Here is a 57,671-nt window from a genome sequence, read left to right as displayed (position 1 = left end):
TGAGGTGTGGCATAGGTGAAGGTCACGCTATTGAGCTGGCCTGCGGTGACGATGACGTTTTGTTGCGCGGACGCGTCGAAGTCGGCCACGGTGGTGAATTGAATCACGTAGCTGCCGGGACTGAGAGCGGATTTCGTGGCTCCGCTCGCGCGATAAGTGCTCTCGGGGGAAAGTCGCCAGCCTGCGCCGGCATTGCGAGCGCCCGAGGGCTCGATGATCACTTTCAACGCACCTGCACTGCCGCTGGCGATCGTGGTGTAGCTCGTCTGCGTGATGCCGCCGCCGGTGTTGTCGGCTCCGCCGTTGCCGCTGACCTCGGCACGCGTGAAGAGTTCGATCACGCTGCTGTCGATCGCTCGCACGACGGTCTGGTTGTTGCCGCCGAGATACACCGCGGTGGGATACCACGCGCCGTTCGTGTGGCGCACGCAGAGCGGGCCGCCGCTGTTACCCCCGCTGCTGCGGATGCCGGTGGTGGTGAAGGTGCGGCCGTAGCCGGCAGTGAAGACGACATTGAACGCCGTGGTGGCATGCATGATGCCTTGGAAGGCGGGTGCGATGCCATCGACGGGATAACCGACGAGCATTTTGTCGGCGCTGGAGAGCAGGTGCTCGTTTTGGGCCAGATCACTCGCGAGGTAGCCGCTGAAGCCGTCGCGTGCGGCCGTTTCGTTGAGGTAAATCGCCGCGACATCGAGATTTTGGGACTGCGGCGTCGAATCACCGGGAGAATTGTCGATCACGCGCTGCGCGGCGTAACCATCGAAGAGATAAAAACCACGCGGTGTGATCGGGCGCGGCTCGTGCACGGCGGCGTGGCGTTGAAACAGCCACTGCAGGCCTTTGACCGTGCTCAGCGTGCCATCATCCCACACGACATGCGCCGCGGTGGCGATGACACGCGGTTTCACCACGAAGCCGCTGCTGACACCGGCATCGCTGCGGAGCTGGCCCACATGCGCGGAGGGCTGCGCCGTGTCCGTGCTGATGCTGGCAAAGCTCAGCGGAGACGGCGCCGCGCCGCTCGACGAGTCGGCGAGGAAGTAGGTGATCGTGGGCGCGGCGGTCTGGCCGTCGCTGATGATCACGTTGGTGTTCGGCGGCGTGGCACGTCCTGGAACCGGTTTGCACTCGATGAGGTAGCTTCCAGGCACGAGGCCGCTATAGAGGTCGCTGCTGTCACGCCACTGCGCATCGCTTTCCCCAAGGAGCCGCCACTGGGCGCGATTGGCACCGGTGGTGATCCCGGCGGGCTTCACCAGGACAATCAAGCCGCCGCTGCCGCTGGTGGAGGTGTCGTAGTAATCACGAGTGATGTCCGTCTCGGAGGAGGCGATCAGTTCTCCTGGCGGATGAATATGCCCCGGCACCGGTCGGAACTCGATCTCGCGATCCCGGGTGGTCAAACCGGTCGCGGTGGAGCCGGATGCGCGCCAGCTTTGCTCGCCGACGAAACGCCAGCCGGTGAGCAGATTCGCGGGCGTGAGGTTCACCGTCAGCGTGCCTGCGGCGGACGGAGGCGCAGTGGGCGACTGACGCAGCAGGCCGGAGAGGAGCGATACCTGGAATGAAGAGGTGAGTCCGGTGGTCGTGCCGCCGCTGCTCACGGCACGCACGCGGTAGTAGTAGGTCGTGCCTTGCTGGAGATTCGTCAGCGTGGCGCTCACGTTTTCCATCACGTCGCTGCTGAGGACCGCGGGGACGGCGCTGAGACTGTTCGGGAAGGTGGTGCCGTCCGTGCCGTAGTCGAAAAACACCTGCGTGGCCGCGTGGCGCGCCCGCACGCTGCCCAGCACCTGCACACTCGTCGTGCTGAGCGCGGTGCTGCTGCCGGTGACGGCCTCCGGCGGCGGGTAGGCGCTGGTAAAAGTCGAAATGGCGCTGGCGGTGGTGCCGAGGCTGTTCTGCGCGACGAGGCGGTAGTGATACTGCGTGCCCGGCAGCAGACTCTCGATGGAAACAAGTGCGAGCTGTGTGGTGTTCGTGTTGCCTGCGGGCGTGGCCACCGTCTGGCTGCCGAGCGCGGGCGTGGTGCCGTATTCGCAACGCAGCGTGGTGGGGCCGCCATTGGGATTCACCGTGCCGATCACCAGCACGAGATCGAGTGACATGACAAAGGCGCTGCCGGAGGTCACACTCGGCGCGGCAGTCGGTGTGATGCCGCTCACGGGCACAAAACTCACGTTCGAGCCCGGCACGGTGCCGCCGATGTTCGCAGCGACCATGCGGTAGTGGTAGGTGACGCCACTCGTGAGGCCGCTGATGGGGGCGGTGACATCCACCGCGGCGCTGCCGACAGGAATGTTCTGCACGGGCGTGTTCGTGCCGTAGGCCGTGCTCGTGCCGTATTCGAACCACACCGTCGTGGCGCGGTTTTTCGGCAGCACGCTGCCTGCCAGTGTCGCGCTCGTGGCGCTGATGCTGGTGGGATTGGCTGCGATGACTCCGGGCGGGTCCGGATTCGTGGCAAAGGTGATCACGCTGCTCGTGCTGGTGCCTGCGGCGTTGGTGGAGCGCAGGCGGCATTGATAAGTCGTGTTGGGCAGCAGGCCCGTGGCCGTGGCGATGACGCCCACGGCGACCGATCCGGTCAACGGACTGGGCTGCGCGGCGATGGGCGTCCAGCTCGTGCCATTGGTGCTGATCTCGAAGCTGCTGGTGGCGGCGTAACCGTTGGGATTGACCTGGCCGTTGAGTTTGGCGCTGTCGATGCCGACTTCAGAGGCTGCCTGCGCGGTCACGACTGGTGCTTGCGCGGTGATGGTGACGATGAAGGTGCCGTCGTCGGTGCGGTTCGTGCCCTCGGCGTTCGTGGCGCTGAGACGGTAGTGATACACGGTGTTCACCGCCAGGCCCGGCAGCACCGCGCTCACGCTTTGTGTGCTGGTGCCGTTGTTCGGGCTCAAGGTCACGCTGGCGCTGCTGCCGTAGCTGGTGGTCGTGCCGTATTCGAAGACGGCCGTCGTCGCCAGCCCGCGCGGGTTCACATAGCCGTTCAAGGTCATGTCCACCGTCGAAAAGCCCGTCGGCAGCCCCAGCACGACCTCCGGACCGGTGAGCGGCACCTTCTGCGCGATGTAACCCTGCGCCGAAACCACGCCCGAGACGCTCGAAACGCCCGCCACGCCTCCCAGGGCCATCTCATGGCCGTAAACACCGCCTGCGGCGCTGCCGCCCGCGATCCCGACCGCCTCATTCTGCACCTCATACGGCCCGCCACTGCGCACCGCTGCCTGCGCGGAGAACGCGAAGAGCGAAAGCAGCATCACAAAGGCTCGATTCAGCCGCAGAGGAGCAAAGAGGTAGAGAGCGCAGAGCATTTCATAAAACTCTGCCCCCTCTGCTCCTCCGCCTCTCTGCGGCCAAACCGAAGGCCAAAACGCCCCCTCCCGGTGTGATTCACCGAATGGGCATTCGCGATGCCGCGAAGCAAAGTAGCCATCTCGCTCCGCGAGATGAGCACAGTGCGCTCGCGAGCCATCAGGTATGCTCGAACTGTCCCACGCTGCGGCAGTCAGCGGCTCATCTCGACGGAGCGAGATGGCTGCTTTCCTGGCGGTGGCGCGGGGCTTCATGGCGGAAAAGGTCAGAGCTTCGTTTCGCTGCTGGAACCGCGGGAAAGGGCCTCTTCGAGCTTTTTGAGCCGTTCTTCGAGCTCGCGCTCGCGCTGCGTGTGCGCCGCGTCGCGGGCTTCGAGCTCCTGAAGCTGCTTTTTCATCGCCTCCACCTCCGCATCGCGAGTTTCGGCCCGGCGATGGTCCTTGAGGAACTCGTTCAGCAGCATCGCGTTCACCTGCTCATAGCGCACCGACTGGATGCCGCCGTTTTCATCGCGCACGACGAGCAGCGGGTCGATTTCCGCCACCTCTTCCGCGATCAGGCCAAACTGCGGCAACTGGTTCGGGTCCAGCTCCGCATGGTAGCGGAAGGCCACCGGCCTCATCCGCAAAATCGTCTCGCTGGCTGCCCCCATGTCCACGATGTCATGCTTGAACCGACGCGACGACGTCGCCGTGCCAAGCTGGCCCGACGAATTGACAAACACCTGCGCCCCGCCGCTGCTCGTCACGCCGGAAATGCCGGCGATGAAGGCTTTAAAGTGTGCGCTAGCGTTACCGATGCGAATGTTATTCGCTTCTGCAGCGACCCCCTCGTTGCCGATGTAGATGTTAAAATTGCCCGTGGTGAGATTCTGGCCTGCATTATACCCGAGCGCGATATTGCCTCCTCCTGTGGTGGTGGAGTCAAGTGCGTTCAAGCCGACAGCTGTGTTACCTCCACCTAAGGTGTTGGCATATAACGCCTGGTTTCCGATGGCGACATTATCAGAAGCCGTGGTATTTGCTGCGAGTGCCCGGAAGCCGATCGCCGTGTTGTTGCTGCCGTTTGTGGTGGCATTGAGAGCATCACGGCCAAAAGCCGAGTTTTGCCCCCCGGAGCTGTTGTTGTAGAGAGCGTTGAAACCAAAAGCGCTGTTGTCGGCACCTGTCGTGTTGCTAAACAACGCGCCTCCGGCCACGGCCGAGTTGCCAGATCCGCCCGTGTTCATTTTCAGCGCCTGATATCCGAAAGCGGTGTTGTTGCTCGTGGTGTTGGCGTCCAGCGCCTGATATCCCACAGCGGAGTTAAAGCTTCCAGTGATGTTGGAGGAGAGAGCCTCAAAGCCAGCCGCCACATTGCCGGTGCCGGTGGTGTTGGACAGGAGGGCATCCGTTCCCAGCGCCGAATTCGCAGAGGCGGTGGTGTTTGAGGCGAGCGCGTTTTTGCCGATGGCGGTGTTGTTGGCGCCTGTCGTGTTGGCCTGGAGCGCCTGGTGCCCGAATGCGGCGTTGTATTGCCCGGTGGTGTTGACCCGGAGCGCATAAAGACCCACGGCGGTGCTGCCGCCGACGGTGTTCGCATTGAGCGCCTGCACACCGACGGCCACGCTGCCAGCACCCGACTGGTTGGCGGACAATGCATCATAGCCGATGGCGACGTTGTTGGTGCCGGTGGTGTTCGCAAACAGCGCAATCGTGCCCAAGGCCGTGTTGTTGGCCCCCAGATTGGTGCGGAGGGCTCCTTTCCCAACGGCGGTGTTGTTTATCGCCGAAGCATTCGAATACAAAGCCTCATGCCCGACCGCCGTGTTGTTGTCCGCGTTGTTGGTGAAGAGCGCCCCCATGCCAACCGCCGTATTCGAGCCACCCGTTGCGTTGCTGTTCATCGCCCAGCGACCGACGGCGATGTTGCTGGAGCCTGAAGCATTCATTTCAAGCGCATAGGAGCCGATGGCGGTGTTGTAGTTGCCTGTGTTGTTTGTGAACAAGGCCCGCAGTCCCACCGCTACGTTCTGGGTAGCTGTGGTGTTGGAGTAGAGAGCGGTTTGCCCGATGGCGATGTTTGATGTTCCGGTTGTGTTTGAATACAGCGCATTGGTGCCAATGGCTGTGTTGGGAGTGCCCGTGGTGTTGCTGAAAAGGGCCATGTTACCGACAGCCACGTTGTTCGAGACCGTGTTGTTGTAGAGCGCTTGATTCCCGAGCACCGTGTTGTTGCCGCCAGACGTGTTTGAGTAGAGAGCGCTGGAGCCCACAGCGGTGTTTTGAGATCCAGTCTGGTTGCTGAAGAGCGCAGAGCGGCCAAATGCGGTGTTGCTGCTGCCCGTCGTGAGTGCGGCCAGTGCATTGCTGCCCGTGGCGGCATTGTCGGAGCCGGTGAGCGTGAAATTGCCCGCGCTGATGCCCGTGAAGGTGTTTCCGCTGCCGTAGGTGTGCAGGAGCGATGCGCCGCCCTGGGTGATCGTGCCTACACTGGCACTGGAAGTGGCGGGCAGGCTCAATCCGCCGCTCAAGGTGGCCGTGCCGCTGAGGGTGAGGCCGGTGGCGAGCTTGGTGCTGGTGACGGTACCGTCGGCGACGGTGGCGGCCATGAAGGCGTAGCCGGTGCTGGCGAGGCGCTGGTCCGGGGAGAGCAGGTTCCAGCCGTTGGTGCCGTCGTTGAACCACACGCGCAGGCGCACGTCCGGATTCGTGAACACGCTGGCCGGGACGGCGGTCATGTTGGCGAGCGCGGTATCGCCCAGCAGCAGCGAATAGACGCCATTGCTCACCGGCAGTGAAACGGCCGCGGTGGGCTGGGATCCGGCGGTGCTAGTGCCGTCATTGCTCCAGTAAGTGGTGCTGCCGTCCGTGTTCACGAGCGCGAACTTAAACTGGCCGGTGCCGGTGAAGCCAGTGCCGTTCACGGTGACACGGCCCTGATAGTTCATGAGGCCAGGCACTTGTGCAATGAGGGAGGATGCGATGCCAAACCAGCCAACAAGGAGAAGGAGCGTCTTTTTCATGAGGAAAAATGGAACGGGAGGTGTTTGCAGCCGGATACCCAGCTTGTCACGGTCCCGTTACTAGAATCCGGTAAAATGCCGCGTCAGCAGGCCTCGCACCATCGAGCAGCGTCACCGTGCTATCGGTGGCGAGCGGTCCCTGCGAGGTCACGTTCGTCCAAGCAATCAGATTAGTGCTGCGCTGAAGGGTGTAGGTGCGCCCAGCCTTGCCCGCGGTGCTCGCTGTGAAGGTGGATGCCGTGCGCTGGGTGTCAGTGATTTTGAAAAAGTCCCCACCGAGCGTCGGATTGGTTCCTGCGGTGTATTCCTGGGCATTGGTGAACCCGTCGTTGTCGAAGTCGAAGCCGTCGGCTCCGTTGCCGCTGTTAGCCGTGGTGCCGAAGTAAGTTTGCCGCCAACTTTCCTGCGGTGTCTGGCTGGGCAGGAAGGTGATGCTAAAGGGCTCGATGCTGTTCGCCACGATCAGGATGGTCTCGTGCACAGGCGTCTGGTAACCGACCACGGGAGCGAACTCGACATACATGGTGCCTGGCATGAGGTCCGCGCGGATGTTGCCGCTTGGTGTGAAGGGTTTGGTTGATCCAAGCGGCCTCCAACCTGATCCGGCCGGTGTGATGTTGATGATGGCGGCCCCTTTGCCAGACGTACCTCCCGGGGTGCTGTAACCGCTGTGCGTGATGCCGCCCCCGGTGTAGCCTTGATCGTCGATGCCGCTCTGCTGCGCGGTGTCGAAAAGCTGGATCACCGTGCTGTCGATGGCCCTCACGATGCTCTGTGTGGCACCGCCGAGGTAAATGGCCGCAGGATACCAGTTTCCGTTCGTATGCTGCACGCACAGAGGGCCGCCGCTGTTGCCACCGGTGCTGCGGATGCCTGTGGTGGCAAAGACGCGATCTGTGAGGCCGCTAAAGCTCAAGTTCGTTGCGGGTGTGGCATGCATTCGGCCTTGATCGAGCGTGGCGATGCCATCCACGGGATAGCCGACGAGCATTTTTTGTGCGCTGGAGATGAGGAACTCGTTGTTGGTGAGATCGCTCGCCAGGAAGCCTGCAAAGCCGCCGCGTGCGGCATCGGTGTCATTGATGAAGTAAAGTGCGGCCACGTCTTTCTGACGTGAGGCCAGCGAGAACGATCCCGGTGTCTCCGTGGCACGCTGCGTGGCGTAGCCATCGATCAAATAATAGCCGCGCGGCGTGACGGGCCGCGGTTCGTGACCTCCCGCATCCTCCTGCGGCAGCCATTGCAGTCCCTGCACCGAGGACTGCGATCCTTCATCAAAGACCACATGTGCAGCGGTGGCCACCACGCGTGATTTCACCGCGAAACCGGTGCCGACGCCCGAGTTGCTGCGGATCTGTCCCACATAGCCGTAAGGTTTGGTGGCATCGGTGGAGACCGTGCCAAAGCTCAACACCGTAGGTGGCGTGCCCGTCGGGCTAAAGGCATCTGCATACACGATCGTGGGATTCACCGTCTGCCCGCTGCTGACAGCGATGTTTACCAGCACCGGCGTGGAGTAGCCGGAGACCGCTTTGCACTCCACGAGATAGCTGCCCGCGGGGAGCGATGAAGCGGTCGTCGCGCTGTCACGCCATGTCGTTTCACCGAAAAGCCGCCACTGGCCGCGATCCGCCACGTTGACCGCCTGAGCGAGCGTATCCGGCTTCAGCACGACGAGGATGCCGCCCGTGCCGGATGAAGGCGTGGCGTAGTATTCGTAATCGGCGATTTGTCCCGTGGAGGTCACGTTCACCGTGTCCGTCCCCGGCTGGAGATAGCCCGGCACCGGGCGAAACTCGATCACGCGCGATCCATGCACCAAACCGGTCGCCGTATCGCCGCTAGCACGCCAGCGATGCTCGCCTACGAAGCGCCAGCCACTCAACAGCCCTGTCGGAGCCAGCGTGACGGTCAAACTGCCATTCGAGGCTGGTGGTGCATTCGGGAACTGCTGCGTGAGGCCGGAGATGATCGCAGGCTGGAAGGTCAAAACGCCGCCCGTGGTTGCGCCGCCCGCGCTGACGGCCTTCACCCGATAGTGGTAGGTGGTAAACTGCGCCAGATTCGCCAGATCGACGCTCACATCGGTCAAAGTGCTGCCGGTGACAGGCGATGGCGTTGCCGTGAGCGAGTTCGGGAAGCTCACACCATCCGTTCCCCACTCAATAGTGACCACCGCGCTGCCATTTTGCGCGTTCACTTTTCCGTTCAGTCGTGCGCTCGTGGTGCTCAGAGCCGCCGCCGCATGCGTTTCGACAATCGGCGGCAGCGGCAGCGTGGTGAAGGTGGCATCGGCGCTGCGGGTGATCCCTGCGGAGTTTTCGGCAACGAGGCGGTAATGGTAAGTGGTCGCCGGGGTGAGCGCCGAAACTCCCAGAGGCACATTCACTGCCAGTGTGCCGGCTGCCAGGCCTGTCGTGCCTGTGGCATTCGTATAGGTCGTGGTAAGGCCATATTCAAAGAAGACGGTGGTGATGGCTCCATTTGGGTTCACACCGCCGTTGAGTGTTGCTGAGTTGATGCTGATGCTCGTGGCGCTCAAGCCGGTGATCGTGGGCGGCGAGATCGAAGTCGTCGTGAACACCACATCGTCCCCAAAGGCCGTTCCACCGGCGTTTTGCGCCACGAGGCGGAAGTGATACGTCGTGCCGAGCGTGAGGCCGCTCACAGGCGCGATGACGTTCACATTGCTGCTGCCGACGGCGATGTTCTGCGGCGCGGTGGTGTTGCCGTAAAGAGTCGTTGTTCCAAACTCAAAGTAGATCGTCGTGGCACGGCCGGTGGGATTCACCGTGCCGGTGAGCGTGGCGGTGGTGTTCGTGAGCGTGTTGGCGCTGGTGGTGACGGCCAGCGGCGGATCAGGCAGCGTGGTGAAGCTGAAATCATCCCCTGTGACCGTGCCGTTCGTGTTGCTGGCGACGATGCGGTAATGGTAGGGCGTGTTCGGCTCCAGGCCGCTGAGCGCCTGTGTGAAGGTCTGCGACGTGCTGCCACTGCCCACCGACTGAGGCACCAGCGGAATGACATTGCCATAGCTGGTCGTGAGCCCGTACTCGAACCACGCCGTGGTGGCCGTGCCGCTGGCGTTCACCAGCCCTTTCAGCGTGGCGCTCGTCTTGTTGATGCTCTCCGCCGCGTTCGTGCTGACCACGGGCGCACCACCGCTCGCCAGCGGCATGGCCACGATGCCCAGGCTGTGCAGGCCGGTGCTACCGGTGGACACGCGCACCACGCGTTCACCGGCTCCGAATGCCGTCGTGCTCACCGCGACAGGGACAAAGCTCGCCAAGGTCACACCATTGCCGAGCTGGCCGGAGGAGTTGTCACCCCACGCGGCGGGATAGCCGTCTGTCACCGAAATGACATGGTGCATCTGCCCGCCGCCGAGGAAACCCGCCACACGTCCCGCCATCACGCCACCCGTGGCCGCGATGACCGGTGAAAAACTCGATTCGATGCCGATGAGGCCGAGCTGGCCGAAGGAATTGTCACCCCATGTCACCACACTGCCATCCGAGCAAAGCGCGGCGCTGTGCAGCATGCTCGCGGCGATCTGCACCGGCGTCCTGCCCGCCAGCCCGCCGCTGGAAGTCACCAGCACAGGCAGGAGACTGGAGTCGTTCGTGCCATCGCCCAGTTCACCGAAGCTGTTGTCGCCCCAGCCTGCCAGCGTGCCGTCGGTGCAGATGGCGAGGCTGTGGAAATTTCCAGCCGCCACGCTGCGCACGGTCTTGCCATTCAACACGCCCGAGATTGTTGTCGTCACGGGCACGAGGCTGTTGTTGATCGTGTTGTTGCCAAACTGGCCGTAGCCATTCTGGCCCCAGGCCACCACGGTGCCGTCAGCGCACGAGGCGAGGCCGAAATCATAACCCGCTGCGATGGAGACGACCGCCTTGCCGCTTAGCGCAGCGGTGGAGCTGATCGTCACCGGCACATTGCTCGGCGTGTTGCTGTTGTTGCCGAGCTGGCCGCCGCTGTTCTCTCCGAAAGTGACCAGCGTGCCGTCCGAACACAGCGCGATGCTGAAATCGTAACCCGCTGCCGCAGCGATGACTTTTTTGCCGTTCAGAGCGCCCGCTGCGCTCACCAGCACGGGCACGAGCCGGTCGCTGTTGGTGGCATCACCAAGCTGCCCCGCGTTATTCGCTCCCCACGCCGCAAGCGCGCCATCCGAACACACGGCGAGGCTGTGGCGCTCGCCACTTGCCACCGCGATGATTGTCTTGCCATTCAGCACGCCAGTGTTCGTGACTGCCACCGGCGTGAGTGCGGGCACGGTACTGTTGTTGCCGAGCGCGCCCGTCGCGTTCGCTCCCCACGCCAGCAGCCGTGTGGCGGCCCAGTGCAGCACGAGATCGTTGCCATCACCGCCGAAGTAGTTCGCCACGAAGTTGTAGTTGATGCTGTTGTTGGTCAGCGTCACCACCTGGCCGTGCGTCAGATTGCTGAACGCGCCGCTGATGAATGCCGCGCCCGTGTTGTTCACCACCATCAGCGTCGTGCCCGTTGGCGGCGCGTAGTTCAGGGAAAAGTTCACCGTCTTACCAGACGCAGTGAAGCCAGCCGCCGCCGCCGGAATTTCCTGCCCCGTCGTATAGCTCGCCGCCAGTGTGTTCAGCACCGTGCCCTGTACGCCGATGGAAAAAGGGTTCGCGGTCCCCACGATGTTGCTGGCGATCTCCAGCACGATCGTCTTCGAGCCGATGGTGCTTGGCGCGAAGGTCAGTGTGAAGCTCGTCGCATCCCCAGGTGCCAGCGTTGCCGCCGGCGGCGTGCTGATCGCGAAGTTCGACGGATTTGCTCCGCTGCCCGTGATGGTGACGCCGACGCCCGACAAGGTCTGCGTGCCGGTGTTACGAATCGTCACCACTCGCGTCTTCACCGTGCCGGGCAATGTCGTGCCAAAGACGATTTGATTGCTCGTGCTGTCACTCAGCAGCGTGGTGGCTGGCGACTCCACTTGGACCAGCGGCTCGTTCGTCATGGAGCCGATCAGGGCCAGAGAATGGCCTGCGAACGCTCCTGAGCTCATTTCGACAAAAACATCTGTTCCTCCCAAAATCGACGTGTTGGCCAAAACGGGCTGCAAACTGTCCAGAACGGCATTGTCGCCCAATTCGCCGCCTGTGCCCTCGCCCCAAGTCGCCAGTGTACCATCGCTGCAAACGGCTCCAGCATGCTTTTCGCCCGCAAACAGCCGTGTGACCGTCTTTCCGCTCAAAACACCGCTCATGAGCACAAGTTGAGGCGTCGTGAAGCTCGTCGTCGCGCTGTTCACGCCGAGCTGTCCGCTGTCATTCATGCCCCACGCCGCCAAAACTCCATCCGAACTCCGGGCTAGGCTCGAACTGCCCCCGGCTTCGATCTCCACCACGCGTTTGCCATTCAAAATACCGCCCGTGCTCACCAACACCGGCATATTGCTCGCTGCGGTGCTGCCATTGCCGAGCTGACCACTCGCATTCAGCCCCCACGCCGCCACCGCGCCATCCGCCAGCAGCGCCAGCGTGTGATTTTGACCACAGGCCACCTCCACCGCCGTGCGCCCCAGCAGCACTCCATTCGGCAACGGCACCGAGACCGCCACCGGAACGTTGCGTTGCGTGTTGCTGCCATCGCCCAGCTCGCCGTTCGTGTTCCCACCCCAGCACACCACGGTACCATCGCTGCAAAGCGCCGCGCTGTGATTCGCCCCCGCGCTGATCGCGATCACACGCTTCCCGCTGAGTGCGCCCGCCGTGCTCACCAGCACGGGCGCAGTGCGGTCCAAGACACCGCCATCACCGATCTGGCCGAAACTCCCATCTCCCCACGCCGCCAGCGTGCCATCACTGCACAGCGCCAGGCTGTGCTGCCCACCTGCCGCCACGGCGACCACCTTTTTGCCGCTCAGAACACCACTCATCGTCACTGCCACCGGCGTCGTGGCACTCGTCGTCGTGCCGTTGCCGAGCTGGCCGTTCGCATTGCTTCCCCAGGCCGCCACCGTGCCATCACTGCAAACCGCCAGCGAATGTGCCTCGCCCGCGCTCATCGAAAGGATCGTCTTCTGGTAGATCGGAGCCGTCGCCACCACCTGCGTCGGCACATTTGCCTGTGTGGCTGTGCCCGTGATGCCGAGCTGCCCATTCAGGTTGCTGCCAAACGCCGCCAGCTTCGTATTCGCCCACTCCAGCGTCAGGTCATTGCCATCTCCGCCGAAGTAGTTCACCACAAAATCGTAGTTCACGCTGCTGTGGTTCAGCGTCACCATCTGCCCCTGCGCCAGATTCGCGAACGGAGCCAATACGGGCTGCAATCCGGTGTTGTCGAACACCTTCAGTCGTGTTCCGGCGGTCGGCGGGTAGTTCAAATTGATGCTGAGCGTGCGGTTGCTGCCGTCGAGACCGTTGAAACGCAATGGCACGTCCGAGGCTGCAGAAAAAGCAACCTCCACGGCGGAGTCAGTCGCCAGCCTGGCCACCTGGGCGGACTCATAGCCGGCTCCCTCGTAGGAGTATCCAGCCAGGACAATTTTCCCCGCAGGACTCAAGGTCATGCCAGCGCAATAGCCCAACACTTCGCCAACGCGTATGGTGGCTTTACCGTCACCATGGAAGCTGGTGTCCAGCGCCCCATTCGCAAGGAGGCGCACGACTCCGTAGTCCAGCTCGCCCTCGACCCCGGTCTCGACCCTCCCGGCAGCGACAATCTTGCCATCAGCCTGGAGTTGCACCGCAACGGCAAAATCGCGCCCGGCGGTGAACGACACAACCGTGGTGCCGCCTATTCCAAAGGAAGTGTCTAGTGTTCCATTAGCATGGTAGCGCGCCACGCCGAAATCCATGCCAATCGCACCCGCGACGACCAACTTTCCATCGTGCTGGAGGCACACGTCAGGGCCGCCCGAGTAGGCCTGGCCTAATACAATATCAAGGCGGCCAGCCGTTCCGAAGGATGAGTCCAGCGTGCCATCGGGATTGTATCTGTAGAGTGCGTTGCTCGCACCGCCGGTTATCGCTGACAAAACGATCTTGCCGTCCTCCTGGATGACAATGCCCGTGGGAGCGCCATAATCACCGGGCAAGGAGGTCAACACGCGACCATTAGTGCCGAAGGCGGCCTCTAGCTCGCCATTGGCGAAATGTCGGGCCAATGCAAGTTGCGTGCCCCCGCTTACATTGGTGATGCCAGCCGCCAGGATTTTCCCATCTTTCTGAACTGCCAGGACAAGGCAGTCCTCTGTTCCACCAAAGTCAGTGAAAACCGTTCCACCGGAGCCAAAACTGTTGTCCAGGGCGCCATTCGGCAGGCATCTCACGAGCTTAAAGTCCCAATTGCCGTTACCGCCTGCCAATATCTTGCCGTCTGGTTGTTGGATGACAGCAAATGCCTGACTGCCGCCAAAACCGATGGTCCCCCCGCCGAAACTCGAGTCCAGGCTGCCGTCGGTGTTGTGGCGGGCAACGGTGAACGTGAAATTGAAGCCGCCATTCCAGACACGTCCGGCAGTCAGCACCTTGCCATCCGATTGCATGGCGATGTCATATGCAAAATCCAGTTGTCCGGCATGCTCGGCTATATGTCGTCCACTACCATTGAATGTCGGATCTGCCCCCCCAGGGCCGGCCAGCAACAGCGTCAAATCGTTCCCATTTCCACCCGAATAGTTGGCAGTGAAGCTGTAGGTGACATTGTTGAACACGAGAGGCACCACGGCACCTTGAGCGATGTTGGTGAACGGAGCCTGGATGACGTGCGGACCGGCGTTGTTGACCAGCCACAGCTCCGTTCCTGGTGCCGGGGCGAAGCTCAGCGAAGGATTCAGGGTCAAGCCGCTGCCAGAAACCAGTCTGGTGTTCAGCGGCCTTGTGTTAGAACTGGAAAAATTCGCAGGCAGGGTGGTTTCGACCAGATAGCGGGAAAGCGCGAAGTCGTTGTTGCCGCCACTCGCTGCAAACCCCGCCAGCACAATCCGTCCGTCGGGTTGAAGGCTCATGGCCTTCGCGTGTTGATACTGAACACCTGCTATGGCCATGGTCACTTTCCCGTCTCCATGAAACGACGTGTCAAGGCTGCCGCTGGGGTTCAGGCGTGCGAGAAAGGCGTTTTCTCCCACACCGTCTTCCGTATAGCCGGAAACCAGGATCTTTCCATCCCACTGAAGCGCCAAGCCCAGCGCATAGTCACCAAAAGATCCGAAGGACAGACTGGCGATGCCGTCGCCATCAAACGTGCTGTCGAGCACGCCATTCCAGTTGTAGCGCAAAACGAGCGCATCATGGCCGCCCGCACCGGGAGCATGACCCGCCAGCAGAATCTTGCCGTCTGGCTGGACAGCGACCGCACGCCCGAAATCGGACGCTGCGATTTGTGTGGTGACCCAGCCGTTCGATCCAAAAGACGAATCAGGTGCTGCATGTGGGGCTAATCTGAACACCGTGAGCACGCGGTCTGTGCCAGACTGGTAGTAGCCGCCGATAACAATACGACCATCTGGCATGAGCGCCATGCATGTCGCCTCATCATGCCTGCCCGGGTTGGCAATCGTAATGATTCCAGCTCCTCCGCCACCTCCTCCGTAGTCGGTGAAAATGCTTCCGTCCTCGTTGTAAGCCACCACCATGAAATCCGTGTCGGTTCCGTTCCAGTAGTCTCCCCCCACGAAAATTTTCCCATCTGCACGCAGCACGATATCTCGGCCTTCGGAGGCCGTGCCCACGGGCGTGACCACTTTGCCATCGCTGCTAAAGGCATTGTCCGGTACTCCAGATGAAGTGTAACGAACCACGGCGATATGCTGAACTCCATCATTGGTGGAAAGCCCCGCGACGACGATTTTTCCATCTGGTTGAATCGCCACTCCGTAGGCTTGGTCGTTCTGATTACCGATGGACGTGGTCACCTTCCCTCCAGAGCCAAACCCGGAGTCCAGCGTTCCGTCGGCGTTGTAACGCACCACGGCGAAGTCATCGCTGCTGCCATTGTAAGAACTACCCACTGCCACAATCTTCCCGTCGGGCTGCACCGCGACATCATTCACCTGCTCATTACCATTCCCTACAGGCGTCACCACCTTCCCCGTGCCGCCAAACGCATAATCCAGCACGCCCGGCCCCTTCAGCACCAGCACGAGGTCATTGCCCGTGCCACCGAAGTAGTCGGCGAAGAAGTCGTAGCTTATCGTGTTGTAAACCAGCGTTACGCTCTGTCCCTGCGCAAGATTCGTGAAGGTGCCGCTGATGGGATTCGCACTGGTGTTGTTTACCACGGTGAGCAGGGAAAAAGGCACAGGTGCGTAACCCAGCAAGAGGTTCGCCATGCTGCCGGTGGCGGTGAACCCGTTCGTGGTGAGGCCGGTGGTGCTGCCGGAGGTGAAATTCGTCGTGAGCGTGCCGTTGATGCCGCTGCCGGTGAGGGTGATGTCGAAGGGATTTGTGGCTCCGCTGACGTTGCTGGCGATTTGCAGGGCGGCGCTGCGTGTGCCGAGGCTGGTGGGTGAAAACGTGACGGTGAAGGTCGTGCTAGCTCCGGGTGCCAAGACCGTCACTGGGAGCGTTCCGAGGCTGAATTCGGCCATCTGCGCACCGGAGAGGCTCAGGGCGAGGTTTTCGAGATCGGCGCTGCCGGTGTTGCGGATCGTCACCGTCATCGCGGCGGAGGTTTGGCCGACATTCACGTTTCCGAGGCTCAAACTGCTCACGCCATCCGTCAGCACTGTGCTCACCGGCTGCTCCACGGCGATCTGCGGCGTGCCGAAGGCGTGGATGTTGCGCACGAGGGTGAGCTGGCCTGCGTTGTCGCGCACGCCGGCGATGTCTGGCCTGCCGTCGCCATCAAAGTCAGCGCAAACGCCGCCATTGGCCTGAATGCCCATGGTCACAGCCAGACGCGAGTCAAAGGAGATGCTTTGCGGCCCCGCGACAGGGCTGAGGTTCCTCCACACCACGCCATCACCGAGGCCGGTGACTCCAGCGACATCCAGCTTGCCGTCTCCGTCCATGTCTGCCAGATCGAGGTGACTGCGGTCGGAGCCGTTGCCGATGAGGTCGTCTGCACGGTCAAAGGAGGTGGCGGAAAGCACGCCTCCCGTGTGCTTGTTGCGTAGCACAGGGATCTCGTTGCCGTCGTTGTTGTAGTAGTCGAGCGTGATGAGATCGAGATCGCCGTCGCCATCGAGATCGCCCAGCCGGACTCCACGCATCGTCTCCCCGGTGCTGATGTCGATGCGGCTGGCAAAGCTGGAGCTGTCGATCACGCCCACCGTGCTCTGATTGCGAAAGATACAGACCTTGCCCGAGGGCGTGGCGGCGATGATTTCAGGCTTCCCGTCACCGTCGAGATCGCCAACAGCCACGATCTCCGCCGTACCGTCCGTGGCAAAGGTGACTGCTGCCGCAAAGGACGACGAATTGACCACGCCGGACGTGCTGGTATTACGCAGCACCGCGATTTGAGAGCCGCTATGTCCGGTGATGATATCCGGCTGGCCGTCGCCGTCGATATCAGCCACCGCGCAAGATTGAGGAGAGGCTGCTGTGGGGAAATTCACCCCGCTGTCGAAGGCGTAGCTGCCCCCTGATGCCGATTTTCGCCATACACGCACGGCATCCGTGCCCGTAAGCGGCGCGATCAAGTCGAGGCGTCCGTCCACGTCCATATCTGCCAGTTTGACCTCGTAGGCAGTGCCGCCAGAGGAGATCGTCGCACCGCTCGTCGTCGAGGGGGCAAAGAGGCTCGTGGGAAACGCGTCCGTCGCCCCCAGCGAGCCTGGAGTGAGCTGATTTCGAAACAGCGTGATGGTGCCGTCGGTCGAGTTACCTGTCACGAGGTCGATAGCGCCATCCCCGTCGAAGTCCCCGGCTGTGACACGTGCCATGTAGCCCGCACTCAGCGTGGTGGCCGCTGAAAAGTCACTGCCGCTGAATGCCGCAGCCCCTTGGTAGCCAGGCGTAAAAAACGAGCGTGAACTGCCGGCCAGGCCAAAGGCACTCACCGTCACTGGCGCATGCTGTGCTCCCACTGGCACCGTGACGGTGAGCTGCGTGCCTGTCGCCGCAGTGACGACGCCGCGCACGCTGCCGAACCACACGATGTTGTTCGCCGGTGTGGTGCTGAAGTTCGTGCCGGTGATGGTGATGCTTTGACCGGGCCTGGCGCTCGACGAACTGATCGCCGTCACGGTGGGGGATGGGACGTAACCACTGCGCCACACGGCAAGCTCGCTCGTGCCGCCCATCGTCACCACGATTTCTGGCAGCAGGTCGCCATTCAGATCACCGATGGAGACATGCTGCGGCGTGCCGCCGGTATTCAGAAACGTGCGCGTGCCAAAGGAGCCGCTGGAGAGCGCACCACTGACGTGTGTGTTAGGTAGGAGCGATACTTTGCCTGCGGAGGAACCGTGCGCGGCGGCGATGTCCACCTTTCCATCCCCATTGAGGTCACCCACGGCGACACTGTAAACACCGCCCTCGACGGCGAGGTCGATCGGCGTGCCAAAAGCCAGCGCGGTGCCACCGCTCGTATTCCGCCAGACCCGGACGAAGGAACTGTTGGACATGCCGGCGATGAGGTCGTCCTGGCCGTCGGCATCCAGATCCGCCGCTGCGAGTGAGAAACAGGGGGCTGAAACGGACAGCGCCGGGTCTTTGGTGAACAGGATGACGCCAGCGGTGCTCGTATTGCGTAGCAGCACCACCTCACCGGAGGCGTGGCTGACGGCGAGGTCCGTTTTTCCATCGGAATTGAAGTCTGCCGCCACGATGCGCCGCGTGTCCGAGGAATCCGTCGAGACCAACTGCCGCGCCGCGAACACTCCGGGAGCTGTCTGCCGGTGAATGCCGACGGATGATCCCTGGGCCATGGCAGTGATGAGATCAGGCAGTCCGTCGCCATCCAGATCACAGGAGATGGTCCGCTGCGGGTAGGTGCCTCCGGTGGCAGGCGAAAGGGCGGTGAAGGACCCGCTGGAGATGCTGCCCGGGGTCGAATCATTGCGGAGGACATGCACTTCGCCGGAAAGCTCGCCCGAAGCCAGCATCTCAGGCTTGCCGTCGCCCGTGATGTCCACGGCGACGACACCCTCCGGGTTTCCCGCCGCCGCAAAGTCCACCTTCGCCGCAAAGGCTGGCGCGGTGCCCGTGCCCGCAGTCATGTTGAGGAAGACGCTGAGGCTGTTCGCGGTGCCGTTCGCGCTCAGCAGGTCCGGTTTGCCGTCCAGATCCACGTCAGCGATGAAATTCCCCAGCGGTCCCGAGCCGGTGGAGACGCGGCCAGACTCGTAAAACTCCATGCCCGCGACCAAAAAGCCCGGTCCGGTATAGGAAGGCGTGAAAACCCGCTTGGAGAAGGCCGTGTAGCCATGCACGCTCACCGTCACCAGCCCTGCCGTGGCACCCGTCGGCACGGTGACAGTCAATTGCGTGGTCGAGGCCGCCATGACGGTGCCTTTGGCCGCGCCGAACCAGACCGCATTGTTTCCAGACACCGCACTGAAGCCGCTGCCGGTGATCGTGACGCTGTCACCCGGTTTGGCGTTGTGGGAACTCAAGGACGTGATCACCGGCACGTCCGCCGTGCCGGTGCCGCTGAGAGTGATATCGAAGGGATTCGCCGCCACGCTGGCACTGCTGCTGATCTGCACATTCGCTGAACACGGACCCCCGATCTGCGGAGCAAAGACCACAGTGAAGGTTGTGCTCGCTCCCGCAGCCAGCGAGGTGGCCGTCCCCGTCGTGTTCAGCACAAAATTGGCCGCATCCGCACCTGTGAGCGCCACCGCGAGGCTCGTGAGTGTTTGATCGCTGGTATTCCAGATTGTGATCGTCTTCGCAGCGCTGGTGGTTTCGACCGCCTGCGAGGTGAACCCCACGCTACCACCACCATCGGCAGTGATCGTGACCCCACCCGTCTCCTGGGCGGCGAGGAAAGACATCGCAGGAATGCCACCCAAGCCGCGCAGATACAGCGCCTTGATCTCCTCATCACGGAACCAACGGCGGGCGACGACGACCTCGTCCACGAGGCCGTCGGTAAATTCCCCCGGCAGGTCATTCGCCCCCAGAGTGAAGTCATGCGTGGTGGTGGAGGGGCCGGTGGACGGGTCGGTGATTTCGTGGGCGGCATTGAAATAGACTTGCCGTGCGCCATCCCACACACCGCCCAGAAACGACCAGTTTCCGATAGAGACAGTAGAGGTTGAGGCAGCTCCTCCAGGTCCGGTATCAAACTGGGATGTCCCGCTGGAGCCATAAGACAGCGCGAAGCCGGAATTCCCGTAGCCGCGCGAGGCGATGACCTGCCTGCTGCCGACGGACTCCGGTCGCACCCAGCCGAAGACCGAAAGCGCACTCGTGGGATTCAGCCCGGTTTGCGCACCACTGGTGATTTTGAGGTATTGGGAGCTGGTCGATTCAAAATCCGCCGCCGTCCCCACCAGACCCGCCGCCGAGGCCGGGCTATTGATGGGAGCGAGATGATTCGTGCCTACCGCATCACTCCGCGTGCCGCTGGCCTCGTCGAGCGGCCAGTAGGAGACGATGCCTGCCTTTTGCACCGGCAACGCGGCGGCGAGCGCTTTGATTTCGGCAGACGACAGCGCGTAGCCTTTCCAGAAGGCCAAATCAGCCATCTGACCATCCAGATACTCTGAACCATCGGAGAGCCTGCCAATCATCACCGGACCTGCGTAGTCGTGCATGGGAGAGCTGTTGTTTTGCGCCCCGCCGACCTGCACGCCATCGACATAGAAGCGGTGTTCGTTCCCTGACTTGGTCCATGCAATGTGGTACCAAGGCCCGGCTTTCGGCTGCCAGTCAGCGAGCAGGCCGATCACGATCGTATTGGAGATGCCTTCGGTCAGGGTCAGCCAGTGCCGTCCGCCTTGATAGACCAAGTAGAGGGCCATGTAGTTGTTCACATCCTGGTTGTGGCAAAACAGCGGGTAATGCACACCGGGCGTCATGGAGTCAAACCTCGCCCAGGTGGATATGGAGCCACTGCCGCTGCCGATATTCCAATCCACCGAATCAATGGCTGTGAGGTATTCTGCACTGGACCGGGCAAATCTGGCGCTAGAACCATCCAAGTATCCACCCGCCGCGCCCACCGTATTGTTATCCGTGAGTGGGTGTGAGACCGCTGCGCTGTCCGCCCGCGTCACAGCCCCGGTGCCGCTGCTCAGTTCATTGAGCTTCCACCACGCCGTCGGAGCCACCGAGACATTGCCCGGTCGATAGGCGGTGCTCACATCGATGCCGGAGGCAAGGGATTTAACCTCCTGCGGAGCCAAAACCCGGCTCCAAACCGCAGCGTCATGAATCTGGCCGTTGAAGTAATGCACCGTGTTGTCCTCCCCGCCGATGCGGAAGGGCTTTGTGCATGGCAGAGGGTCAGCGGTCACATCGGCCCTGCTCGCCACGAGATTTCCATCTACATAGTAGCGGGCCTCATTTGTCGCCGTATCCAGACTGATCGCCACATGCTGCCAGCGGCCTGTTTTCACCCAATCACTGCTCACATCGTAGTAGGTGTTGTCGTTGATGTTCAGGCGCAATCCGCCACCGCTCAGCAAAGCCATGCCGTAGCCGGTATGGGCGGAGGCATCCTGCTTGAAGATGACGGCGGGATAGCTTGTGGCAAACGACGCCACTTTCACCCAAGCCGCCAGCGTGAACTGGGTGTTCGCCCCGCTGAAGCCGAGTCCGGTCTGGGTCGCGTTGCTGATTTGCAGCTCTTGATCGGACGGCTCCGATAACTGTGCCGAGCCCCCCGTGGCACTCCAGTAGTTCTCCGTGTTCCGCGTGGGCCCGTTGATAGGCGTGAGGTGGTTGTTGTTGCCGGAGGAATCAGCACGGTTGCTGCCCGTGGTCTCATCCAGCCTCCACCAGCCCTTCAATCCAGTCGAAAGGTGTCCGGGCACGACGAGTTGCCCTGGCGCGGGAAGTCCTGTGCCCACTCCTCGAACGGCAAAGTCGAAGCTCGCTTCGTCCGCGTCGTTGGTGACAAAAGACAAGACCGCCTGTCGCACACCCGGCGCAGCCGGATCAAAGACGACCTGAAAGGTCGTGCTGCCGCCGGGAGCGACGACTGCGGATGGCTGTAGCGTCACGATGAAATCGGCGGCGTTCGCGCCATTCACGCTCACCGCGCTGAGTGTGAGGTCACCATCCCCAGTGTTCTGAACCGTGAACGTGCGCGCCGCCGTGCCGCCTAGGATGGTGGCCGAGGAGAAATCGCTGTGATCGGTGGTTGAGGGCGTCACGTCGTCATCGGCGATGAGGGTGCCGTTGCCACTCAACGCTATTTCGGGCGATGGATCACCTAGGAAACGGGCTACGGCGAAATCATACCTGCTGCCATCCCATGCCTGGCCTGCTAGGACAATACGTCCGTTGCTTTGGAGGGCGGCGCAGTAAGCCTCCGAACTGCTCCCGAGCAAAGCCGTTTTGACTCCATCGGTCCCGAAGCTGCCATCCAAGGTGCCGTTCGTATTGTAACGGACAACCGCGAACTCCTTGGCACCCCCGATGGTGGCGAAACCGGATGCGATGATTTTCCCATCGCTCTGAATATGAACGGCATGCGCTTCATCCCAGTCACTGCTCAGGGGAGTGACCACTACTCCAGCGGCACCAAAGCTGGTGTCAGGAGTGCCATTGGCGTTGTAACGCACCACAGCAAAGTCGGTCTTCGCCCCGTCATAGGTGCGTCCCGCAACGATGATCTTCCCGTCGCTCTGGAGAGCAACCGACTGTCCCTCGTCGCTACCCGTTCCGATGGGCGTGATCACCATACCGTTGCCATTGAAAGCGGTGTCCAGTGTTCCGTCGGCCAGATAACGGACCAACGCGAAGTCGTTGGTGCCATTCACGTCCGACTGCCCGGCCACCACGATCTTTCCATCAGCCTGGATGATCATGTCGTAGGCCTGGTCACCGCTGCCCAAGTCAGTCGTGATCTTGCCACTGCTGCCGAATCCTGTGTCCAGCGTTCCATTCTCGTTGTAGCGAGCCAAGGCCAAGTTCCCGCCTGCGTACCCAGCCGCCAGAATCTTCCTATCGCTTTGGATAGCCAGGGACCAGACATAGTCGTTGTTCGTGCCCATGTCGGTGGTGACTGTCCCAGTGCTGTTGAACGTGGTGTCGAGCGTGCCGTTGGTGTTGTAGCGGATCAGGGCGAAGTTATCATTCGTGCTGCTGCGCGATGAGCCGCCAACCACGATCTTACCATCGCTCTGAAGGGCGATGGCATAAGCGGAGTCTCGGCTGATGCCGATGTCAGTCTGTTGCAGACCATCGCCGCTGAACGTGGAATCGAGAGTGCCATTCGCATTATAACGAGCTGTCACAATGCTGTCCGTGCTGTCGTTCACAGTGCCGGTCGCGACGATCTTGCCATCGGCCTGCACCACCACATCATGGAAGTTGCATGAGTTGGTGCCGTAGTTTGTGGTCACCTTTCCGGTGCCGCCGCCGAAGGTGGTATCCAGGTCGCCGGGGGCCGCGTTGGCATTGAATGCGGGCATCCAGCTTGTGACAGCATGGATCAGGACGAACAGGAGTGTCTGAACCGGGCGTGTTCGGAGCCGCGCAGCCGCGTCAAGGCTGCCCGGCAAAGTGGGCGGGGACTCATTCATGGTACGATCAGTAGGTTCCACCCAGCGCACGTCCGGGCCACGCCCGCCGGAATTGGGCCGGATCATAACGACCGGCTTTCCGGGCGTCACGCTAAGAATTGAGGCGAAAATTGGCATGGGGATGGTCCGCGATAAGTGGACGGATGCTCCCGGATACCCTACTCAGGAGGATTTGTAACAGCCCAGCAGCCCGCCGCTCCAAGGAAGGGCGCTTTCCAAGTGCCCACGGAGATTGCAAACCGCCTCTCCTTGCCTCTGACTTCTGACCTCTGACCACTGACTCTTCGCCCTATTCCCTTTGCCCAGAAGCTCCGCACCACTCTCCACACGCCCTGTCGAGGACGAGTTCGAGTAGGAGGACGAGGACGACTCCATGCTCTCCGCTTTCGCCTACTTCTCCCGCAGCTCCACCACGCCGGCTGTGCTGGTTTCGTTGCGGGCAATGTGTTCCAAAAAGAACTTCGAGGGCCCATCGCCCTGCGCATCGAGGCGGAGGCGGTTGGTTTGTTCGAAGAGTTCCTTCGCGCGGGTGCGGTTGCCGCTTTCGAAGGCGCTCAGAGCATTTTCGTAGCAGATGGCCCACTCGGGGAGTTCGGTGGTGGAGGCGGGGCCGAGGAGTTCATAGACGGTGGTGGTGTCCACGCGGCCTTTCACTTTGAACTGGCCCACGCGTCGGGTGCAAAACTCACCTGCGATGTGCTCCTGCACGGCCTCACTGAGCAGGATGCTGGTGCCGAGAGCTTTGTTCAGGCCTTCGATGCGGCTGGCGAGGTTCACGGCGTCGCCGATGAGCGTGTAGTCGATGTGTTTCGTGCTGCCGATGTTTCCGGCGACGACTTCGCCGTAGTGCAGGCCCACGCGGGTGCGCAGCGGCTCACCGCCGATCTTGAGGCCGGCGTTTTCGTGCAGCTCCCACGCGGCGCGGACGGATTTCACGGCCGCGTGCTCATCATCAAAAGGCACGCCCCAGGCGGCGAAAATGGCGTCGCCGATGAATTTGATCACGCCGCCGTCGTGGTAGAAAACGCGGTCCGTGGTGCGCTGAAAGTAACCGTTGAGGTGCTCGACGATGTGCATCGGCTCACGCACACGCTGGCAGATGTCCGTGAAGTTCTCGATGTCGGTGAACATCATCGCCGCCATCGTTTTATCGCCGCCGGGATCGAGCAGGTAACCCTCGTCCATCAGCCGTTCGAGCATGCGGGGGCTCAGGTATTTCGAAAAGGCCTCACGCAGGCGTTTTTGCTCCGCGTCGAGCTTCAGGCGGAAGTGCCGCTCGATGTAAAAGTGCGCCCCGGTGCCCGCGACGAGTGCCACGGGCAACTGCACCAGCGCCGCCACGCTCCAAGGGAACCACGCATTCGCAAAATGCACGGCCAGCACACCCGCGAGGCTCAGGATGACCACTCCGGCAAAGGCGAGCAGAAAGCCCGTGAACGGCCGCAGCCGTGAAAAGGCCCACCCAGCCACCAACGCCACGACGAGCACCAAAAGGACATCGTTGCTCTCGCTGCTGCGCACGAGCCAGTTCCCGCGCAAAAGATTCACCAGCATGTTGGCCTGCACCTCCACACCACTCATCTGCGGCACGTTTCCACGCCGATCTAAACGATGAAACGGCGTATTGAACAAATCCTCACCCAGCTTCGGACTCACGATGCCGGGCTTCCCGCCGATGACGACGATCTTCCCACGGAAAAAGGCCGCCTCGACGCCTTCGAGCACGTTTTTCGCCGACACCGACGGGATCGTGTCATGCGGGCCGGTGTAGTTGATCCAGCGCTGGTCGAGCCGTTTTGCCTCATCGAGCGGCGCTCCGAGCTTTTGCGCCGTTTTCCAGGTCAAGGAGGCCTCATCACGCGTTCCAGCGATGAGTTCACGCACCGTGAAGCGATCATCATGCACCAGCGCCACGAGGCCAAAGTCGTCCGCCGCGTCCAGCAGCGTGTCATTCGGGATGATGAGCCTTTCCATCGCCAAACCGGCCTGCTGTGTCACTTCACGTCCGGCAGCCAGCATCACCACGCCACCACCCGCGCGGAATTTCTTCATCGACTCCGCAAAGGCAGCGTCCAGCGCCGGATCAGCCGAGTTTGACTCAAAGATCACATCATACACCACCGCACGTGCGCCTGCGGCAGCCAGTTTGTCGAGCAAAGCGGGCTGTATTTTGCGGTCGAGCGTGTCGCCGACCTTCTCATCGAGATACACCATGCACACATCCCCCGAGCCACCTGGCCGGTGCACGAGAAACGGCAGATCATAGCTCAACGTGACCACGCCCTGGCCCACGCGACGCAGCGCCACATAGCCCGCCGCCGCGCACAGCACGATGGCGAGCAACGTGACCGCCCAGCGGATTTTGGCCTCACTGAGCTTCGACTTCTTTTTCGTCTTTGCGGCCGTTTTGGCCGCTGGAGCGGCCTGCGGGCCGCTTTTCGGCGAAACAGTCGAAATCTTCGTCACCGGCCGCTGCGCGATGTTTTCCGCCGTGAGCTTGCCCACCGGCACCGCCATCGTCGTATCCGCCGTCTCGCGGAAATTCAGCACCACACTGAGTTGTTCCAAATCATGCCGCATCTGCGCCGCGCTGGCGTAGCGATCATCCGGCTTCGTCTGCATCGCGCGGCTGATCACGCTGTCGAAATGACGATCCAGACCCGCCACGAGTGTGGAGGCTGGTTTGAAGGCACCACGCGGCATCGCGCCTGTGAGCATCTGGTAGAGCATCACGCCCACCGCATACAGATCCGCTCGTCCATCCACCTCCACACCCGGCGTCATGGCCTCCGGCGCGAGGAAATCCGGCGTGCCGACCATGAAGCCGGTGCGTGTGAGGCCGCTGTGCGTGTCCTCCAGCCGCGCGAGGCCGAAGTCCCCCACCTTCACCACGTTCTTCGTGCTCACGAGCACGTTCGCGGGCTTGATGTCACGATGCACGATGCCCAGATCGTGAGCGGCGGAGAGCGCATCGCACACACGCAGGCAAATCGCCCGCGCCTGCTCCACAGACAGGCGGCCCTGCTCGGAAATCATCCGGGCGACGTCTGTGCCGTCCATCAGCTCCATCACATAATAAAGCTGGCCGTTCTTCGTCTCGCCCGAGTCGTAGATCGTAACCACATTCGGGTGCGCCAGCTTCGCCATGAGCCGCGCCTCATTCAGAAAGCGCTCCACAAAAGCCGGATCATGCTCACCGAGTCCCGGCGGCAGGATTTTGATGGCCACCTTGCGGTCTAGCGTCGTCTGCACACCGCGATACACCGCGCCCATGCCGCCACGGCCCACCAGTTTTTCAATGCGATAGCCCGGCAGCATCTCCTGCAGCTCCTCCGGCCTCGGCGGCTGCCACTGCTTCGGCTTGTCCGCGTTCATCGCCACGCCAAAGGCATTCATCGCCTGCGTTTCATCAAAGCTGTCTTCCTTGGGCGTGCTCATGGTCGTGGGTAGCTTAACCGGTGTCGAGGTGCGAGGTCAACACACAGCGCTGCTGCTTCTTCCTCTCCCTGATTACCCGCTGCAAATCCAATCGTAACACCGCTCGAAAATGCATTTCATCATCTCTGCGGATCTCAGCGACCTCTGCGGTGACTCCGAAACAACCGCTGAGAATGCAGAGTTCCGCAGAGGGGAGCTTCGCCGTTCCGCAAACCAGCGCTTCACGGCCCCGTGACCACGATCCGGTAAAACGCCGCGTCATTCGGCATCGCCGTATCTTGCAAGGTCACCGCCCCATCGCTCGCCAGCGGTCCCTGCGGGCTGCCCACCGGTGTCCAGGAGGTCAAATTTGTGCTGCGCTGGAGCGTGTAAGTGCGACCGGCCTTGCCTGTGGTGCTCGCCGTGAAGGTGGACGCGGTGCGTTGGCTGTCAGTGACTTTGAAGAAGTCGCCGCTGAGCGTCGGGTTCGTCCCTGCGGCGTATTCTTGCGCATTCGTGAAGCCGTCACCGTCGAAGTCGAAGGTGTCGGCGGCGTTGCCCGTGTTTGAGGTGGTGCTGAAATGCTGCTGCCTCCAGCTTTCCTGAGGAGTCATCAGCGGCGCGTAAGTGTAGGTGAAAGTGTTGACCTGACCGCCCGTGACGGTGACGCTTTGCTCCACGGGAGGCTGGAACCCGCCGACGCTCACGAACACCACTTTGTAGTCGCCAGCGCTGAGGTTCGATGTCTGTGCTCCACTTTGACGATAGGTAGATGTCGGCGTGAGAGACGCTGGCACCAGAGACCAGCCCGCGCCTGCGGTGCGCGCTGCGGCTGGCTCGATGAGGATCTGAAAGCGCCCAGGATTCCCAGGAGAAAGCTGCCCGGTCACACTGGTGTGTGTGATGCCGCCGCCGGTGTTGTTGCCACCACCGTTGCCACTGACCTCCGCGCGGTTGAAAAGGTCGATCACCGCGCTGTCGATGGCCCGCACCACGGTTTGATTGTCCCCGCCGAGATAAATCGCCGCCGGATAATACGCGCCGCCTTCGAACTGCACGCACAGCGGCCCGCCCGAGTTCCCGCCGCTGCTGCGGATGCCGCTGGTGGTGAACGTGCGGCCAAACGCGGCATTGAACACGACATTGAACGGCGCGGTGGCGTGCATGCGGCCCTGGCTCGTCGTCGCGACGCCATCGACGGGATAGCCCACGAGCATCTTGTTCGCATTCGAGAGCAGGAACTCGTTGGAACTCAGATCGCTGGCCAGAAAGCCGCCATAGCCGCCGCGTCCGGCATCTTGATCGAAATACATCGCCGCCACGTCGAGTGTCTGCGATTGAGGTGAGGAGTCGCCCGGCGAGTTGTCGATCACGCGCTGCGCGGCGTAGCCGTCGAAAAGGTAGAAACCGCGTGGGAAGACCGGTTTCGGCTCGTGCGTGCCGCGATGTCGCTGAAACAGCCATTGCAGGCCCTGCGCGGCGGAGAGGGTGCCATCATCCCACACCACATGCGCCGCCGTGGCCACCACACGCGCCTTCACGACGAATCCGCTGCTCGACCCCGCGTTGCTGCGGATCTGGCCGACATGAGCGTAGGGCTTCGTGGTGTCACCCGTCACGCTTTCAAACGCCAGCACGCTCGGCGGCGCGCCCGCCGTGGCATCCGGCAGGAAATAAGTGATCGTCGGCGCGGCTGTCGCGCCGTTGCTGACGATCACGTTCACATTCGGCGGCGTGGCGCGCCCCGTCACCGGCTTGCACTCGATTAGGTAACTGCCCGCGATGAGGCTGCTGATGCCCGCGCCGCTGTCGCGCCACTGCGCGTCGTTTTCACCCAGCAGCCGCCACTGCGCACGGTCCGGGCCGGTCGTGATGGAGTCCGGCTTCAGGGTCACGCTCAGCCCGCCGCTGCCGCTGGTGGACGATGCATAATAGTCACGCGTGATGACGGTGGCCGCCTCGCCGCTGACAATGCCCACGCTTTCCGTCGGCGGCTGGTTATAGCCCGGCACCGGACGGAATTCGATGTCGCGGTCCCCCGTCGTCAACCCGCCCGCAGGCACGCCGGAGGCCCGCCACTGCTGCTCTCCCACGAAGCGCCAGCCATGCAGGATGCCGGCGGGCGTCAGATTCACGACCAAAAAGCCCTCCGAGGATGGAGGCGCGGGCGGGAACACCTGGGTGAAACCGGAAAGCACCTGGAGCTGGAACGAGGATGCCGCGCTGTAAGCAAGGCCGCCCGCACTGCTCGCCCGCACGCGAAAGTAATAAGTCACACCTGCGGCAAGATTGGGCAGGTCTGCAGCCACACTGACTGGATTGTCACCGGTGACGAGGCCAGGAATGGCGGCGATGATGTTCGGAAACGTGGTCGGACTCGTGCCATACTCGAAAAAGACCTGCGTATCCGCATCCCGCGCCTGCACTGTTCCTGTGACTCGCGCGGTCGTGGTGGAAAGCGCCAGCGCCGGACCGGTGGTCGCCAGGGGCTCGATCAGGGTTCGGAAGGAAGTCGCACCACTGATGGTGGTGCCCGCCGTGGTGGTGGCACGAACGCGGAAGTAATACGTCACCCCCTTGGTCAGGCCGGCGATGGCTGCGGCCACCGGCGTGTCCGCATCCCCCGTGACGGTGGCTGGCGTGGCGGCGATGCTGATGGGGAATGCATTGCCGTCAGTCCCATACTCAAAAGTCACCGTGGCACTGTTCTCGAAGGCGTTCACGATGCCGTTGAGCGTGGCGCTGGTCGGGCCGAGGCCGGCCGCAGGTGTCGTGGCCGCGTAGGCCAGCGATTGCGTGGCAAAGGACGCCACCGGGCTCACTGTCGTGCCCGCGCTGCTCACCGAGCGCAGCCTGTAGTAATACCGCGTGCCGGAGACCAGCCCCGCCAGCGTGGCCCCCACGCGCGTGGTCGTGTAGCCGCTCACGCTCAGCGGCGCGGCTGTCGCGCTCAGGGGGAAGCTCACTCCGTCGATGCCATACTCGATGGTGGACTGCGTGCTGCTGCCGCGGGCGTTCACCTTGGCATCAATGACCGCCGAGGTGGTCGTGATACTGCTGGCGGAGCCTGCGTCCGCGATGGGAGCACCGGGAAACAGGAAGCGGAAAACCGAGTTGCGCGTCGTTCCATACAGATTGCCATCCTGCCCGAAGAAAACCGGGCCGGTGGGCTTCTCATCCGGCACTGAACCGAAGTCCATCACCGGCACGAAGATGCTGCCCGCCACGATTTTGAACAGCGTGCCCCCGTCCGCCGTTCCCCCGGCGCTCGTGGTGCCGTAGAGTGATCCGTCAGGGGCGCGGGCCAGCACCGACTCCGGCCACTGGCCGTTGGTTCCGTTGAAATGATGCAGCGTCGTGATCGTGCCGTCCGCCGCCATCGCGAACACCGTCCCGAGATTACCGCTGCCGCCGAGCCGTGTCGTTCCCACAAAACTGCCATCGGGGAGCTGCCGCAGTTCATTGGGCGCTTGCCCGTTCGCACCATTCAGCTCCGCCACCGTCGTCACCGTGCCGCTGGCAGTGGTCAGACGGAAGACCAGCCCGTTTCCAGTCGCTCCACCCGCCGAGGTCGTTCCATAGAGATGACCATCCGCTGCCAAAATCAGGCGGTGCAGCGGCAGGGAGCCGTCCGCCCCGCTGAAATGATGCAGCACCGTCAGCACACCTGCGGTGGTGAGGCGGAAAACCGTGCCCAGATTGGAACTGCCGCCTTCTTTCGTCGTGCCATAGAGGTTCCCGTCGCCCCCCAGCGCCAGCCCGGCCTCGGGAAACGCGCCATTCCCACCATCAAAGGCGGTCAGCACCGTGACCAATCCCGCCGGCGTCATGCGGAAGACTGTCCCCTTACTATTGGCTCCGCCTGCGCGCGCCGTGCCATAATAGTTTCCGTCGGCCGCCTTCACCAACGCCGCTACTGGATCGCTGCCAAGCATTGGTGCATCAAAACTCGCCAAACTTGTCAATGATCCCGCAGGACTTACTGAAAAAACGGTGCCTTGTTGTTGGTCGCCACCACCACTCCCGGTTCCAATGAACTTGCCGTCCGTCGTCTGCATCAGACTGGCGCGGTCATGGCGCCCGTTGAAGCCGTTGAGTTCTACCAGGGTCGTGAGACTGCCGGAAGGAGTAATTCTAAAAATTGAACCACCACTGGTTCCAACGGCCGCAGTGGTTCCATAGAAGTTGCCGTCCAGCGCCTGGATCATCCCTTTGTTTGGTGTGCCGCTGGTCGAGGAAAAGTGGTGAAGGGCTGAGAGCGAACCGTCGAGACCTAATCGAAAAAACGTTCCGCGATTGAACGTCCCACCCTGCTGTGTCACTCCGTAGAAACTCCCGTCCTCAGACCGCACTAAGACATGAGGAGATTTGCCGGTTGTTGCCGTCGTGAACGAAGCCAGTTGCTGGAATGCCCCGCCGGGGGAAATGCCGAAGCACATTCCCGCGCTGGCTGTTCCTCCGCTGGCACTAACTCCATAGAAGTAGCCGTCGTCACCAATCACCAGAGGATGATTATTCTGGTCGCCGGAGACACCTGCAAAAAGAGACATCGCTCCATTGAGTGACAGTCGATAGACTGCGGTAAGCATCCCAGAATACAAATTCCCGTCTGTTCCCTGCCGGAACACGGCTCCGATGGGAGCCTGCATATCAATTCCACCCGTGCCAAGATTGACCAGTTTGGTTAACGCACCATTCTTCGTGATACGAAAAACAGTGCCACGGTTCAGTGTCGTGCTGGAGGTTGTTCCTCCGAATCTGGTGACACCGTAAAGATAGCCGTCTGATGCCTCAAATAGTTCCCCGTCAGGATTACTGCCGTTGGTGAACTGAAAATGTTCGAGCGTGATCATGGTGCCTGAAGGCGTGATCCGAAAAATGACACCGCGGTCATCACTCCCACCAAAATAGGTGGTGCCATAGAAGTCCCCGTCGCTTGCTTGAACGACCCCGGCCTGAGGAGAATCCCCATCCATTCCCGAGAAGCTGTGAAGAACCGTCATCTTGCCGTCCGGGCCAAGCCTGAAGACAGTCCCCTTGGCATAGGCACCTCCCTTCGAGGTAGTGCCGTAGAACGAACCATCCTGGCCCTGAACCAGCCCCGCCATTGGAGCGGTGCCCGTTGGAGCGCTGAAAGCTGCCATTCGCTCATAACGTTGCGGCTGCAACGGTGTAAAAGTGACATCCGAGCCATATTTGGTTCCCGCCGAATTAGTGGCGACAATTCGATAGTGATAAACAGCCCCGGAGATCAGGCTGCCGGCTGCCGCCTGGACGGAAATCGCACCAGTCTGACCGATCGACTGACTGGATGTCACACTGCCATAAGAGGTCGTCAGGCCATACTCAAAATAGGCAATCGTATCCAGCCCGCCTGGCTGGACGACGCCATTCAAAGTCGCGGTGGTTGCGGTCCGCGCCGAAGCCATGCCAGTCGTCACGACCGGGGTCCCAGGGGCAGTTTGATAGCGTGCAACCATAAGATCGAAGCCAAACACACCACTAAGCGAAGTCGATGCACCACCCACCGCTACCAGCATGCCATTAGTGTCAAAGGACATGGCATTGATGAATTCAGAACTACTACCTGCGGGACTGGGAGTTAAAACCTTGCCAGTCCCGTTGAAAGTGGTGTCAAAGCTGCCGTCGCCATTGAAGCGCATCAAAGAAAAGTGGTTATTGAGGTTGGTGCCATCATTCGCATATCCCCCCACCAGTATTTTTTGGTCGCTCTGCACCAAAACGCTGGTTCCACGATCGTTGCTGGTCCCGAGGGAAAACGTGAGCTTCCCTCCGCTGCCAAATGTGCTGTCTAGACCGCCATCAGCGTCATAGCGAAGCAAAATGGTATCTTCGTTCGTGGTAGTCCCGGCGTGACCGCTCACCAGTATCTTGCCATCAGCCTGCATCGCCACGCTGATGCCGCGGTCATTCCCGCTACCTACTGGCGTGCTGACCTTGCCGGTTCCGCTGCCAAAGGTCGTGTCCAGGGTGCCATCGGTAGTGTATCGGGCCAGAACGACATCTTCATTGGCCGTGTTCGAGTAGCCAACCGCCACAATCCGACCATCGCTCTGGAGAGTCATGCCGAGCAAGACACCGTTCAGGGAAGATGTTACTTTGCCGGTCCCTCCGCCAAAGGTCGTGTCCAGACTACCGTCCGTGTTATGTCTTGCCAGGATAAAGGTGCCCCCACTACCGGAAGCCCCCACGAGAATTTTGCCATCAGTCTGCAACACGAGACTTGCTCCGTTGCCGGCACTATTGGCCACCTTCCCCGCGCCTTCTCCAAAGTTAGTGTCCAGACTGCCGTCGGAGTTGTACCGGGCGAGGGCGATATAGGTGGTGCTGCTGATGACAGCGAATCCTGCGACGACAATCTTGCCGTCGTTTTGAACCGCCACGCCATATGCCTGATCATTGCCCGTTCCAAAGGTGGTGATCACTTTGCCAGAGCCATTAAAACTGGTGTCCAAGCTGCCGTCGATGTTGTAGCGCATCAACACCATGTCATTGTTGCTGCCGTTAGACGTGTATCCCGCAGCCAGTATCTTCCCATCATTCTGGACAGCCACGCTCGTGACAAAGTCATTGTTGGTGCCAATGACGGTGATCACCCTCCCGCCTGTTCCGAAGGCCGAGTCAAGCTCTCCTGGCGCAGCCCAGGCAGGTGATAATGGGATGCTGAAGCATAGAGGGGAAAGAAGAGTCAATAAGGTCTTCATGGATTATGGTGGGTTGGATGCAAGTCCTCAGGCGCGGCGTGAAGTGACATCGCGCAATAAAGAAGCCCGAGGCAGGCGAGGAGAAGCGGACGAAGCGTGTTCATGACGGCGGAGACGGTCTTTCCCACACGAATACCCGTGCGGCGGCGGATTGTTACGACAACCGCTTATTGCAGCTTACCAGTCATTGAGCGTCAAGCTTTGCTGCTGGCTCCGGGTCACACGATCCTTGATGGGGGCTTCCAAACGCCCCGGAACCTCAAATCGCCTCTCCATGGCTCCGCCTCTGCACCCCCTGAGCCCCCTCGCCCTCTGCTTCAGAAACTCAGCCGGAACCGGACCACAAACGTCCGCTCCCTCGCGATGTCGGACCACGGATTGAGCGGGCTGAGCTGGTAGTTTTGATCCGTGAGGTTCAGTACGCCAGCGCTCACTTCGCACAGGTTGCGATGGAAACGATAACCCGCGAAGGCGTTGAACTGCCAGAAGCTGTCGCCGCCGCAGGGGGCGGAAATCTGCTAAACAGCCTCACTTCCCTGGCTGTTCACTAACAGTGTTTTACGGCCCCGTGACCACAATCCGGTAAAACGCCGCGTCATTCGGCATCGCAGCATCTTGCAAAGTGACTGCCCCATCGCTGACGAGCGGTCCCTGCGGACTGCCAACGGCTGTCCAGGAGCTCAAATTCACGCTGCGCTGGAGCGTGTAGGTGCGTCCGGCCTTGCCTGCTGTACTCAACGTGAAGGTGGACGCGGTGCGCTGGCTGTCGGTGACCTTGAAGAAGTCACCGCTGAGCGTCGGATTCGTCCCTGCGGCGTATTCCTGCGCATTCGTGAACCCGTCGCCGTCGAAGTCGAAGGTGTCGGCGGCGTTGCCGGTGTTCGCGGTGGTGCTGAAGTGAGTTTGACGCCAGCTTTCCTGCGGGTTCATCAGTGGTGCGTAGGTGTAGGTCACTGCGGTGAGTTGGCCGCCGCTCACGGTGATGGTGGGTGACGTGGGCGTGTCAAAACCAGCCACTGCGATCATGTTCAAGGTGTAGCTACCTGGCGTCACGCTGCTGCGCACCGCGCCGTTTGCACGGTAGCTTCCGCTGTCACCGAGACGCCAGCCTGCTCCTGCATTTCTCGCAGCTTCGGGTTCGATGAGGATCTGCACGCTGCCGGTGCTGCTGCTGGTGGTGCCGCTGATGCTCGTGTGCGTGATGCCGCCGCCGGTGTTGTTGTCTCCACCGTTGCTGCTGATCTCCGCACGGTTGAAAAGGTCCACCACCTCGCTGTCGATGGCGCGGACGACAGTCTGATTGTCTCCACCGAGGTAGATGGCCGTCGGGTAATACGCGCCGCCTTCAAACTGCACGCACAGCGGCCCACCGCTGTTTCCGCCGCTGCTGCGGATGCCCGTCGTGGTGAAGGTGCGGCCAAAAGAGCTGCTGAAGACCACATTGGAGGGCGAAGTCGCGTGCATGCGGCCTTGGCTCGTGGTGCTGATGCCATCCATCGGGTAGCCGACGAGCATTTTGTTCGCACTGGAGAGCAGGAACTCATTTTGCGCCAGATCACTCGCCAAAAAGCCGCTGTAGCCACCGCGTCCCGCGTTCGTGCTGAAATACACCGCCGCCACATCAAGGTGCTGTGACGCGGGCGAGGAGTCACCGGGCGAGTTGTCGATCACACGCTGCGCCGCATAGCCATCAAAGGTGTAAAACCCGCGCGGAATGACCGGCGTGGGCTCATGCACGCCGCGATACCTTTGGAAGAGCCACTGCACCCCCTGCACCGCGGCCAGCGTCGAGCCACCGGAGCCATTATCGACCACGCGGCCGTCATCCCACACCACATGCGCCGCCGTGGCGACGACGCGTGGTTTCACCACGAAGCCACTACTGCTGCCGACCTGGCTGCGAAACTGCCCCACATGCGCATAAGGCCGCGTGGTGTCCACGGAGACGCTCTCAAAGGAAAGCACCGCTGGCGGCGTGCCTGTGGCCGCGTCCGGCAGGAAGTAGGTGATCGTCGCGGCGGTCGTTTGGCCGTTGATGACGGAAACGTTCACATTCGGCGGCGTGGCACGTCCAGCGACCGGTTTGCACTCGATGAGGTAATTGCCCGGCGGCAGGCCGTTGAGCGCTGTGTCGCTGTTTCGCCACTGCGCATCCGTTTCGCCCAGCAGCCGCCACTGCGCCTCCGCGAGAGTGGAAGGCTTCAGTGTCACGAGAATGTTGCCGCTGCCCGTGCTGCCCCCGCTGATGTATTCAAAGGCATAAACCGAAGCCTCGCCGCTGAGGATGCTCACCGGTTCCGGCTCCGGCTGCACATAGCCAGGCACCGGACGGAATTCGATCTCCCGGTTCGAGGTCGTCAAACCGGCCACCGGCAGGCCAGATGAGCGCCACTGCTGCTCGCCGACGAAGCGCCACCCGTGCAAGATGCCCCCAGTGCTGAGGTTCACCGTCAAAAAGCCCTCCGATTCCGGCGGCGCGTTTGGAAACACCTGCGCGAAGCCGGAGAGCACATTCATGGAGAAACTCGCGCTCGCACTCGTGCCCACACCGCCCGCGCTCGTCGCCCGGATGCGGTAGTGATACGTCACACCTTGCGACAGCGTCGTGAGCACCGCGGACACCGGCGTGCCGGCATCCCCGCTCACCGTGCCCGGCGTGGCGGCGACACTGTTCGGAAAGCTCACGCCGTCCGTGCCATATTCAAAGACCACGCTGCTGTCACTGCCCTGCGCGTTCACACTGCCCTCCACGCGCACGCTCGTCGTCGTCAGCGCGAAGTTCCCGCCGATGGTCGCGGCGGGCTCCGTCAAGGTGCGAAAGCTCTGCGTGCCGCTGACGGTCGTGCCGCCCGCGTTGGTGGCCACAACGCGGAAATAATACGTCGTGCCTTTGGTCAAACCGGCCACGGGAACGGAGACGGAAACGTCACTGTTCCCCGTCACGGTGCCGGGCGTGGCGGCGACCGAATTTGGGAATGTGTTGCCATCCGTGCCCCACTCGAAGCGCACCGTGGCGTCGTAATTGCGAGCGTTCACCGTGCCGTTGAGACGCGCGCTGGCGGGGGCGAGATCGGTGGCAGGTGTGACAGTTGAAAGCGGGGCCGCGAGAGTGGAGAAACTACCCACCGGGCTGACTGCGGTGCCTCGGATGCTTTGCGCACGAACGCGGTAAAAGTAGGTTGCGCCAGGATTCAATCCCTCCACCGAAGTTCCAGCTGTTTGAGTTTGGAAACCATTCAAGTTCGGACTCAGTGGAATCGTGAAAGGGAAACTCACGCCGTCATTGCCGTATTCCAGTGACGCCTGAGTGAAGGTTCCGCGCGCATTGACCCGCGCATTCACCTGGACATGACCGCCTAGCGCAGGTGTGGCTTGCGTTAGACCGATCAAAGGAACGCCAGGAAAGACAAGGCGGTAAATGGTGCCATGAGGCCCGCCTGTTGTGCCGTAGAGGTTTCCGTCCGCACCGGCAACAAGGTCCACATACGGATTCCCCTCCGCCCCGGAAAATTCCCAGATCGTTGTGAGTTCCCCGGAATGCGTCATTTTGAAAAGCGTTCCGTAACCGGTGAAACGAGCGCCAGGAATGGCAGCAGCTTCATTGCTTCCAAAGCCCCCGTAGGTGGTTGTTCCGTAGAAATGGCCGTCACCGGCAAGGACGAGCTTGGTTGGCTGCGAGCCTTTATTTAGCGGCCCGTTTAAAGTGAACTCGACCAGCGTCGTCAGCGCCCCCTCCGGCGTCATTCGAAAAACGGTGCCATAGCCGGATCGGGAGTCGCCGTCTGTTCCGATCCCCCCGCCGGTGGTGGTACCGTAAAAATTGCCGTCATTGCCGAGCACCAGAGCGTTGGGTTGCGATCCCTTGTAGGGCGGCACGTTCCAAGTGAACTCCACAAGGGTGGTCAGTATCCCGCCAGGAGTCATGCGAAACACAGTTCCGTTTCCGATGCCTCCAATACCGCCTTCCCGCGTAGTGCCATAAAAATTGCCGTCATTGCCCGATATGAGTGCATTTGGCACCCGTCCTCTGTTCGGACTTGTGAAGGAAAAGTCCACCAATGTGGTCATCCCCCCAGACGGGGACATCTTGAAAACTGTTCCGCGGCCATAAGCGCCGCCAGATTGGGTCGCTCCTATGAAGTTTCCGTCATTGTCTCTTAGCAGATCAGCGGCAGGTGCAGAACCTCTATTCGTGCCTTCACTACCTGTAAAACTCACCAGAGTAGTCAAGACCCCTGAAGGCGTCATTCTGAAAATCGTGCCGTGCCCGGAAGCGGGCATGTCCAGTTCCTCAGAAGCGCCACCATAGACAGTGGACCCGTAATAATTCCCGTCCTGGCCCTGAACGAGCGCGGCGATTGGCGTGCTTCCATTGTTCACGGGACCGTTTCCAGCGAATTCGACGAAGGTGGTCAACTCGCCTGTGGTCTTCAATTCGAAGACGGTTCCACGATTTCCCAATCCTCCATAAGCCGTTGTGCCAAAGAAACGGCCGTCATCCCCTTGTGTGAGCGCGTTGGGAAAAGACGGGCTGCGCGTTTGCGCGGGGCCGTCGAATTCCACCAGGTGCGAGAATAACCCGGAAGCCGAAACTCGGAACACGGCGCCGTCGCCAGCCGCTCCCCCAAACGCCGTTGTTCCGTAAAAGGCGCCATCGTTGCCTTGGATCAGGGAACTGTTGCGCAGATGAATATCGTCACGATCCGTTACCTCGCTGTCGTCGAACTCCACCAACGTTGTCAGGTCGCCAGATGCTGTCATCTTGAAGACGGTGCCACCGACGAAATCCCCGCCTGCTTCTGTTTTATCAGTCTCTGTCGTTCCATAGAAATTCCCGTCGCTGCCCTGGATTAGTGAATCGGGAAAAGTGTCATAACCCGTCTCCTCGTCTGGATCATACTCAGCGCTAAATTCGGCCAAAGTTGTGAGCACCCCGGACGGTGTCATTTTGAAAACGGTGCCTCCACCCAGAGTGCTACCGTAGCGGGTCAAACCATAAAAGTTTCCATCGCTGCCCGAAACCAAAACGCCCGGCCAGCTCCCCCTGTTCGGACCTTCGTCATGAGTAAAATCCACCAAGGTCGTCAAGGTGCCTGAAGGCGTCATTTTAAAGACGGTGCCGCCCCCATGGATGCCACCTTGGGTCGTGGTGCCGTAAAGATTACCATCATCGCCCAAAACCAGGGCCGCGACCGGGCGGCTGCCACGGTTGTTCGATTCACCGCCTGTGAACTCGATGACCGTGCTCAGCTCACCGTTTAGCGATACTTTGAAGATCGTGCCGTGGTTGAAGGTTCCACCATAAACAGTCGTTCCAAAAAAATAGCTGCCCACTTGAAGCAACGATGCCGCAGGATGTTCCCCCAGGCTTGCAGGGCCGTTCCCGGCAAATCCTGCTATCTGCGTTAAAGTGCCAAACGGAGTCATTTTGAAAACAGCCCCTTTTTGTCCTTCAATATCTTCCCCAAAGCGCGTACTGTAAAGGTTCCCGTCACTTGCCCTGACAAGTCCCGTCATTCCATAGCCATTATTAAACTCCCCCAAATTGGTTACGGTTCCTCCAGGCGTCATCCTGAAGAAAGTCCCCGCCCTTGTGATGCCATAAAACTGTCCATCATTGTCTTGGACTAAACCAACAGGCTTGACCAGAGGGTTGCGACCGATTCCGAAATCGAACACCTTCTCATAGACCTGCGCCATGGCGATCGGACTACTCAAACACAAAAACACCAGCAACGCGGCAGCAGCGTGAAGACGAGGGCGGTGTAACAGTAGGGACATGGATGAAGGAGTTTCCTTGGATGAATACCCGGACGATCCGCTCATGTTACACATCCCGCGCAAAAAGTGGAGCGGGTGTTTGGAGGCGGGTTTTCGGCGATCTTGTCACAAACCCGCCCCGCGCGGGTATCCGGCGGCAGGAGGCTCTTCCCCCATGAAAACGAAGCCGCATTCCACCTGTTCCCGCTTTCTTCAAACATCCAAACCTCCCCGCCCGCTTCTGGGGCGAAGGCGAGATTAACTGCAACTAGTGCGACGTGGCGAAAATCACCATCGCGCTATGAGACGCGCACCGCGCGCGGAGACTGGGACAAAAGACGATGAGAAGGAAAAACTCCCAAGCTACGCGCTGCTGTCCGGAAATGATGCCGTTCGGCCCGAGAACCACAAACGCACCGGTTAAAAACTCAGCCGGAACCTCAACACAAACGTCCTCTCTCTCGCAATGTCCGACCACGGATTCAGCGGGCTGAGTTGGTAATTTTGATCGGTCAGATTCAGCACGCCGACGCTGAATTCGCAGAGGTTACGGTTGAAACGATAACCCGCGAAGGCGTTGAACTGCCAGAAGCGATCTCCAACTCTGGGGCCGACACCGGAGTTCGGATCATCGCGAAGGCTCTGCGCATAAAAATTAGCCTCCATGCGGGCGAAAAAGCCGCGGGGGGAGTTGTAGTTCGCGGATAGGCCGAGCTCATGCAGCGTGGCGCGGTCGGTGAGCACGCCATTCGCCGCACCGAAGGCTGCGAGGTCGTGCATGGTCGTGCGCAGCTCGGATTCCGTCACGCGATACAGGCCGCCGAGCGCCCAGCGTTTGCCCACGAGCTGGTTGAGCGTGAATTGCAGCGACTGCTCGCGATACGACAGGCTCTGCCGCGTGCTGCTCGGGAAATACGCCGGCTCAATGGGGAAGACGCCCGGTGAGAAGCCCGTGAACGCGCCCACCACGCGATCCACGTCTTGCTCGATGATGTTTCCGGTGAGGCCCCACCATGTCTTCGTCGGCAGCATGCCTTCGATGCTCAGGCCGATGTTTTGAAAACGCGGCGTCTCTACCGAGCCCGCGAGGCTCTCGGAAATCACCGTGCGGTAGCTTTGATTGAAACCGGCGATCTGCACCGGCTCTAGGCGCACGCTCTCGTCATACGTCACGCCGCCGAGGCCCTGCGTGAAGGCCCCGCGCACCTGCACCCAGCGCGAGGGATTCAAGATGAAGCCCGCCTTTGCCGACACGCGTTCATTTTGTGTCTGCGCACCGCTCGTCGGCGGATTGCGGAAGTTCAGCGGATGGTCGATGCGGTCCCAAGACACCCCGCCGATGAGCGTGAGCCACGGCTTCGGCTGCCAGTAGTCATACGCATAGAGGCTCAGACGTTGGAAATCGACCACGTCCGTCTGCTGGAAGGCTGGCGTGGTAAAACCACCGGCAAAATTCGGTCGGATCACGCTCAGGCGCGAGGTCGTCTCGAACTCGCCATCCTGATAACGCACACCCGCCAGCAGGTTGTGGTTCTTGATCTTCTGGATGTGCATCATCTCCGCCGTGTAGATCTCAAACTCACGCCGCGTCTGGAAATCAAACGGCGTGGCATTCACGCCAAGAATATTGCCGGAATAAAGGAAGGGCTGCATCGCCGCCACCAGCTCAGGCGAGTGGATCAACGTCTCGCCATCCACGCCGAGCGTGGAGGTAAAGGCTGGATTTGAGAACACATTGAAGAAACCGACCGTGGTGACCACCGCAGGATTCAAAACGGCCGAGTCACGCTCGATGAGGAGCTGATTCGCACGCGGATCACGCAGGCGCTGTGTCGCGCTGAGGCGACCAGCGAGGAACAGCGTGTGCGAGCCGGGTCCCCAGCGGTGATTCCAACCTGCGAGCAGCAATCCAGGCTGCTGTTTCTCATCAAAGAAGAGATCCGGAGCCAGCGGCGTGTTGTTGTAGGTCTCAAAGGTGTCGCCGCTCTCCTGTTTCGACATTTTGCCGAGGAAGTAGAAAGTATCATCGCTCGTCGCCTGCCACTTCACCTGCGCGTAGAGCTCCTGGATGCTCGCTTCGTTGTTGATGCGCGTGCCGTGCGTGTCCCGCAGCGAATAATCGAGGCCCCAGCTCCAGTTTCCATGCGTGCCGAAGACGGATGCCGAGCTGCGCCACTCGCCCGTGCCGCGATACTCGCCCGCGATGCTCGCGCCGATGCCGTCCGCCTCCAGCAGCTTCGAATACTCCTGCTGCGACACATATTGCGAAAGCGGCCCGCCGCCCACTGGCGAGAGCAAGTTCGCCAGCAGCAGTTCATTGAACCACGGCGTCTCATAGCGCAGAGCGATGCGCTGTGGATCACGCAGCGAGTGAAACGCGTTCGCGAGGAACAGATGCGCTGACGCATTCGTGAAATCGCTGTCCACCGCACGCGCGGCCTCGCGCAGCGCCACGGCATCCATGCCGTTGTTGCGGTAGATCGCCGCGAGGTTCGCGCTGCGCACGGATTTGTCCTGATCGAGCAAGAACTCGCTGCGATACACGCGGCGGTTGTCATTCAGGTCGATCGACTTCTGCAAATCCTCGATGGCTTCGTTGCTGCGGTTTTGCTGCTGCTTCTCGATGGCGCTGTACAGCCAGGGCGTCGGGTCATTCGCGTCGAGATGCTGCGCGAGTGCCAGATCCTTCTCCGAATCATCACGACGACCTTCCACGCTGAAGGCCTTGCCGAGATAGCTGTGATAAATCGACATCAGCGGCTCCACCGTGGCCGCCGTTTGCAGGTCCGCGCGACCTTCCGCGAGGTGGCCTTGCTTGATCTTCGTCAAACCGAGCCCCAGCCAGCCATTGCCGAGTGCGCCATCGAGCTTCGTCGCCGTTTCAAAGGCCTGCTGAGCCTCCGTGATGCGATTCCGCGCACTCAGCACGAATCCACGCAGCGCATGTGCCTGCGCATTGCGCGGCGTGAGCTTCAAACCATTATCCAGCGCCTCCAAAGCACGCGCCGCACGGCCAAAAGAAAACTCCAACTCGCCGAGTCGCGTCCACGCATAGCCATTCTGCGGCGAAAGCCTCACCGCGAGCCTTGCCGCCTCGCGTGCACCTTCGAGGTCATGCTGAGATTGGCGGTAATAACTCTCCGCCATCGCCTCCGAAGCGGTCGAAATGGCTTCGAGAGGCCAATTCGCCGTTTTTTCGTGGTTGACCGCCAAAACGAGTTTTTCGAGCGATTTGCGAAAAGGGCTCGAAACCGGCATTTTCGCCAAAATCGGCCTCACCTCGTCCAAACGGCCCACCGTGAGCAAAACCGATGCCTCCAGAGCCAGCGAGCTGCCATTCGGCAACTCCAACGCCGCGAGCAAATCGCCTTCCGTGTAGGCCTGCAGTGCCCTTGAGGCCTTCAAGGCATCACCTTGCCCATTCGCAGCCTCAAGCTCTGCGGGATCGATCACGGCGGGATAATAAAGCGCCCATTGCAGGATGTTCTTCGCCTCCAGCACGGCGGTCTTGCGTGGTGCCGCGCCTGCGACCGCCTCCGCCGCCTCGCCTGCGCTGATTTCCACGCGCCCGTGGGCATTGCTGACATCCACACGCCCTTCGAGCACCTGGTAAAAGGCCTTTCCGCCTTCCACTTTCACAAACAGCTGCGTCCCGCGCAGCGCTCCGTTCGCCGCGGGCGTTTTGATGTCGATCTCACCGCTCTGCTCGCGGCTGAAGATGAAAAGCGCCCCGCCGCCGAGATCGAGCCGCGGCTTGCTGTCATCCAGCAGCGACGGGGAAATCTCCACCGTCGTGAGCTGCTCCATGCGCATGTTGTAAAGCCCGGTGAGCTGCACGGTGGCCCGGCTCTTGCGTAGCGTGCGGATGCGGTCCTGGATGGCGAGCCGCTGCTCCGCCTGCGCGGCAGCCCAGGCACCGGCACTTTTCGCGGCTTCCACCTTGTTTTCGACTGAGACGATTCTGGCCTCCTGGCCGGCGACAATTCCCGCAAAGCCCAATAAGGCAACAAGGCAACGGATGAGTATTTTCATGGTCGTAGTCGCCGATACCCGTGTGGTCGAGAAACGCAACAATGCGAAAATGCCTGAGGTTCCGTCGGACTTCATGATACTACGCGCCGACCATTATCCGTTCGATGCAGGCCGAGAAGCGGGTTCGCCCTGGCATGGGGACATGAGTTGAGGCGAATTGTGTCCGGAAAATCTCCGGGTGAAAAATTCTTCCCGAACAAGCTGCTGCGCCATCTCATTCTGGAAGCCTTGATTTACAAGGCTTTGAAAGGTGGTACCCCCGCTAGGACTCGAACCTAGGACCAATTGATTAAGAGTCAACTGCTCTACCAACTGAGCTACGGAGGCGTTTCCTGTGGTGAACCAACAGGCGTCGGTGAAGGGCGCGAGTAATAGCCGACTCCGCCCGCCGTGCAAGCAGGTTTTGCCACTCAGGGCGAAACTTTCAGGTGCTGCAGAAGGAAGGTGATGGCGTCGGGTTTCGGCTCCGGCGCGTCCTGCAGGACGATGCACGGCACGCCCTCGGCGGAGCACTCCTTGTGCACCTCCCGGGCATGGTGGATGCAGTGCAGCCACTCGCCACGGTTCGTCGGCGCCGGAACGACTTGGGCGTTGTTCAGAAACAGCGGCGGATCGTCTTTCGTGATCCAGCCGAGCATGTCGCATTCCCGCAGCACCGCCTTGCCGCGGTCCGTGGCAAAATCGGCGATGGAGGAGAGCCCGTAGAAGAGCGCTCCCTCGGCTTCGCTCGTGTTGAACTCGGGTTTCACCGGCCCGAGAAACGTCTGCCAGCGCGTGAGGTCGTAAGTGGCCTGCGTGGCGTTGCACACGGCGCAGGAGAGCCGCGTGGATTCACGCAACACCGGATCTTCAGCCTTGGGATCGGCCATGTCGTCGCGTGTGGCGAGCCAGAGCGAGGTTCCAGCGCCCGCCGAGCCGCCCATGGAGGCAAAGCGGGCCTTGTCCAGCTTCCATTCGGCAGCCTTCAGCCGCGTGAACTGCACCGCGCGGGCGCAATGCCTCAGGATGTCCTGGACCGGCATGGAATCGAGGAAGGGATAGTTCACCGCCACGCAGGTGACGCCTTTGGCGATCAGCTCACCCATCTGCTTGTCGCTGCCCCAGCGGCTTTTGTCGCCGTTGCGGAAACCGCCGCCGTGGATCGCGAAGACGACCGGCGTGGGCTGTTCCGACTTCGCCAGATAGACGTCGATCCGGTCGCGCTCATGCGTGCCATAGGCCACATCGGTGAAATCCGGCTTCAAGGCGTTCTTTCCCGGATTGGCAGGAGCTGTCGGCTTCTTCCTCATCTTGGCGAGGTAGGCGCGGCCTTCCTCCATGGTGAGGATGCCATCCTTGTCGGTGTCAGCGTCAGGGTAGCGTTTCAGCCCCTCGCGCAGCATGTCGTTGTTTTCAGACGTGATCTGGGCCGCGACGGTGGCGGCCAAAGCGAGGAAGAGGACGGCGCGTCGCATGGTGGTGCGGGAAGAATGCCCTCACCGGCCCGCGCCTGTCAAGACAGCACGCACAATGCGCCCTGATGCCGCTTCAATGGCAAACCGTAGCGGCATCTAAACCGCGCTCCTATTCACCCGGCATGAGGCGGGAGGTACTCTCAGGACGTCTAGAATCCGCCTGTCACGACCGCCGGGTGTGCGTCCGCGCCATTGCTTCCCCTCATGAAGAAACGCGGCTGGCACCCGCCTCACAACACCCCTCGAAAGGCACCGAGAACGCCCTGAACTTAAGATGACACCCCCAACCACCCTTCCTCTCCGCCTCGCTCTCCTTTCCGCGTTTCTCGGCCTGTTCGCAGGCGGCCTGCACGCCCAGACGCCAGGCCAGGACGGTGACTGGAATGTCAATGCCAGCGGTGACTGGAGCACCACCTCGAACTGGACCGCGCTGAGCCCGGGATCGGACTATCCGAGCGGCGTCGGAGCCACCGCCCTCGTCATCCAGGGCATCAACGGCACGCGCATCATCAACATCGATGTGCCGGTCACTTTGGGAACGCTGTTTCTCGGCGACAACAACAACACCAACGCCTTCGTGCTCGGCAGCGGGCCAGGAAGCGGAACGATCGTGTTCGACAACGGCGGTGTGGGCAATGTGAACAATGGCGGCGAGCTCGGCGCTTACTTCAACCACAACTCCGGCACCACCGGCCTGAGTCCGAACTCCAGCGACCGCATCGACGCCAACGTGACGCTGAATGACGCGCTCACCATCGACTCGGACATCAACCTCGAGTTTCAAGGAGCCTGGAACGGCACGCAGGCCGCCATCGATGGCGGCACGGGTCTCGCCAACAGCATCACGCTGCTCAATTCAAACACCGGAAGCGCCTTGAACAACATGCGCTTTTACTGGGACGCGTCCGCAGGCAACTTCGGCACCTTCACCGGCTTCAGCACGCTCGACATCGTCAACGGCGAGGCGCGTTTCGACGGCGCGGCCGGTGTCGCGGATTCGCAACTGATCGGCGCGGCCACGATCAATCTGGGCAACGGCACGCTGCAGACGGACCGGCGCGTGTTTCCGCGGCTTTATCTCGTCAACACCGAGACCAGCCAGACCGCCACGCTCAATGTGAATGGCGGCTGGCTCATCAGCGATCTCGGCAGCCTGGTCACCATCGGCGCGGGCCAGGACATCTGGAGCGGCAGCATCAACTTCACCGGCGCGGCGAACACGAACATCTTCGACGTGAACGACACCAGCACCAGCAACCGCACCTCGCCGGAGGAGCACTACGTGTCCGGCGCTGTCGGCGGCACCGGCGGCTTCAGCAAGGTGAACACGGGCACGCTGGTGTTCACCAATGCGAACAACCTCATCGAAGGAAACATCTATGTGCAGCGTGCCGGGGACGACGTGGCGGCGCTGGGAGCCGCGGGCGGCTTCGTCTTGTCCGGAGACGGCCGCCTCACCTACTCCGGCGCTCCATCCACGATCGTGGTCAGCCGTGACGGCAGCTTCTACCTCGACAACGCCGGCACCATCGAGACCGACCGCGTGGCGGACACGCGATCCCTGACGCTGCGCGGCCAGGGCCGCCTGCGCATGATCGGCAACGCCGCCGCAGCCGCGTCGGAGACGCTCGGCGCCCTCTTGCAGGACACCGGCTCGGGAAAGGTGAACTTCGACCTCGATGACACCACGCCACAGGACGTTTTCCTCACTTTTTCGTCCTACACGCGGAACGCGGGCTCCATCACGCAGTTCCAGGTGCTGGACAACACACCCGGTGCGTTCGGCTCCTACACTTCCGGGAATGCTCGCCTGTTCATCGCCGACGCCGGCGCCACGGCGTTGATCAAAGGCGGAGGCGGGGTGAACGGCTCCACGAACAAATCGATCGTCATCGGCGCCTTTGGCGGGGTGAACAATGTGTCGAACCACTTCATGACCTTCGACTCCGTCGCCACCACGGAGCTGCGTCCGTTGAAATGGGACGGCACGCAGGCCGGTTCGGAGTATTTCCTCACCCGCGACAGCCTCACCACGCCGCACAGCATCACGCTGGCCGACCTCGGCACGCTGGATCAGAACGTGCTCATCAACTACAACGTCAATATCGATGGCGATGTGGACTGGTATGGCACCCGGCCGGTGAACATCCAGGAGAACCTGGCCATGAACTCGCTGCGCTTCGGCACGGAGACGCCCACCTCCATCGTGAACACCAACAACACGAACGAAATCGGCTCCGCGCTCGTCCTGGCGCCAGGCGTGCATGTTTACCTGGGCGATTCGCTCGCCGCGAACACCGGCCTCTCCGGCAACACCGACGGCTCCGGCATGATTCTCTTCGCCCGTGCGGTGGATGGCTCCACGCCGGGCAGCACGCAATACATCGCCGGCGGTGTGCTCGACTTTGGCAGCCGTGAGATCATCCTGGTCAATGAGAGCGGCAACAGCGCCATCATCCGCTCCAACATCGTCGGCAGCGGCGGCCTGACGAAGGCGGGATCCAGCACCATCTATCTCGACAACTCGAACAGCTACACCGGCGTCACGAACATCGCCGAAGGCATCCTCGATCTGCGCGACCAGCATGCGCTGGGCAACTCCAGCCACGTGAACATCGAAGGCTCGGGCCAGCTTTACCTCGAACTCGGCACGAACGTCGTCGAAACGGCCTCCGGCGGGGCCGCGCCCGACCTGCACATCGGTGCCATCGACGCCTCCCGCGTCGTCCTTTACAGCAACAGCGGCAACAACTCGTGGGGCGGTGACGTCATCATCGACGCTGTGGACGGCCTGGGGAACTGGGTCTTCACCTCCCGCATCTCCGTCAACGCCCTCGCCACCTTGAACCTCAATGGCGACGTCTATGGCGACGACGTGGCCAATCCCATCAGCACGGACACGGCTTTGAACGACGCGCGCCTCGTCTCCACCATCGGCGGCAGCAGTTCCGGCGGCGTCATCAACCTCAACGGCCGGTTCCGGGACAACATCAACGGCGGCATCGGGGAGACGGTGACGCCCGACAACGAAAACAAGCTGCTGCGCTTCCAGATCGGCGGCAGCAACGAACTCGTGGTCAATGTCCGCCAGCAGTGGGACTCCGCCGGCCGCATCATGATCGAGCAGGGCATCCTGCGTTATGAAGGCGACGGCAACTTCTACACCGCGGCCGCCTCCTTCACCGACACGGCCAACGGCCAGAGCGGCATCGACATGAGCGGCAGCGCCGGCAGCTCCTCGAACAACAACAACTCCACCTTCAACACCGCCATCATCCTCACCAAGGACGGCCAGGCCCTGAACATCGGCCGCATCGACATCGGCGGCGACGGCACGAGCAACTTCAACGGCCGCGGCAATGTCATGCTGGCCGGCACGAACGCCTCCGGCACCGTCACCTTTGGCAATGGCACCGAGCGTGTCGTTTACAACGGTGCCAGCGCTGCGAACGCCTACGTGCGCGATCTCACCGTGTATCAGGCCGCCGGCGGCACCATGGCGCTGAACTTCCGGCTGGATGACACGGACGTGGACACCGTCTCCTCCTTCACGAAAATCGGCCGCGGCGTGGTGAACTACAACAGCGCGGGCACCACCGATGGCGATGTCGAGCAGCTCAACATGTCCGGCGGCCTGCTGCGCCTGACGAACTACGGCGTGAACACCGGCCGCCGCTTCGACACCGGCGCGAAGCTCATCCTGGCCGGCGGCGGCATCGAAATGGATGCCACAGGAGCCATCGCGGCCGAGACAGCCAACTACACCGCCCAGGCGCTGCTGACCGCGACGCTCGCCCAGACGATCGAAACGCTCATCGCTCCCGGCGGCACGGATGTGATCGTCACCGCGGGCGATTTCAATGCCACGATGAACATCGGCTTCGACACCGCCACGCTGGTGACGCGCCAGTCGGGTGGCACGGTGAATTTTGTCGAAAACACCACCGGCACGGGCACCGCCTCGATCACGCTTCAGGGCAGCAGCGGCCTGCCGGGAGACGATCTCGCCATCGCCTGGGCCACCTACGGCAATTCGTACACCTACAACGCCGCCACGGCCACCTACACGGTGAACGCGCTCGACTTTGCCATGACCACGGGCGGCAATGGCAGCCTCACGCTGTTCGCCGGCGCGGGCCGTCAGAATGAAAGCGATGTCAGCCTGTGGACCACCGGACTCGATGTGAGTGAGAATGGCACCGGCTTCAGCGGCCTTGCGTCGGTGCCGGTGAATACGCTGCACTTCGACTTCGATGGCAGCGGCAGCGTGGATGCCACCAACGGCCTCGAAGTGACCAGCGGCGGCATCATGGTCAGCTCGGAGGTGCTCACTGGCGCGAAATCGATCATCAACGGCACCTTGCAGGCCGGTGCGGACGCCGATCTCATCATCCACCAGTATGGCGGCGGCACGATGACCATCAGTTCCGTCATCCAGGACAATCCCGGCAGCACCACGGGCAATGCCTTGGTGAAAACCGGCTCGGGTGTGCTGGTCCTGTCGGGCGCGAACACCTTCACCGGCCGGACTTTCCTCAATGGCGGCACTTTGAGCGTCTCCAGTGATGCAAACCTCGGCACCGCCCCGGTCGCACCCGTGACGGATGGCCTCCACATCAACGGCGGCATCCTCGCCACCACCGCGGACATGACATTGGATGCGAACCGCGGCATCACGCTCGGCGGCAATGGCGGGGAGGTGAACGTGGCCGCAGGCACCACGCTGACCTTCGGCGGTGTGATCGCCTCCGAGGCCAATCTGATCGCCGACTACGCCAGCTATCCCGCCGTGGGCCGCATCGACAAGACCGGCGCGGGCACGCTGCTCATCACCAACATCAACAACTCCTACAATGGCCTCACCGAGGTGAAGGAAGGCACGCTGAAGTGGGAAGGCACCACCACGAACAGCGGCACGCGCACACCCTTCGGCTCCAACAACGCGTTTCTCGACGGCACCATCGTCCGCAGCGGCGCCACGCTGGCCATCCACCCCACCAGCGCCAGCAACTCGGGCACCGCGCTCACGCAGGCCCTGCAGGAGTGATTCATCTTTGAAGGCGGCAGCATTCTCGACCTCGCGCCGGTGAACACCGCGGCCAATCCGCACAACAACAACATCAGCCTTCGCGGCGTCATCCAGATCGACAGCCTCGGCCATGCGGGAACTCCGGACGGCTTCCAGACCGCCGGCTCCATCGCCGGGGCCATGATCATCAACACCGTGCGCGGCTCGAATTACTTCAATGATTCAGGCGGTTACATCACCGGCGACGGCGGCATCACCAAGGTGGGCGCGGGTTATCTCGGCCTGCGCGAGAACAACCCCGAATGGACCGGCCAGATCATCGTCAGCGAGGGCCAACTGGAGCTCTTCAGCGCCGGTGATGTCGCCGGAAAAGGCACGCTGCCCATCATCCTCGGTCACAACCTGTTCGCCGAGCAGGCGGGGGAATACGTCACCGGCAACAGCACCGTCACGCTGACCTATCGCGACGAAGGCGGCTACCGTGACGTGGCTTCCATCACGCAGGACATCATCGTGCGCAATGATGACGGCGCGGGCTCCCAGACCAAGCGCATCGGCGCGCGTTATCTGGCGGAGGCGGATGTGGTGAACTACAACGGCTCCCTCACGCTGCGGGATGACGTGCAGTTCTTCTACCAGGACGACGCGCGCGACATCACCGCCACCACCAGCAGCGGCAGCACCCGCAATGACACCCGCGCCATCGGCGCCCTCGAGAACTCGGAGACGGTCTTCATCAACTTCAACGGCGACATCATCGGCGCCGTGGGCAATGACATCACGCTCTCCATCACCCAGGGCGGCAGCGCCAACATCATCAACGGCAGCATCACCAGCCCCTTCGATGACCTCGTGCTACGCCCTGTCTGGGGCCTGAACGGCGACAACTCGGGCTGGGCCGGCAATCTCATCATGGGCAATGCCACGTCAGATGTGGACACGCAGCACATTGTCAGCATCGGCAGCTCCCTCGGTTTGAGCGCCCGCAACGATGTCACGATGCGCAACAACGCCACGCTCCAGACCTCGGGCAACAACATCACCATCGGCAGCCTCATCTCCACCGGTGCCACCGTAGACACCTACATCGAAAACGCCGCCACCACCGCCGGCTCCATCACCGTCACGCAGTCGGTCGATTCCGTCGTGGCCGTCATCATCCGCGACGGCCTGAACTTCTTCGAACTCCAGCCCGGGGAGATCGACGCGGCGCTTTCCTTTGTGAAAGCAGGCACCGCCGCGCTCACCCTGACGATGGGGAACACCTTCACCGGCACCACCACGCTTTCCGGCGGCACGTTGCGGCTCGCCTACGCTGCGGACAGCTCGATGCTGTCGGACTCCGCCGCGCTCATCCTGAACGATGGCATTCTCGACCTCGCGGGCACCGTCGCTCATGAGGAAGTCGTCCTCAGCACCACGATCAACGGCACCGTCGCCATCGAACGCAGCGCCGGCTCCTCCATCATCCACTTGAACACGATCACGCGGAACGCGGGCTCCCTGCGCATCTCCGCCGACAACATCGCCACCACGGACAATCTGAACGTGAACGGCATCCTCGGCGGCTGGGCCACAGCGGGCGGCAGTTGGGCCACCAATTCGACCAACGGTCCGGATGGACTCATCGTCGGACTCAGCACTTTCGATCAGGACATCGACCGGCTCGGCGGTGGCACCGGCACGCAGACGATTGTGAACGCCCCCACGGACAATGTCCGCATCATCGAGGCCGGCAGCACGGTGAATCCGGTCACGTTGGCCGCTCCCGGCACCACCACGATCTACACGCTGCTTCAAGGCGCGGCCGGAGGAGAGGCCGTGGTGGACATTGGCGCCGGGAATGTGCTGCGCATCGCCACCGGCGGCGTTTTGCAGCCGGATGGCAGTTCCGCGCTCACGTTCACCGCGAATGGCACGCTCACCGCCGGCGCGGCGGACAACACGACGGCGACGATGTTCCTCCAAAATCAGGATTCCACCGGCACGCAGCCGCTCACCATCGGCGCGGTCATCGCTGACAACGGCACCGGCATGGTCAATGTGCGCACCACCGGCCCGGGCACGACCGTGTTCGCGGGCGCGAACACCTACACCGGCGGCACGCGGGTCGGCTCCGGCATCCTCGCGATCGGAAACGGCGGCAGCACCGGAACGCTGGGCTGTGGTGAGGTGATCGTGGAAGGCTCCGCGATTCTCGCCTTCAACCGCTCCGACAGCGGCCTCGTGGTCTCCAGCGTGGTGACGGGATCGGGCTCCGTGGTGCAAAACGGCTCCGGCACCACCACGCTGGCCGCCGCGGCACCGTTGAGCACGCTGAACTTCGTCGCCGCGAACGGCACCCTGGCCGCCAGTGCGGACAATGCCATCAACACCACCGGCAGCCTCGTCTTCGGGGCCACCATCGGCTCCGCCACCGTCGGCACTCGACGCCGGCATCTTCAAGCTGGGCGACATCAACACCGGCACCACCTCCGATCCATCCTCCGCGAAGCTCGCGATCAACAACACCATCACCGCCCGCTCGATCAAGATCGGCGATGGCAGCGGCGGCAGCTCCACCCACACGCTCACGCTCGGCAGCGGCACGAACGTCTTCAACGCGGACATCTTCAACATCGGCAGCGCCCTCTCCGGCGTGCGCTCCAGCGGCGTGGTGCAGTTCGACCCCGGCGACACCACCGGCACCTTCAGGTTGCGCGGCTCGGACGGCCAGGAAGACAGCCGCGCGCTGGTGAACATGGTCAACACCATCGGCAGCACCGGCACCACCATGAACGCCACGCTGAACCTCGCCGGTCATGTGTCTGATCTCAAGATCAGCACGCTGACCATGGCCACACGCACCGCCAACACCGGCGGCACCAACGCCACGCTCACCTTTGACCGTGGCACGTTGGACATCTCCACGCTCGTCATGGCCGGTCGCAGCGGCTCCGGCACCGGCGGAGCCACGGCCACCGTCAATCTGGGCGACAGCGATCCCGGCGGCACGCCCTCCGTGATCATCGGCTCGATCGAAATGGGCACGAACAGCGGCAGCGGGGGCACGGTGAACGCGGATCTCAATGTCACCGGCGGCAGCGTCATCATCGGCAGCGGCTCAGGCACCGCCATCAACATGGCCAGCGCCGGCACCGGCCGCACAGTGAACTCCACTATCGACCTCACCGGCGGCACCGTCACCGTGACGGGCGACATCGTCCGCACCGGCGGCGCAGGCACGGAAAACGCCACGCTCACGCTCGATGGTGCCACGCTCGACATGACCGGCCACGCCATCGGCACCGCGACGGAGGTGCTCACCTTCGTCGCCGCCTCCGGAACGCTGCAAAACGTGGCCGAGCTCAATGGCGGCGGCGGTTTGACCAAGACCACCCCCGGTTTGCTCATCATGGACGGCGTGAACACCTACAGCGGCGTCACCACGGTCTCCGCCGGCACGCTGCAGTTCGCAAAACAAACTGCCTTCTACAACAACACGCCAGCCAGTTGGACCGCCACGAACCTCGTCGTCGAATCCGGGGCGACGGCCGCCTTCAATGTCGGCGGCACAGGTGAATTCACCGCTGCAGATCTCGATGTGATCAAAGCGCTGGGCACCGCATCCGGTGGATTCAAGGACGGCTCCTCACTCGGCATCGACACGACCAACGCCACCGGCACCTTCACCTATGCGACCGCCATCAGCGACACCAATGGCGGCGCGAACAGCCTCGGACTCACCAAGCTCGGCACCGGAACGCTGGAACTCACCGCCGCCAGCACCTACAGCGGCCCCACGCTCGTGGATGGCGGGGTTCTGCTGGTGAACAACAGCACTGGCTCCGCCACCGGCACCGGAGCCGTCACCGTGAATGCCACCCTCGGCGGCACGGGCGTCATCGGCGGTGATTTGATCGTGAACAGTGGCGGTGTCGTCGCTCCCGGCGTCGCTGCGGAGGGTCTGCTCACCGTCGGCGGTGATCTCACGGTCAGCGCCGGCGGCACGCTGCTCATGCAGCTCGGCAGCGCCACCTTGAACGATGAAGCCTCCATCCGCGGCCATGAAAACAACCTCGGCTCGATCAATTCGACCATCATCGACGGCTGGGAGGCGGCGAACACCGTGTCCCTGCACGACCACCTCGTCTCCAACGGGCCTTCCGCGCCGGAGTTCGATGGCGTGTTGAAGCTCGACTCCACCTTCCTCAACGGCTACACGCCCGAGTTTGGCGACGTGTTTGACCTGCTCGACTGGGCGACCCTTTCCAGCAGCATGACCGGCACGGCCAGCTTTGACTTCAGCGGTCTCGTGCTGGGCACCGGGCTGGCCTTGAACACCGACCTGTTCGCCAGCCACGGCATCATCGTCGTCGTGCCGGAGCCGTCACGCGCCGTGCTGCTGCTCATGGCGCTCTGCGCCCTCGCGTTGCGCCGCCGCCGGACCGCGTGATTTCACATGCGGCGCCGGCATCACGGTGTTTGTTCGCGGCGCATGCGCCTCCGCCACATTCTGCTTTGCCTGCTGGGCTCCGCCTTCGGTCTGTTCGCGGCCGATCTGCCGCTCTCCGTCACCTTCCACGGCGCTCCCGGCCCTTACACCAAGGCGCAGTGGAAGGCCGACTGGCCTGGGTGCGAGTTTGAAGGCGGCGTGAATGACGGCCGCTGCGAAGTCGTGGAGCACGATTCGCTGAAGTGGCTGCGCGTGAACTTCGCCACCGGCCAGATCGGTCCGGAGAAAGGCGGCGCGGGCTGGCGCTGGCCCATGGGACGGCATCAGAAGGCCGAGCTGCATTACACCCTGCGCTTCAGCAGCGACTTCGACTTCGTCAAAGGTGGCAAGCTGCCCGGCCTCTGCGGCGGCCCCGAAAACGTCAGCGGTGGACGGCCTGCGGACGGCACGAACGGCTTCTCCGCACGCCTCATGTGGCGCAAGGACGGCCGTGGCGAGGCCTACGTGTATCACAAGAACCAGAAGGGCGATTATGGCGACAGCTTCGCCTTTCCCACCGACTTCCGCTTTCCCACCGATGCCGCTGTGAAAGTGCGCATCGCCGTCACGATGAACGCGCCCGGCCAGCGCGATGGCACCCTGCGCGTGTGGACCACGCTCGAAGGCCAGGGCCAGCGCCTCATGGTCGAGCGCACCGACATGGAATGGCGCAGCGTGGACAGCTTCGGCGTGGACGGCCTCTACTTCGAGACCTTCCATGGCGGTGGCGACTCCTCCTGGGCCCCCACGCGGCCCTGCTGGGTGGAGTTCACCGGCCTCAGCGTCACCAAGGCCGCCCCGGTGAAGCATTGACCGGCCCGCAGCCCCCTTCGCCTCCGCCCCATGTCCTTTCCGCTGCCACCGCTCACGCAGATCCCGCCCGATGTCGTGGCGCTCGCCGATTACGAGCCGCTGGCACGCCACCACCTCGGCGAAAACGCCTGGGCTTACTTCTCCGGTGGTGCCGCCGATGAGATCACCCTGCGGGACAACCGCAGCGCCTTCGACACCCTGAAACTCGTGCCCCGTGTGCTGCGGGACCTGAAAGGCGGCCACATGCGCGTGGAGTTGTTCGGCCGCAGCTTTGACCATCCCATCCTGCTCGCCCCCATCGCCTACCATCGCCTCGCCCATCCCGACGGGGAGCTGGCCACCGTGCTCGGAGCCTCGGCGATGAAGGCCGGCATGGTCGTCAGCACCCGCGCCACGGTGCCGCTGGAAGACATCGCCGCCGCGGCGGAGACAGCGCTCTGGTTCCAGCTCTACATGCAGCCGGATCGCGGTTTCACGCAGGAGCTCGTGCGCCGGGCGGAGAACGCGGGCTATCAGGCGCTCGTGCTCACCGTGGATGCCCCGCTCACCGGCATCCGCAACCGCCAGCAGCGGGCGCAGTTCCGCATGCCGGACGGCATCGAGGCCGTGAACCTGCGCGGCATGCGCCAGCCCGACCTCCGCCCTCGCATGGCCGGGGAGAACGTCGCCTTCGGCTCCCTGCTCGACGACGCCCCCACCTGGGACGACTTGGACTGGCTGCTGAGCTTTACCAGACTGCCCGTCCTGCTCAAAGGCATCCTTTCTCCCGATGATGCGCACCATGCGATCCAGCGCGGCTGCGCCGGAGTCATCGTCTCCAATCACGGTGGCCGCATCCTCGACACCATGCCCGCCACCATCGACGTCCTGCCGCAGATCGTCGAAGCCGTCGCTGGCCGCGTGCCCGTGCTCCTCGATGGCGGCATCCGTCGCGGCACCGATGTGCTCAAAGCCATCGCCCTGGGGGCCAGCGCCGTCCTCGTCGGCCGCCCCTGCCTCTTCGGCCTCAGCGTCGCCGGTGCCATCGGCGTCGCCCACGTGCTGAACATCCTCCGCGCCGAGCTCGAAGTCGCCATGGGTCTCACCGGCTGCGCCACCCTCGCCCAGATCCAGCCGTCCATCCTCTGGCGGCGGTGAGAGAAGATGCTGCCTGCGACGGAAGCGCCTCAGCCGAAGACCACCTGCCGGTGTCTCGACGGCTGGTAGTCGATCTTCAGGTCCTCGCCGTCCCACACTGCCTCCCCGGACTCCAGCCGGTAATTGTCGCCCTGGTTCCAGCTCGTCCCCACGAAATCCTCGATCAAATCCTTCACCAGCACCCGCTCGCCCGGCTGGAGGTCCGGCGGGATCAGGTAGGCGGCGAACGGCTCTGGAAAGGCATGCGGGTAATACTCCGTCCAGCCGATCACTTGTGTCCAAGGTTCGGCGAAGTGGCAGGAGCGGAAATCGCCCACCACCTCGATCTCACCGGTGGCCTGATTCTGCCACACGCTGAACTTGCTGTGAATCTTCTTCGAGGGCTTCACCGGCCGCACCAGCGGGCGGAAGCCCGCCTTCGCCGCCTGGTTGATCGCGGCTTCCGTCCGCGCGGTCTTGATCACCCGCAGGCGTTTCTTCTTTGGTGCTTCGTCGGCTTTCATCGTTGGTAGGTCAGGGTCAGGTTCTCTTGAGAAAGGTTCACCTTCAGGCAGGCCTGCGGATTCTCCGCCATCAGCGCCAGCAGCTCCGCCTCCGTCCGCAGCGCCGTGTCCGTCACCGCATGCTGGCAGCGGTCACAACGCCGCGCCGCCAGATCCTCCGTCGCCTCCAGCTTGCTCCAGTCCACCTGGAACGCGCAGGCCAGCCGCTTGATCAGACGGCCGTCATCAGTGAACAGGCGGTGGGTGTGTGGGTTGAATTTCATGCCCGGAACGTTTGAGGCTTCACGTTCGGCGAAGTAATCCTCATCCGCACGCTCTCGGACAGGCTGGTGGGTTTCGTCGCCCGCAGCTTCTTGCCTTCCTCCGTGATGAGCAGGATGCCGCGCTTGGTGTCATCCACGAGGCCCGCCTTGCGCAGATGAAAGCCAGCCCAGCCCGTGCGATGCCGCACCACCGGATAACCGATCGGCAGCACGGCACTGCGTTCCTCGTCCGTGAGCTTGAAAGCATCCGCCAAAGCATTGGCAGCCTCAGCAAGCGCACGCTCCATGCTATCTCCGAGCAACTGGAGTAGCGGGATGCGCCAGTGGGTGACGGGCGGGATGGGCATGGCATCGTTATTGGCCTCGATTGACTCGAATCAGCAGACCTTTAAGCGAGTTCACCGCTTGCAGTTGGTCATGCACCTTGACCGCCAGGGCTGGAAAATCGGGATTGTCGGTGCAGACGATGATGCCTTCGTGTTCGGGGTTGAGCCGGTGCAGACGGATGAAGTCCTGCCGGTTGTGCGTGAGCACAGCCCGCTTTTCAGCGATGGCAAAAGCGAGAACTTCCTCGTCCGGGATGCCTTCGTTGGCCCTTCCTGCGTCACGGGTTGTCAGCACATCATGTCCTTTTTGGCGCAGAGCTTCGACCACTGGCAGCGGGAAGTTCTCGTTGGAATACAGCCGGGCGGTCATGATTCATCTCCATTGGCCGCGATCTCCCGGTTCATCTCCTCCCGATGCGAACGCGCGTAGTTCCACGCGTTGGCGAGGTCCTCGGCATTGAGCGAAGGATAGGCAGCCAGCAGCTCAGCGTCTGTCTTGCCGCCGCGCCGCAGGGATTCCAGCAGCCAGACAGGAATCCGCGTGCGGATGATCCGGGCCGCACCACCGCAGACATTCTCCTGAAAGTCGATGCCAGGATGCGCATCCGCAACGTCCAGCGCCACAAGGGTGAGGATGCGCACTTGATCGCCCTTGGGCAGGTGCAGCACGGCGTCACGGATCGAGTCAAAGCTGGCAGTCATGAGCTGATTCTATCACAGGAGCTCAGATTGGGCAGTCGTCTTTTCGATCCATCAAACACTCGCCCCGTAGTGCGCGTCCAGCTTCTCGTG

The 57,671-nt window shown here is 62.2% G+C and carries 18 protein-coding genes and 1 tRNA gene (1 of these 19 running past the window's edge); 5 read left to right on the top strand and 14 right to left on the bottom strand.

The genetic code is table 11. The features are described from left to right. From IAE77_RS08850 to IAE77_RS08810, 9 genes are all read right to left on the bottom strand, one after another. On the bottom strand, nt 1–3,320 hold the 5' portion of the coding sequence (locus IAE77_RS08850) for a hypothetical protein (RefSeq protein ID WP_294224888.1). It extends 364 nt beyond the left edge of the window; only the first 3,320 of its 3,684 coding nucleotides appear in the window; it begins with the start codon at nt 3,318–3,320; its stop codon lies off the left edge, out of view. A gap of 266 nt (nt 3,321–3,586) precedes the next feature. Beyond that, nucleotides 3,587–6,325 (bottom strand): tail fiber domain-containing protein, encoded by a 2,739-nt coding sequence (locus IAE77_RS08845; protein WP_294224885.1) that lies wholly within the window; start codon nt 6,323–6,325, stop codon nt 3,587–3,589. Between the two features lie 46 nt (nt 6,326–6,371). Beyond that, the gene (locus tag IAE77_RS08840; protein ID WP_294224882.1) at nt 6,372–22,835 is read right to left on the bottom strand and encodes an FG-GAP-like repeat-containing protein; all 16,464 of its coding nucleotides are present in this window, start codon (nt 22,833–22,835) and stop codon (nt 6,372–6,374) included. 501 nt (nt 22,836–23,336) lie between these two features. Then, nucleotides 23,337–26,384, bottom strand: coding sequence for a protein kinase (locus IAE77_RS08835; protein WP_294224879.1), 3,048 nt, complete (start codon nt 26,382–26,384; stop codon nt 23,337–23,339). Nucleotides 26,385–26,605: 221 nt separating this feature from the next. Beyond that, nucleotides 26,606–33,088 (bottom strand): choice-of-anchor tandem repeat GloVer-containing protein, encoded by a 6,483-nt coding sequence (locus tag IAE77_RS08830; RefSeq protein ID WP_294224877.1) that lies wholly within the window; start codon nt 33,086–33,088, stop codon nt 26,606–26,608. Between the two features lie 558 nt (nt 33,089–33,646). Beyond that, nucleotides 33,647–38,515, bottom strand: coding sequence for a choice-of-anchor tandem repeat GloVer-containing protein (locus IAE77_RS08825; RefSeq protein ID WP_345780970.1), 4,869 nt, complete (start codon nt 38,513–38,515; stop codon nt 33,647–33,649). A gap of 753 nt (nt 38,516–39,268) precedes the next feature. After that, a complete protein-coding gene (locus IAE77_RS08820; protein WP_294224871.1) occupies nt 39,269–42,880 on the bottom strand; it encodes a TonB-dependent receptor in 3,612 nt (1,203 codons plus the stop codon). A gap of 251 nt (nt 42,881–43,131) precedes the next feature. Next, nucleotides 43,132–43,207 (bottom strand) — tRNA-Lys (locus IAE77_RS08815). An 83-nt stretch (nt 43,208–43,290) separates the two neighbouring features. Continuing rightward, on the bottom strand, nt 43,291–44,334 hold the full coding sequence (locus IAE77_RS08810) for an alpha/beta hydrolase (protein WP_294224869.1): 1,044 nt from the start codon (nt 44,332–44,334) through the stop codon (nt 43,291–43,293). A gap of 274 nt (nt 44,335–44,608) precedes the next feature. Here IAE77_RS08810 and IAE77_RS08805 point away from each other — a divergent pair, with 274 nt between their 5' ends. From IAE77_RS08805 to IAE77_RS08785, 5 genes are read left to right on the top strand one after another with little or no spacing between them, the layout of a single operon-like run. Next, on the top strand, nt 44,609–49,381 hold the full coding sequence (locus IAE77_RS08805; protein WP_294224866.1) for an autotransporter-associated beta strand repeat-containing protein: 4,773 nt from the start codon (nt 44,609–44,611) through the stop codon (nt 49,379–49,381). Nucleotides 49,382–49,420: 39 nt separating this feature from the next. Beyond that, complete coding sequence (locus IAE77_RS08800) at nt 49,421–52,174, top strand: autotransporter-associated beta strand repeat-containing protein (protein ID WP_294224863.1); 2,754 nt, start codon at nt 49,421–49,423, stop codon at nt 52,172–52,174. Next, nucleotides 52,104–53,798, top strand: coding sequence for an autotransporter-associated beta strand repeat-containing protein (locus IAE77_RS08795; protein ID WP_345780971.1), 1,695 nt, complete (start codon nt 52,104–52,106; stop codon nt 53,796–53,798). The genes IAE77_RS08800 and IAE77_RS08795 overlap by 71 nt, the downstream gene beginning before the upstream one ends. Nucleotides 53,799–53,840: 42 nt before the next feature. Further along, the gene (locus tag IAE77_RS08790) at nt 53,841–54,650 is read left to right on the top strand and encodes a polysaccharide lyase (protein WP_294224860.1); all 810 of its coding nucleotides are present in this window, start codon (nt 53,841–53,843) and stop codon (nt 54,648–54,650) included. Nucleotides 54,651–54,680: 30 nt separating this feature from the next. Beyond that, nucleotides 54,681–55,787: an alpha-hydroxy acid oxidase gene (locus tag IAE77_RS08785; protein ID WP_294224857.1), complete on the top strand. Its 1,107-nt coding sequence runs from the start codon at nt 54,681–54,683 to the stop codon at nt 55,785–55,787. 29 nt (nt 55,788–55,816) lie between these two features. Here the strand turns inward: IAE77_RS08785 and IAE77_RS08780 are convergent, their stop codons facing one another. From IAE77_RS08780 to IAE77_RS08760, 5 genes are read right to left on the bottom strand one after another with little or no spacing between them, the layout of a single operon-like run. Further along, a complete protein-coding gene (locus tag IAE77_RS08780; protein ID WP_294224855.1) occupies nt 55,817–56,290 on the bottom strand; it encodes a hypothetical protein in 474 nt (157 codons plus the stop codon). Then, entirely contained in the window at nt 56,287–56,553 is a 267-nt protein-coding gene (locus IAE77_RS08775) for a hypothetical protein (RefSeq protein ID WP_294224853.1), read from the bottom strand. The genes IAE77_RS08780 and IAE77_RS08775 overlap by 4 nt, the downstream gene beginning before the upstream one ends. Then, nucleotides 56,550–56,900: a winged helix-turn-helix domain-containing protein gene (locus tag IAE77_RS08770; protein WP_294224850.1), complete on the bottom strand. Its 351-nt coding sequence runs from the start codon at nt 56,898–56,900 to the stop codon at nt 56,550–56,552. Before IAE77_RS08770 ends, IAE77_RS08775 begins: the two co-directional genes overlap by 4 nt. A gap of 7 nt (nt 56,901–56,907) precedes the next feature. Continuing rightward, nucleotides 56,908–57,249 (bottom strand): DUF5615 family PIN-like protein, encoded by a 342-nt coding sequence (locus IAE77_RS08765; protein ID WP_294224847.1) that lies wholly within the window; start codon nt 57,247–57,249, stop codon nt 56,908–56,910. Continuing rightward, nucleotides 57,246–57,581 carry a DUF433 domain-containing protein gene (locus tag IAE77_RS08760; RefSeq protein WP_294224845.1) on the bottom strand — a complete coding sequence of 112 codons (336 nt, stop codon included), beginning with the start codon at nt 57,579–57,581 and terminating at the stop codon, nt 57,246–57,248. The genes IAE77_RS08765 and IAE77_RS08760 overlap by 4 nt, the downstream gene beginning before the upstream one ends. Between the last annotated feature and the right edge of the window lie 90 nt (nt 57,582–57,671).

It is taken from the genome of Prosthecobacter sp. (assembly GCF_014879935.1).
Taxonomy (GTDB): Bacteria; Verrucomicrobiota; Verrucomicrobiia; order Verrucomicrobiales; family Verrucomicrobiaceae; genus Prosthecobacter.
This window is presented reverse-complemented; position numbering and strand designations above follow the sequence as displayed.

What these genes read in the sequence shown, in the direction of transcription:
- IAE77_RS08770 (WP_294224850.1), bottom strand. Translation starts at nt 56,900, where the DNA reads ATGCCCATCCCGCCCGTCACCCACTGGCGCATCCCGCTACTCCAGTTG.
- IAE77_RS08830 (WP_294224877.1), bottom strand. Translation starts at nt 33,088, where the DNA reads ATGAAGACCTTATTGACTCTTCTTTCCCCTCTATGCTTCAGCATCCCA.
- IAE77_RS08810 (WP_294224869.1), bottom strand. Translation starts at nt 44,334, where the DNA reads ATGCGACGCGCCGTCCTCTTCCTCGCTTTGGCCGCCACCGTCGCGGCC.
- IAE77_RS08790 (WP_294224860.1), top strand. Translation starts at nt 53,841, where the DNA reads ATGCGCCTCCGCCACATTCTGCTTTGCCTGCTGGGCTCCGCCTTCGGT.
- IAE77_RS08820 (WP_294224871.1), bottom strand. Translation starts at nt 42,880, where the DNA reads ATGAAAATACTCATCCGTTGCCTTGTTGCCTTATTGGGCTTTGCGGGA.
- IAE77_RS08795 (WP_345780971.1), top strand. Translation starts at nt 52,104, where the DNA reads ATGGTCAACACCATCGGCAGCACCGGCACCACCATGAACGCCACGCTG.
- IAE77_RS08785 (WP_294224857.1), top strand. Translation starts at nt 54,681, where the DNA reads ATGTCCTTTCCGCTGCCACCGCTCACGCAGATCCCGCCCGATGTCGTG.
- IAE77_RS08805 (WP_294224866.1), top strand. Translation starts at nt 44,609, where the DNA reads ATGACACCCCCAACCACCCTTCCTCTCCGCCTCGCTCTCCTTTCCGCG.
- IAE77_RS08765 (WP_294224847.1), bottom strand. Translation starts at nt 57,249, where the DNA reads ATGACCGCCCGGCTGTATTCCAACGAGAACTTCCCGCTGCCAGTGGTC.
- IAE77_RS08845 (WP_294224885.1), bottom strand. Translation starts at nt 6,325, where the DNA reads ATGAAAAAGACGCTCCTTCTCCTTGTTGGCTGGTTTGGCATCGCATCC.
- IAE77_RS08835 (WP_294224879.1), bottom strand. Translation starts at nt 26,384, where the DNA reads ATGAGCACGCCCAAGGAAGACAGCTTTGATGAAACGCAGGCGATGAAT.
- IAE77_RS08775 (WP_294224853.1), bottom strand. Translation starts at nt 56,553, where the DNA reads ATGAAATTCAACCCACACACCCACCGCCTGTTCACTGATGACGGCCGT.
- IAE77_RS08760 (WP_294224845.1), bottom strand. Translation starts at nt 57,581, where the DNA reads ATGACTGCCAGCTTTGACTCGATCCGTGACGCCGTGCTGCACCTGCCC.
- IAE77_RS08780 (WP_294224855.1), bottom strand. Translation starts at nt 56,290, where the DNA reads ATGAAAGCCGACGAAGCACCAAAGAAGAAACGCCTGCGGGTGATCAAG.
- IAE77_RS08840 (WP_294224882.1), bottom strand. Translation starts at nt 22,835, where the DNA reads ATGCCCGCATTCAATGCCAACGCGGCCCCCGGCGACCTGGATACCACC.
- IAE77_RS08825 (WP_345780970.1), bottom strand. Translation starts at nt 38,515, where the DNA reads ATGACTCCGTTTGGCACTTTAACGCAGATAGCAGGATTTGCCGGGAAC.